Here is a 54,991-nt window from a genome sequence, read left to right as displayed (position 1 = left end):
TGCTGCGCCAGGATCAATGCCTTGGCCGTCCCGACGATCGTGGCAATCATCGGATTGGCGTCCGTCACAAGCAGTTTAAGGGCTGGTTCCCGCCGGAGTTGATCGTTACGCAGGTCGAAAAGCTGGTCAGTCAACGGTTGCCACGAGGCGAGCTTCTCGTGGAGTTCCTGCATTTCCCGTTGGATGTCGACTTCTGCGCTCGCTCTTTCCTGGAGGAGAAGTTCGAGCGACTGCATATCCGCGAGAAAAGCGGTTTTCGCCGCCATGTAGTCGTCGCGGTAAGTCTCCTCGCCGAGCGCAAGGTAGCCACGCACGGCGCTAAGCATTTTCAGTAGGTCAGCCTGCGCCTGCGCCGAGGCTACTGCGCTCGGGGCGCTCAGGTTGGTGGTTCTGTTGATGCTTGTGACCGCATCGAGGCTACCCATATAGTTCAGACCGACAACCAGCAAGGTAAGCGCCGCCAGAATGCCGAATCCGACGGTTAGCTTGCCGCCGATGTTGAGATTTCTGAGAGCCGGCGAAGCCGCGCGAACGAGCGCATGCAATGGAACGGCATAGAACGGGCGATTTCCTGCGACTACGGGCTCCTTATTCTCCGTGTCACCCATTCCGGCCGTCATTGCTTGCGCCGCCACTCCGCGATGTTCCAGGTTTCGGAATCCCAAGGTGTGGGATTGAAGCCTAGTATATCATTGCGAAGTCCGGCGACATTTGCCCAGACGACAATTGGAATAACGGCGGCTTCTGCAATCAAAAGATCATTCATCGCCACGAAGAGGCTGAGCCGTTTTTCTGGATTGATCTCCACCTCAGAGGCGTGGAACATCGCATCATATTTGGCATTGCAATAGCGGGACTCGTTCAGTCCTGACCAATTGTTCTTCTTTTGAGCAGCCTCCGCACAGGTCCACTTGACCATATAGCTTCCCGGATCGGGACTCTTATTGCCGGTCGCGAATTCCTCGATGTCCGCGTAGAAGTGTTGACTCGTGTTTAGATCGTCTGGCGAAGCCGAGAAGAATACGCTCGAGTCGATCTGCTTGTCCTGGACCTTGATGCCGATTGCGGTCAGATCGGCGCCGATAATCGTCTGTGTCTTCTGGCGAACCGAATTGACCGTCGTTTGAAACGACAGCGCCAACGGGACACCATCTTTATCACGGATGCCGTCACCGTCGGTGTCACGCCAGCCAGCCTCGTCCAGGAGCGCGCGCGCCTTTTCGAGATCGAATTCCCAAGTCGTGTTGGGAGAGTCGTAGAGAACCGGCGAGACCAGAAGGTTTGCAGTAGGCCGACCGGTTCTGCCGTAAAGCACTGCGATCTTCTTGCGGTCAACGGCTTTCGCCAGGGCCAGCCTGACCTTAGGATCGGTCAAGATCGGATTGGGAAATACGACACTTGCTCGCTCGCCATCCGAGGTCTCCCGGTTGGGATCGGTGAAATTTAACATCAGTCGCTCGACGTAAGAGCTCCAATAGAGAGCTATCCTGCCGATTTGCTTCGCTTCCAGTTCCTGCAATTCGGCATCGCCGATTTGAAGGTTCCACGCGTAGTCGACGACGCCTTTGCCGAGCACTGCGTCGGCGGCCGTCTTTGCGTCGCCGCCGCCCTGCAACGTCACTTCATCAAACCCCAGATGGGCGCGGTCGCGATACTCCGGATTGGGCTCGTAGATGATCTTGACCGTGTTGACGACATCGTCKCCGATAAGCAGCACGTCCTCCGTACGGAACTCCTTGAGGCGGTACGGACCGGTTCCAATTGGAGCCAGGTTCGGGGGTGCGTCCACCGCCGCCTTGTTGTTGTAGGGGGCGAAAATGTGTTCCGGCAGGATCGCCCCCTGTATGCCGACGAAGGGAAGCGCCCAGGCGGGATCGACGTCCTTGAACGTTACTCTTACCGTCTGGTCGTCGAGTGCCTCGACCCTATCGACGGACTTATAGGTCCCGACGCTTGAAGAGCCCACTTCCGGATTGGTGATATAGGAATACGTGAAGACTACGTCCTTCGCGGTAAACGGGGCGTCGTCCGACCACTTGATATTTGGCTTCAGTTTCCAAATGACCGACTTGCCGTCGCCGGCGACCTGGCCGTTGTTCAGGGACGGAATTTCCGCTGCGAGGAACGGCACCAGGCGCCCTTCGCTGTTGAAACTCGCCAAGGGCTCATAAATGATCCGGCTGGCGGTCTGATCCTTCACACCTGGAGCTAGATGCGGGTTGAGAAGTTTTGGCGCCTGCCAGAACAGGAGCTTCAGGGTCCTATCAGCCGCGAAGGCCGACTGTGGCGCAACTGCAAGCAGCGCGAACGTCGTCAAAGCGATAAAGCGTTGCATTGCACCGGTATTCCAGCTTGATGCCGTCATTTGCGGCTCCAATCGGCGATGTTCCAAGTTTCGGAATCCCAGGGTGTCGGGTCGAAACCATCAAGCTCGTTGGAAACTCCGCTGACGTCGGCCCAGTGCACAAGCGGAATCGCCGCAGCGTCCAGAATTAGCAAATCGTCCATTCGTACGAGGATCTGACGGCGTTTGGCCGGATCAACCTCGATGGTCGAAGCCTGATAGAGAGCATCGTAATCCTCGTCGCAATATCGGGCCCAATTCGACCCCGACCAGTTGTTGGCCATCTGTGCCGCTTCCGAACATGTCCAGCCAAACATGTAACTGCCGGGATCGGGGCTCTTGTTGCCGTAGGCGTATTCTTCCATATCGGCGTAGAAGTGCCTCCGTGAGTTGGTGCTGTCGGGCCCTGAACCGAGAAAAATGCTCGAGTCGATCATCTTGTTCTCAATCTTGAGACCGATTGCTTCAAGGTTTGCCTTCACGATCTCCTGGGTTCGCTGGCGAACGGAATTCACGGTCGTTTGAAACAGGAAACTGAGCGGAACGCCGTTCTTGTCGCGCACGCCGTCGCCATCGCTATCCTTCCATCCTGCCTCGTCGAGGATCAGCTTCGCCTTTTCGGGATCGAACGCCCATTCACTGTTGGGGGAGTTGAAGATCGCTGGAGCAACCAGAATGTTGCTGGTCGCTCGGCCCGCGCGGCCGTAGAGTGACGCTATCTTCTGCCGATCTATGGCAAGTGAAAGAGCGGTGCGCACGCTGCTGTCGGACAGTGCGGGATGTGGATACTGCACGCTCGACCGTTCCCCATTAGGGGTCTCGCGGCTGGGGTCGGTGAAGTTGAGCATGATGCGCTCGACGTAGGACCCCCAGGAAACCGTCGCCTTGCCGACGCCGCCCGCTTCGAGTGCCTTGAGCACGGCGTCGTCGACCTGAAGATTCCAGGCATAGTCTACAACGCCTGCCTGCAGCACGGCCTTTGCAGCGACCGCGGCGTCGCCGCCACCCTGAAGCGTCACCGCATCGAAGCTCAGCTTCTCGGCATCGCGATAGTACGGGTTGCGCTCGAAGATGATATTGACCGTGTTGACGACATCCTCACCGATGACGAGCACGTCCTCGGTCTGAAACTCCTTCAATCGGTAAGGGCCCGTACCTATGGGAGCAAGGTTCACGGGCGCTGTCGCCGCGTCCTTGTTATTGTAGGGGGCAAACACATGCTCAGGCAGGATCATGCCCTGGACGCCGACGAAAGGCAAAGCCCAGGCAGGATTAACGTCCTTGAAGGTAATTTGCACGGTGTAGTCGTCAACAGCCGCGACATGGTCGATCGTCTTGTAAGGACCGACACTCGCGGAGCCGACATCCGGATTGGTGATATAGTTGTAGGTGAAGAGCACATCCTTTGCCGTGAAAGGTTGGCCGTCGGACCATTTTACACCCTGATTCAGTTTCCACACGACCGAACGGCCGTCGGCGCTCACTTCTCCGTTCTCGAGTGACGGAATTTCAGCGGCAAGGAAGGGAACGAGACGTCCCTCCCGGTCGAAGCTGGCCAGCGGTTCATAGACGATGCGGCTGGCGGTCTGGTCCTTGATACCTTGCGCCAAATGAGGGTTGAGCGTGCTCGGAGCCTGCCAAAGCAGCAGTTTCAGCGTCGCGTCGGCCGAAATTGCAGATTGCGGGACAATCACGATCAACGGAAAAAGGACAACCGGCAGAACGAAGCGCGCCGCGCGAATGAACTGTCCGAATTGCGACCAACACCCAGCTATCCTGCTCATCGACCCCCCACGCTGGTGTTGCCCGACCGCACGCGGACGAGACCGCGCACGTTGGTATGCAAGATATCTATTAGACCGAATTCCCCTCGTGCGCTCTGACACGCCACATGTTGGCCTCATCGCCGTCAGTTGGCAATATCTGGGTGTGGGGTTGTCCGAGATAATCCGCAGACGGTCCGCCGCGATAGTTTGGCGGCCTTGCGGCGCTACGCACCTGGTCGAGGTTGGGACTATAGGCACGGGTATCAATTTCCTTCACAACAACATCGAACTGGTACTCTTTCCAATCTCCTCGTGTACCGCGACCCAGAAAGTCCTCCTCCGTCCCAAGATCCTGGCTGAGTGTGTCCTCCCCGGGGGAACATCGAACCCGTCATAGTAGACGTTGGCGTGATAGCCCAACCGTGTCGATAACATCACCGAGCGCGAGCGCATCAAGACGGAAGCCGTGCAGAGCTACGTCAACGCACAGGTTCAGGAACTCACCGGGCGAGGGTGGTGGTTCCCGATCCTCTTCCTCATCCCCGGCCGGCTTCTGGTTCGGCGCGGTGTGCGTCTACAACGTCCTGTGGTGCCGTGGGTTTGCCTATCCGCAGGAATGGACGATTGCCGCGTTGCCGCCGCCGCTCTCCGACTGGATGGGCGCCATCGTCGTCTCTCTCTTCACCGGGCAAGGCCGGCGAGCAGATCCTGGCGAAGTGGCGCCGATAAGCAGCAAGGGCCCGACCTCCTCGTCAGGCCGAACCCTCCTGTCGCCGCCTCATGCGAGCACGGCGGCGGGCGGAATAGTCGATCGGGCATCACCGGTCAAGCATGGCATTTATGCGCATCGAAAGGGGCAGTATAGAGAATGGATGGATTGAACATGGACCCACACCCGCAGCTCCCACTGCGACTGCCAGACCTTTCTCCAGAGATGCGTCTGTTTCTTGCGGCCGTCAGAGAAGACGAAATCGACAATCTGAAGATGGTCGCGAGCCTTGATGAGGACGAGCGGCAGGCACTTCAGTTCATCATCAAGAACTTCAAGACGGCCGATCTCGCCGTGATCAACGACAGCCTGGAGAGCCTGCGCACCATGAAGTGCTTCGGGCGGTTCGGCATGTGGCTGATGGGCATGATCATCGCCTTCACCAGTGTGGTAGGCGCGATCAAGATACTCTTCATGTCGGGGAGTGGGCCGAAGTGGCGTGGCTGGCAACAACAGGTACCGCGAAGCTGGCCGCCGTCCTACTTACGGGACCTGTTAGGCGAAGTAAAACCACAGAGCGGCGGCCAATATCAGGGGTGCCAAAACACTCACAGCAAGAACCGAAGCGAAAAGAAGCCGTTCGAATGACATCTGTGCCCCCTCTAGATGGGCGGTATTGGGTAGATGGGCAGTATTGGGGCGATAAGCTCGTATGCAACTTTTGCCTCGTCTGCCGCAGCGAGAAAAGCAAGCCGCGCCTCTTCTGGGGTTGCCGCGCCGGTGACGACGGCTCCGCAGGCACCCAGTGCGGCCAAAAAGGCTTCACCTTCGGCAACAGGCCAGGCTGTGGTCAGTAGTGTCAATGCGTCCCGGGTAGTGGCAACGGTATAAACTTCGCCACGTTGCGGGCAGGCGATCATAACAGGTATGTTCCAGCGGGTGTCCAACGCAGTACCTCCAGCCTGTGAGATTTTGGCCTACACAGGGCGGATATTCAATAAGTTCATCGACGCCCACGCGATCCTGATCAATCCTTGGAGGGCGGCGCCTCAAGCTGATGTGCAGTCAAACGGGCCTTGAGCAGGCGCTCGCTCTTTTCCTTTCTTGCCGCCGCCGCCGCCTCGATCATTTCCTTGGCAGTCCGATCGGTTTCCTCCAAACGCTTCGCGCGCATGGCCCAACTGCTTCTCCCCTGTTCTCGTTTCATCGCTACCACCATCCGAAAAAAGCCCCGGGGTGTTGCCGGGTCTGTTTTGGGTTGGAGGACCGAACCATGCTCCAGTCTTTTCTATCTCTCCCCGATGTGGAAATCGAATTGGTGACTGACTGCGTGCGCGAATGTGTCGGCTTAATGACTGCGCGATAGACAGCGGCAAGGGACAAGAAGAACGACGGGCTCGATGCCGGAGGGACCCAGCATCGAGCCCGTTGGCTGCACAAGAGGGTGTTCGCAGCCGGGTGCAACGTTCTTGGGGCGTGCGTTGCTATCTAGAAACGCTTGGCGGCAAGATCGGTTCCTGCCGCCGGCGATGCGATCATCACCATCTGGAGAAAAAGCGCCGGTGATACTGGCCTGTTTCATTTCAAGCGGAGCTTAGATCAAAGCTGCAATCTCTGCTGCGGGTCTTCTGGCGGCAGAGGAAGATCGTCGATCATTCTCAAGGTTACCGCGCTTCCCTCCAGATACTTTCCAAGTCCCGGATCATCGGTGTAGAGATCGCTTGCTCCTCAAACGACGGCTGTCGCGGCAATCACTGCGTCATACTTCATAGCCACTCGCCACCCAGGCAATCTTTGGTCCTCGGGAATTTTGTCGATGACTTGGGCAATGCGCTCGCCCGTCTCGATCGCAATCACTTCGTCGAAAGCTTGAACGCTGAAGCCTTTCTGTTTTCGAATTGGCTCGACCATCTCTTCTACGCGCTACGCTCGACCAGCGACAAATTCCGCCAGGGAAGGGGCTGGAACCGTAATGACGGTGTTCTTCGGAAGGGTCCTCGTGAAGTCATTGACGCGATCGGTGCAGCCATTTTTGTCCTGCGTGCTGGCCGGGTCGATCATGAAAATCAAGAAATTCGTATCGACGACAATCATGCGCGGCGTAGCTCATCTACGTTCTTGACGATCTCTTCAGCGGAGCCAGGCTCCAACAGGCCCTTGAGTTTGCCAAGGGTTTCTTCAAGCGGCTCATCTTCCAGAACCTCAAAGGAGGTCGCCCTCAGGCTGTCGAGAGACCATTTACCATCAGTATTCCGACTCCACTTTCCGTCGCCGCTCAAGCGAACGAACTGGTGGAAGCGGTGCGCGAGTTTTCGAGGCCCTCACTTTGCCTGAGAACGAAATGAGCTCTCCGCCCTTAGGAAGGGGGAGTTCGGCTGTCCACCTATCTTCCGCTAAAGCTTCGTTTATCTTGCGCCACGGCGCGGCGGCCTCGGCATCGTTGTCGTTATGGGTGGCTTCGCGTATTTTCGGAGAAATAACCGAAACTTGCTGCGCATCAGCGCACGCAACGATGCTGACGCTCTTGTCGAGAATCTCTTTGAAGTGAACATGCTCTGGCGAGCCCATAAGCTTTGCCAGATCGCGATGGCCATCGCATCAGTTGGATTGAACCCCAGACCCTTACCAAGAAAAAGGCCGGGACGAAACCTCGTACCGACCTTCCTCGACCCGTCTCGACAACGGCTGCCAGTACATCCGTGGTCAGCTGTCAGAGACGAATTCTATGAGGAAAATGTAACGTGTGTGATTGAAGCGTCAAGTGGTGTGCTCGACCAACATCGATGCCCTCGTTGATGTCCAAGTGATCTCGGAACGCCCAGGCCAACAGATCAATGCCCCGTTTTGCTTGCGGATTTCTTCCGAGCAAAGCCTTTGGCCAGATCAAGTAAAAGGTCAGCGCTGAAACCCTTTACGGCCAAGGCACCGTCTTTGGTGCGCCGCCATACTTCGTCGTCGCGGACGCTGTCGAGAAATTCGTGACCGCTCCAAGTTATCCTTCGATAGTCGAAGTCACCGGTGTTTTCAGCGTCGATGAAGTCCGCATCAATCAACAGGTCCATGTGACCGGAAATCGTCCACACCATCCATGGAAACCTCCGGGTCCCATGGAGAAATAGATCGAAAGCCGCCATGCCTCGTGGTCAATCTGTTCGAGCTTCAGAGAAGGCCCCTGATTACGTCCATATCGCGTTTCATTACCAACCTCCCGGGCGAGACATCGCGCTTCGATTACCGCACCTATGGCCAGCGGCGTCGTACTGCCAGTCATATTGGCAATTGCCTGGATAGCGTCGTGGCGGATTGTAGTAGGTCCCACCTCCACAGTTGTTCGCGCATACCGCTACGGCGGTACCAACGAGCGCAATGGCAACCAGCGCTGCGGCCGCCTCCCGTTGCTGCTGTACCATCAATTGGCACTCCGGGATTGTCATACCTCGACGCGAGATTTCCGCGAATAGCTGCTGCTGAAATGCTGGATCCGGCGTATCGAGAACCGTCTTGCAGAGAGCGGCCTTGCTCACCGCCGCCGGTTTCTTGATGAACTCGGCCTGCGTTGTCGTGCAGCTCGCGAGCGCGAGCGTCATCACCACGGCGCCGATGCGCCGAGCCCAAATCCCTAAAGCCACGGATTTTACCCCTCAGTTGCCCGGGGCGAACATCGCAGAAAAACCTGCTACGTCAAATTGCACCTTAATACATCGTTAACACAGCCTTGGGCTGCGCGGAGCAGCGCCTTCGTGACCCAGATTGGGACTGTGTCTGTGGAAAGAAACTTCCGCTTCACCACCTTCGAGGACCGGCCTAGCTCCCGCGGTCGGCTGGCGGCAAGTCTATGGGATCGCATCCACCCCGGTGCGGCGAGTAGACCCGCGAGGCTGCGCCGGGTCTTCCCGGTTATATGAAATCAGACACTTCCGGAGGCGGCTGGGGCGTCAACGTTATGGTGATTAGACGCTTATTTTGAAAGCCGCATTTCTTCCAACGTGCGGAGTGGTTGGCTCCGCGTGGACCGGCGACGTTTGCGCACTGCACACCCACTAACTGTCCGGTTGCCCGCTTGGCGCCGTTACCGCGCGTAAGTGCCTCGTATGATACGGTAATATACTTGCTAGATCAGGACGCTGTTCTACCGTGACGGGTAGATATTTGGCGTACATTTCACAGCAGGGAACAACGGCGCATGGCAAAAGCACTTACTTACAAAAGGTTCAGGCTTTCATTGACGCGAAGCACTGCGGCCACCTTGCTCTCATTGGCGTGCGCCAGCGCGCTGGTAATTCCAGCTCGCGCAGTGGACCCTATGACAAAGGCGGAAAAGGCGGACCCAAGTCGGGTGGGAATTTTGGAGGCAAAGGATATTGCACAAAAAGGATTTGTGTACGGCCTCCCACTCGTCATGAACTACGCTGTGATGCAGGAGTTCGCGGTCGATAAGAACTCGGGTCAGTTTAAGGCGCCCTTCAATCAGATTGCCAACGAGCACCGGGTGTTCACACCCGCTGATACGGCAGTTATCACGCCAAACAGCGACACGCCCTATTCCTCGACCTGGCTCGATCTGCGCGCCGAACCGATGGTCATTTCAGTTCCCGCGGTCGAAAAGCAGCGGTATTTCTCAGTTCAATTGATCGACGGCAACACCTACAACTATGGCTACATTGGCAGTCGCGCCACTGGGAACGATGCAGGGGACTATCTCGTGGTCGGCCCCGGCTGGACAGGGGCTACCCCCGCCGGAATTAAAAAGGTTTTTAAATCTACGACACCGTTCAGCCTCTCGCTTATCAGGACGCAACTCTTCCACCCCGACGACATGCCGAACGTCGAGAAGGTTCAGGCTGGCTACAAGGTTCAGCCGTTATCGGCTTTCTTAAAGACACCTGCCCCGCCTCCTGCACCCAAGATTGACTTTCTGCCAGCGACGACAGCCGGGATCAAAGATAACTTTTTTGAATACCTGGATGCTGCGCTACAGTTCGTTCCTGAGACGTCCAAAGATAAGGCTATCCGCGCCAAGCTTGCCAGCATCGGCATCGGCCCCGGAAAGACTTTCGAGTTCAAGGACCTGTCCCTTGAGCAGAAGGCCGCCATCATGATCGCCATGAAGCAGGGCGACAAACAAGTCGATAAGTTCCTGTCGTCCGGGATGAAAAAGATCAATGGCTGGAATGTCGGCGCATTTTTCGGAGACGAAGCGTTCTTCAACGGCAATTGGCTGATGCGTGCAGGCGCTGCGAAAGGTGGCCTATTTGGCAATGACGCGGTTGAAGCTACCTACCCCTATACGCGTGTGGACTCGAAAGGCCGCACCCTGGACGGTAGCAAACATAACTACACAATCACCTTTCCGGCCGGAAAACTGCCGCCAGTGAATGCCTTCTGGTCGGTGACCATGTATGACGGCAAGAGCCAATTCCTAGTAAAGAACCCGATCAACCGCTACCTGATCAATTCGCCAATGCTGTCATCCATGGAAAAGAACGCGGATGGATCGCTGACGCTCTATATTCAGAAGGACAGCCCAGGGGCGGACAAGGAGGCCAATTGGCTGCCTGCGCCGAACGATACGATTTACCTCGTCATGCGCCTCTACTGGCCCGATCCCAAACCGCCCTCTATCCTTCCAGCGGGCAACGGTACATGGAAGCCGCCCGCCGTAGTCAGGGCTTCATGAGAACAAGGCCGATGATATCCGGGACGAGGACGAGGTCGCGGCGCTTTTGCCCTGGATCGAAAATAGATTGAGAAAGCGGCTTGAAGCGGCGACGACCGAGCCCGGTACCGGGAAACGCTCGGCTTCATGATTGTCTAATCTGGTGCGCAAAGAATCGTTCGCGCTGCGAGCGCGTCGACGTCGAGTTTTGGATTTAATTAGCCAGCGGCCGAGCGTCCTGGAAAGCCAACATGGCCACCGCGTGCGGCGGCAGGTGATATGTTAATAGTCAGATTTGAGGTTAACGCGCGGCGATCTTCGCGCTATTCGGCAGCCAATGCCACCAGCCGTTAAATGCATTCCACTGGTCGAGGTTTTGCGCCAGGCAGCGGATGCTCGTCAGGGTCGTTTCGACAGGACCACCGCTGCCATGTAGGGTTCATGGGGCCTAGGACTTTCCGAAAGACGGCGTTCAAACCGCGCGAACAATTCGCTGACCAGCTCGTTTCGTTCACGAGAGGGCGAAATCAAGCTGGTGATCACCGGGCCGGACCAGGCTCGCGTCATATCGGCATGAAGCTTGGCGAACACGCGATTGTCACCGCTCCTTTCAAACTCTTCCCAGCAAGGGTCTGAGACTTTGACGAGATCAACATGCTCGAGCCGAAGGTTAGCGAAATACCCAGTTTGAATGAAAGGTGCTTTGATATCCTCTAGGGATCGAAGACCGATCGGTATCGTGAGATGGTTCTGTTCTGCTTCCGAAAACAGCCCGCGCTCTCGCATTTCGCCAACGGCTGACCAAAGCTCGCCCAAGAGCCATTCCCACCCGGTGCCGCTCCTTGCGCGTGCGGTAAAGCCCGCCACGAGTTTCGCACCGGGCTTCATTTCCTGCGAGCGCAACTGCAGGAAGCGTTTCCAATCGCTCGTCTGCTGCTTTGCGACGGCAGAAATCACAGTTGGCGAGGCGCTCATTCCCGCAAGGACATGGTCTTGCGCATCAATTGCGCAGGCACTCATCCACTGCAACGCCCAAGTGCTCCAGCCCAGATGGACACGCTGCGGAGGAAGCAACGGCTCGAAATATGACCGGCCAATCGCAGAGGGAAAGATATTGGACGCTCCGATCATGTAGCTGCCCTGGTCTGAAGCAAGCGCGCTGAACAAGGCCGAAAAGTCATTGGATGGAAGATCGGTATGGACGATTTCTATGGGGACGGATGCCCCCCTCCGATCGCGCAGTATGTCAATCGCCACGCGCATCGGGGCCATTGAATTCCGGCCTTGGGAAGAACCATAGTCGACGATCGTCAATGGGGCCTCGTCAATGGGAACCGTCCGGCATGCCGCCTCCCAAAGCGAAAGCAAGGCAGCGATGCCGACCGCCTGCATTGCAGAATGGCGGTTGTAGAAGCCGTCTCCCTCCATTGCGGAGAGGTGATCCCGAGTCGGATTGTTGGGCATGGCGCTGCCTCGCATAGCTTGGCCGCATGCTATCAGGCTACCGGCAGCTTGGCGACCGAATGTCTCCGTCGGACCAAAAACCTGCCATTGGTGGCATTTGCCGCCGAATTCCGGATCTTCGCGACCCTCGGTGTGGAAATCTCTTGCGTCGTCGATAGCTAGTACGAACCACCGATCTCCCGCAAATCCGGCCTTTTTGCTTGCGTGGGAAATTTCCATCCGTTTGTGGAAATCTAAATTGGCATTCGGCGGTTTCAGGATCGCCGCTCATGCCTCTTCTAAAAACTGGACAACCAGCGCTGCCGTTATTTTTCAGTAGTTTAAAGGCCTTCAAAGTCGGCTCGAAGGTTTTTCAGGCTCGATTTGAGCCGGCGGCCCTATCGAACGCCGAGGCGAGAAGTGTGAGGCGTTTCCAAKAGCCGAGGGTGACAAACAGTGAGCGCGGCTTATTCCGCTCTGGTTCGCCAGAAGCCTTGAATTCCTGGCCTTTCGCAACAGTTCCCGCTTGATCCCGGCAATTCCCAAATATTGCAGAGTGGGGTGACAAACAACATACGAGCTGATCGGCCGTTCGCCAACCAGGGGGCGCCCCACAATCTTTCCGGTTCTTCGCAGGGCTGCTGGTGAGTGTCGATCGAATAGAAAAAGCCCGCCCCGGCCCCAGCTAGGGCGGGCTCATACCGATCCGACCCCTCGGACCACGGCTGCCTCCATACCGCTGCGACGAAGGTAACAAGGGCAGACCAACAGGCAACTTGAACCTCGATCGATGGTTAGTCGGTAAGGTTACTTCCGCACGCATGCGCATTGAAAGGGCAGAGGGTTGGCGGGGGATAATGAAATGAGCAGCGGTAACCAGCTTGACCCAATGGCATCATCGGCCCGACTTAGCGAGCGGGTAGAAAACCAAGGCAAGGACATCGTTGACCTGCGTTCGAACATGAACACCGGGTTTCAGACGATCGGGTTGCAGCGGAGTTTCGGCAGTTCCGCTCGACGCGATCCGATAGTAATACTTCAAATGATTGGGAAGATTCCGACCTACACGCGTCCGGTCCGATCGCGAAAACGCCCCGCCAAAAGTGGCGGGGCATTTGTACGTGCTGAACATCGCGCAAGAGTGCTTCGATAGGGCCAACATAGGGCGATGCCTTTCCCTTTCATCGGCGCGGCATCTCTTTGTGCGGAGAATGCTCCAAGCACCACCAGCGTGTTTCGACGCTGGTCGCCGACACGAGGCCGAAGCCTCCCCATTTACCGCAGCCAGTCAGCAGCAAAAATGGTTCACGTGCATGCTGTCGGTCTGCTTCGTCTTGTCGTCTACGGCCATGATGTCACCTTGGCATTTTCATAGCGAAGAACGCAGCCGTTCCCATTTTCTTGCATTTCAGCTTCGGCTCCAGATTGCGCAGTACTGGCAGCTTGCCCGATTTGTTTTTAAGATGGCGCACATTGATTTCGCTGTAATGCTCGCATTTGCAGACGGCGAAGAGAATTTCCCAGTTCATTATCTGTTCGAGCGTTTCCTCTGGACCGATACGCTCGGGCTTTCCCTCTCTCCTCACGTATCTTTCGCAAGGCCGCCCTGAATGCCAAGCGTCCTCTCTATGAACTCCCTGTGCCACCCGCCTGCGGCGGCCGTGGCGGCAAGCTGACGTCAAGCGCGGTCCTCTTCGCGTTCGACCTTCTCTATTTCGACGGCCACGACACACGCGGTATGGAGCTTTCCGGCTGCCGGCATCTTCTGGAATCGTCAGGCGCAAATGAGCGAGGCGCGATTCAGATCTCACAGGAGATCGATGGCGATGGCGGTGAGATCTTTAACGCTGCCGTCGAGCACTGCCTCGAGGGGATCATCGCCAAAGATCGGGATAGCAGGTATCGAACCGTCAACGAGGCCTATGCTATCATTCGAAAACCGGAAAAATTGATGAAACAAAGGGCACCTGATCCAAGTCGGCCAAGTTTCGAAATTGCCTTGGGAAAAGGAGTACTTCTCCATGACAGCCAACAAGCGMATCGTCCTCTCCAGCGACCACGCCGCCATTCAGCTCCGACAGGCCATCGCCGCTCATATCGCGGCGCAAAGCTGGGTGGTGGTCGACATCGGACCCACGACGCCGAGCAGCACGCACTATCCTAAGCACGGCGAAGCGGCGGCGCGGCTCGTCGCCTCCGGTGATTGCCGGTTTGGCATCATTCTATGCGGCACCGGCCAGGGCATCATGATGGCGGCAAACAAGGTTAAGGGCATCCGTTGCGGCGTCTGCGTGGACACATTCTCAGCCCGAATGATCCGCCAGCACAACGATGCCAACATGCTTTCGATTGGCGTGCGTGTGGTGGGCGAAGGGCTGGCGCTCGATATAGTGGATGCCTTCCTGACCGCCCGTTTCGAGGCCGGCCGACATGCGACGCGGGTAGAGATGATTGAGGCACTGGAGAGGTAGCGTCCACGAAGGGCCCGACAACTGACCTCGGCAGGGTAGCGCCAAGACCGGACATTGACAGGATGTCATGACTTCGTGTCCTCGCACAACGGTTTCAACTCGGTGGCGGACGATGTCGACGGTAACGCGACGCATCATTGATCGGGTGATGGCACTGCGGTTGAACTATTCCAGGCGCAGTCCTCTATCGCGCCTACGGGAGCGATATTGTTCGTGCATGGCAATCAGGGCGGCCTTTTTTGGGGTGGTAAGGAGGCAGTTGATGACGGATCGCTGCTTCGGTTCTCTTCTAGGGACCGTATTGTCGCGATAGTTCTATGAGATTTGCGACGTCACAGGTCCTTCGCCGGTGATGCAGCCGAACATGCGGAAATCATGGAAGGCGCCTTTGAACCATGCTTTCTGACGAAGTGTGCCTTCATAGCGGAAGCCGGCCTTTTCCAGAACACGATCCGATGCCGTATTTCCCGGCAGGGTCCATGCCTCGATGCGGTTCAGGGAAAAGTGCGCGAACCCGCATCTGGTGACTGTCGTCACCGCTTCGGTCATCAGCCCTTTGCCCCAAACGGAGGGATGGATCTCATATCCGATCTCGGCGCATTTCGAACGGGTGTCGATACTGTTGAAACGGATCGCTCCCAGGAACCGGCCGGAGATCCGGTCTTCCAGGGTCCATGCGCAACCCTTTCCCTTGGCATGGACCTCGCACATCCATTTCATCACGCGCTTGATGTATGCCCGTGTCGGCCCATCCGGCAAGTTGGAGAAGCGCGTGACCTCCGGAAGGAGCAGCAGTGCGTACAGATCGTCGCCGTCGTCGATCTTCGGCGCGCGCATGGTCAGCCTTTCGGTGACCAGCGAGGGGAATTCGCTTTTCTGATGGCTCATGGCAGATCAGACAGCCTGCGATTTTCGATAGGCTTCGACGATCTCGTCGAGCGGAACTCCGTCCAGCGTGGCGCCCGGTATGCGGCAGTTGGAAAAAGCGACGCCGGAGAGATTGATGTACTGAAACCGCGAGCCGGAGAGGTTCACGTCATTCACGAGCCAGCCGGTCATATTGCTGTCGTTGAATCTGGCGCCAGAAAAGTTGATCTGGTTGAATGATGTTCCCGAGAGGTTGGCATCGTTGAATCTCGATCCCGACAGATCGGCGTCGTTAACATCAAGCCTTTCGGTCGTCCGGTGCAGCTTCATCTCTTCGCCAGAGATCGAGAAGGCGAGGGGCTTTTCCGCACCGCCCTCACCGATCACCACAGAGAGCGCGTTCCAATCCCTCACGTTGAATTGTTTGGCGATCAGCTCCAGGCAATCGCTGTGGGACAGGTCTATATTGCGATCTTTCAGAGCCTGCCGCAGGGCTTTCGCCATGCCTTTAATACCATGCGTTCTCAGCATTCCAGTTCCTCCAGGGCAATCATTGCATCAGAGCTCACATTGCTGACCGATTGCCGCAAGGGCTGGACGTCGAACGGTATCATTCAATGCATTCACCAAACCAAACTGGCGTGAGCGGCGGGCTGCACAAGGCCTAGGTGAATTTCTACATGCGATTTTTGTGTTGTCAACGAGGCAGGCGACCTCATTCTGACATGCGCAAATCTTCTATGTTTAGCGACGAATTTTTCCTTCATTGGGATTCTCAAGACAAGAGGTGATGAGTTGAGGTCGGTGCTCTTTGATGTCGATGGCGTTCTAGTTCATGGCTATACGGGACAGGTGGAGCGCCGTCGGCGATGGGACGAACATCTGCTTGCCGACCTTGGCATTGATCCTTCGGCTTTCCGTGACCTCTTCATCAAGCAAGTGTTTGAGAAAGAAGTTTTGACAGGAAGGAAGGCGCTTCTCCCAGCTCTTGAGGAAACCCTTCCGCAATTAGGCTTCCATGGTTCTCCTTTTGTCGTCGCCAGCTACTGGCTCAATCGCGACGGCCATCTCAACTTGCAATTGTTGGACGTCGTGCGCCATCTTCGGCGAACAGGGCGTATCCGCCTTTATGTCGCTACCAATCAAGAGGACATGCGCGCGTTCCACCTCTGGAACAGACACGGTTTCGAGAACCTATTCGACGATATGTTCCACGCCGCTCGACTTGGCGCATTGAAGCCCGATCGAGCATTCTTCGAGCGCGCTGCGAACATTCTTGGTCCTCAAGGCGAGCCGCCTCTCTTTTTTGATGATTCAGAGGCGGTTGTGGAGGCCGCCAATGCGTTCGGATGGGAGGGCGTTCTGTACAACGAACTCGGTGACTGCACCGCCCACCCTTGGGTTGCAGCAATGCTGTCGCAGGAATCCTGGAGACCGTCTGAAAACTCGACGCTTTGAAATAAGATGGTGGCAATCCTTTTTCGCAAATTTAATTCCAACCGGCTCCTACTTGGAACTACGCAATGGGCGTCAGGGAGCTGTCGTGCGCGAGTTGAGCTGCCGTCCTGCGTTCATCGAAAATGCGACTAGGCTCAGGACCTATTAATTTGATTTGAGATGTGATTCACGGTTTCCGATAAGGAGGCCGTGATGGGTGATTTGTTTTTGCTGAGCGAGCGCCAGATGGCGCGGATATCGCCGCATTTCCCACTTTCACATGGGGTTGCGCGGGTTGACGACCGACGGGTGGTGAGCGGGATCGTCTACGTGATCCGCAACGGCCTCCAGTGGAAGGATGCGCCGTCGGGCTACGGTCCGCACAAGACGCTCTACAACCGCTTCATACGCTGGAGCCGGCTGGGCGTGTTCGACCGCATCTTCACCGGGCTCGCCGGCGAAGGGCCGAAGCCCGAGCGTATCATGATCGACGCCACGCATCTGAAAGCCCACCGCACCGCCGCAAGCCTGCTAAAAAAGGGGATGTTCCCCGTCGTATCGGGCGGACCAAGGGAGGACTGAACTCAAAGCTCCACACCGTATGCGACGGAGACGGACGGCCGCTCATCCTGCTTCTGTCGGAAGGTCAGATGAGCGATCATCAGGGCGCACGTCTCGTGCTCGACGCCTTGCCTCACGCCGATCATCTGATTGCCGATCGCGGATACGACAGCACCTGGTTCCGCGAAGAACTCGAGGCCAGAGGCATCGAGCCGTGCATCCCCTCATCGAAGAGTCGCAAGATACCCTTCGCCTACGACAAGGTCCTCTACCGTCAGCGCCACAAGGTCGAAAACCTTTTCGCCAAGCTCAAAGACTGGCGGCGCATTGCGACGCGCTACGACCGATGTGCTCACACCTTTTTCTCGGCAATCTGCATCGCAGCAGCAGTCATCTTCTGGCTTTGATCAATGAGTCCTGGGCGCAGACTTAGTTGTTTCGTGTAAAACGTTGGGTCCAGAGCCTCGATGGATGATCTATCTCTATGTTGCCCGAACTTGCATGCTCCCAGAACTGATTGCCTTTCATAACTTTATGGCGCAGCATAATCCACGCGGCCTGGGGGATGGGCAGCAGCCGGGGATGGGGAACAATGGGACAGCTCACGACTGGCGAACGGGACCTCGCTGCAGCCATACTTATCGCGCTGATTGTCGTCGGGGTCGCCATGGCCGTCGCAGGTCGTTTTGACCCCATCGGGATACATGGGGGTATTGTCGCCGCCTATTGCGGTGCGCTGCTCTGTTACATCCTTTCTCTCGCGTTCGGCAAAGAGCCGGATGTCGCCCGCTTCTCCAGCTACTACGATGATCCGATCAAAGTCGGCGTGGCGCTCACACTCGGCTGGGCGATCTTTGGGATGTTCATCGGGGTTTGGGCGGCAGCCCAGCTCGCCTGGCCGAGCCTCAACTTTGATACGGCCTGGTCCAGCTTCGGCCGCATACGCCCCGCGCATACGACCGGAGTGATCTTCGGCTTCGGCGGAAACGCCTTGATCGCGACCTCTTTCCACGTCGTGCAGCGAACGTCGCGCGCAAGGTTGGCCGATCAGTTTTCGCCCTGGTTCGTGATCTTCGGCTTCAACCTCTTCTGTCTAATTGCGGTCACCGGGTACTTCATGGGTGTTACCCAGTCCAAGGAGTACGCGGAACCGGAATGGTACGCCGACCTTTGGTTGGTGATCGTGTGGATCGTCTACTTTGTACTCTTCATACGCACCTTGGCACGTCGCAAGGAACCCCACATCTACGTGGCCAACTGGTACTATCTCGCTTTTATCATCGTCGTGGCCGTCCTCCACATCGTCAACAACCTGGCGGTGCCCGTGTCGTTAGGGCATGCGAAAAGCTACACTATATGGCCCGGCGTACAGGATGCGATGGTGCAGTGGTGGTACGGGCATAACGCCGTGGCGTTTTTCCTCACGTCAGGCTTCCTGGGGATGCTCTACTACTACCTGCCGATCCGCGCCGAGCGGCCGATTTTTTCCTATCGGTTGTCCATTCTCAGCTTCTGGGGGATCACCTTCTTCTACATGTGGGCAGGGTCCCACCATCTCCACTACACCGCGTTGCCGATCTGGGTGCAAAATCTCGGAATGACGTTCTCCGTAATGTTGCTTGTTCCGTCATGGGCGTCCGCGGGAAACGCGTTGCTCACCTTGAACGGTGCTTGGCACCGCGTTCGTGATGACGCCACTCTCCGTTTCATGATGATGGCGGCGTTCTTCTATGGTCTGTCGACATTCGAAGGATCGTTCATGGCGATCCGACCCGTAAATTCGCTGTCGCATTATACCGATTGGACAGTAGGCCACGTTCATGCGGGCGCGCTAGGCTGGGTGGCCATGATGACGTTCGGCTCGCTCTACACGCTCATTCCATCGATATGGAAGCGCGGAAGGATGTATTCTTCGACCTTGGTTGAAGTGCACTTCTGGTTGGCGCTCGCAGGCACGCTCATCTACGTCTTCGCGATGTGGAATTCCGGCATCATCCAGGGCTTGATGTGGCGCACATATTCCGCCGACAACACATTGGTTTATTCATTCGTCGACAGTCTAATTGCAATGTATCCCTATTACATCGCCCGCGCCTTCGGCGGGCTGCTATTTCTCCTTGGGACGATCGTGGCGAGCTTCAATATCTGGATGACCGTCCGCACGGCTCCCGCGGCCGTGGAAGCATCTCACGACGCGCCCCTGCCTTCGGGCGTTGTCGAAAACGTGCCAGCGGAGTGAGAGATGAGCGACCCGCTGCACAGAAGACTGGAACGGACGGCCGTCGGGTTCATGTTGGCCATCGTCGCGGCGGGAAGCGTCGGCGGGCTCGTCGAGATCGCCCCGCTGTTCACGATCCACGAGACGGTCGAGGATGCCCCCGACATGAGAGTGTACACCCCGCTCGAGGTGGCGGGCCGCAACATTTATGTGCGGGAAGGATGTTACGCCTGCCATAGCCAGATGATCAGGACGCTGCGTGACGAGGTCGAGCGGTATGGTCCCTATTCTCTTGCGGTCGAATCCAAATACGACCATCCCATGTTGTGGGGTTCAAAGCGCACGGGTCCCGATCTCGCGCGCATCGGCGGGAAGTATTCCGACATCTGGCACGTGGCCCATTTGATCAACCCTCGCGACGTCGTCCCGGAATCAAACATGCCTTCCTACCGATGGTTAGCGGCAACCCCGCTCGATCTGGCCGATTTGCGGGACCAACTGGCGGCCCTTAGAACCGTGGGCGTGCCCTATACGGACGACATGGTCGCAAACGCGGCCGCAGACGCCTTTGGACAAGCCAATCCAGACAGCGATCAATCCTCAGGCGTCACGGAACGCTATGGGCAAGACACGCAGGTCTCTGCGTTTGACGGTGTAAAAACCAGCGTGACGGAAATGGACGCCATGGTCGCGTATTTGCAGGTGCTCGGCCGGCTGACGAAGGCTGCCTATCAGAACACTGCGGCACCGGAGCGGATGCCAAACCCTAACAACTGATTCCTCAGGGGATTGAAATGGACATAACCCACGAGACCATGTTGGAACTGTCCAAGGTTTGGGGCCTGTTTTATCTCATCCTGTTTTCGGTGGGGGTGATCGTCTACACCTTCTGGCCTTCCAACAAGGCGCGTTTCGATCGGGCGGAAACAGACATATTCGACAAGGACGACACCCCATGGCGATAGAGGAAGTCGATCCCGTAACCGGCCGGAAGACGACGGGACACATTTGGAACGGCATCAAGGAGCTGGATACTCCGGTGCCGCGCGGAGTTCTGCTCTTTCTGATCGTAACGCACCTGTTCGCCGTTCTATGGTGGATACTGTATCCGACCTGGCCGCTTGGAAGCACCTATACGAGAGGCCTGATCGGGACGGGTCAAAAACAGGCGGTAGAGCGAAAGATCGTAGAGGCTGATGCTTCGCGCGCGCCATGGATAAAGAAGATCGAGACCAGCTCCTTCGACGAAATCCGTGCAGACGAAAAACTGATGGAAAAGGTCAATTCCAGCGGTCGTCAGTTGTTCGGAGACAACTGTGCCGCCTGTCATGGCAGAGATGCAAAGGGCGGACGAGACTATCCCGATCTTACTGATGGCGACTGGCTTTGGGGTGGCGAACCGGAAAAAATCGTCGAGACGATGACGGTGGGAGTAAATACGACGCACTCCCAAAGCCGTGTCTCGCAAATGCCTGCGTTCGGAGCAGACGAAATGCTCGACCGAAAACAAGTGAGCGACGTCGCAGCCTATGTCTATTCGTTGAGCAACTCGTCCGCCGAAGCCGTAGACGCCAGCCAGATAGCTGCGGGCCGCCAGGTGTTCTTGGCAACCTGCGTGGCATGCCATGGCGAAGATGCCAAAGGCAAACAGGATGTCGGCGCGCCGAATCTGACCGATGGCCACTGGATTTACGGCGGGGGTATCGAACGGATCGTCCAATCGATCCACGGCGGACGGCAGGGACATATGCCCACGTGGGACGAACGCCTAAGTCCCGCTGAGATAAAGATACTGGCGCTTTATGTGAACAAGCTGGGCGGGAGGCAGCCGTGATAGCCAAAGCGAAGAGACCTATACCACGAGCCTTCAAGTGGCTGCTGATTGGCATGATCGGCGCGACCTTCGTCGGGGCCAACGCGCATCTTGTTTACATGGCGATCGCCACACAACCCGCTTGCATCGAACATATCAAGGAAAAGGGCCAACAACCGAACCAATTCAGGGCCGCCGATTCAGCTTGCTGAACGCACAGGGAGGATCAGATGCCGCAGGAGGACAATTCCGGCCGATATCGGAGCGAGGTATCAGGAATACAGGAGACGATGAATCCCAAGTTCCAGCGGCATCTGCGGCTCGGCGCTCCGTTCGGTTGGCTTGGCCAAGGCTGGCGAGACCTGATCCGGCAACCCTGGCCAAGTCTGGCCTATGGATTCGCAGTGTTCTTACTCGCGTTGACGACCGCCGCGATGCTGTTTCGATTCGGCCGCGACTATCTGCTTTTTCCGGCGCTGGCGGGAGTGTTGATCGTCGCACCGCTCTTTGCCGCGGGGCTCTATGTCAAGAGCCGAGCCTTGGCGAACGGGGAGCGCATTACGCTCAATGCGATGCTGAATGTCCGGCCGAGAGCCGGAGGGCAAGTCTTTTTCACGGGCATGCTGCTGTGCATGCTGATGCTCCTCTGGATGAGGGCCGCGGTCATCATCTACGCGCTCTTTTTCGGTGTCAACCCGTTCCCAGGTCTTGATGGCGTTGCAAGGCTGTTGGTCACCACCCCGTCGGGCTGGGGCATGCTGGTCGTTGGCTTGTGCGTCGGCGCATTGTTCGCCGGGTTCGCTTTCGCGATCGGAGTGTTCTCCATCCCGATGCTTTTAGATGAGCGCATAGACGCCTTCACGGCGATGGGTGTCAGCGTTGCAATGGTCTGGAACAATATGGGACCGTCATTGGTGTGGGGTGCGATCGTGCTCGCCCTCTTTATCGCCAGTCTGCTGACCGGATTTGTTGGACTGATCATCGTTTTTCCATTGCTGGGCCATGCCACATGGCATGCGTACAAGGCAATGAGGTAACGAGGGACGGACAATGACCTGCTGCACGTCAATTGCCTCGTCGCTCTACGATCCCGCACCCAGAAGGCCGGGGGTGGACGAGATCGCGTTGGCAAGCAGGGATTTGGGCAATGGCCTTCGGCAGATCACCTTGTCGGTTCCGGATATGCGATGCGGCGCATGTATGGCGCTTTTGGAATCGACCCTTGGCAAGGTACCCGAAGTTCGACTGGCGCGCGCCAATCTGACGGGAAAGCGGGTGACCATCAACTGGGAGGCCGGTAACGGCACGCCTCCGGACTTCGCCGCGCTGATGGGAGAGATGGGCTACACCGCCGCCTTGCCGACGGAGACCAGCGACCTACTGAACGGCGAGATGTCTTGCCTGTTGCGAGCACTGGCTGTCGCAGGCTTTTGCTCGATGAACATCATGGTTTTGTCCATATCGGTTTGGTCGGGCGCGGACTCTGCGACGCGTCAGGCGCTCCATATTATGTCGGCGGGGCTCGCTCTTCCAGCCGTGCTTTACTGCGGAGCGACGTTCTACCGATCGGCCTGGCTGGCACTCATGCACGGTCGGGCCAACATGGATGTTCCTATCAGCATCGGCGTCCTGCTCTCCTTCGGTCTGAGTTTATACGACACGTTTGTCGGAGGGCGGCAAGCTTACTTCGAGGCCAGTACCTCGCTACTCTTCGTTTTGCTCGTCGGACGCACGCTGGATCATCTGATGCGAAGGAAGGCACACTCGGCGGCGACGGCGCTGGCCGACATGATGCCGAAAGGCGCAAATGTGATACGCGCTGACGGACGGATCGAGTATGTTCCGCTGAACGAAATCGCGCCCGGAACCCACATTCTGATTGCCGCTGGCGACAGAATTCCGACTGACGGCACCATTCTCTCCGGCCTCACGGAGCTTGACCGCTCGTTGCTCACGGGAGAGAGCCGATGGACGAGCGTCGGACCAGGCGAAAAGGTTCGCGCGGGCGAATTGAACGTTGGCCATCCCCTGACTGTCGAAGCCACCGCAATGGCCGCAGATTCGATGCTCGCCGAGATACATGGGATGCTGGAAGCCGTCGAGGGCGGCCGATCCCAATATCGGCTGCTCGTGGACAGGGCAGCGCGCCTCTATGCTCCAATTGTCCATAGCCTCTCGGTTCTGACATTCATTCTGTGGTTCGTGACGACGAGAGACGTCCACCTCGCCCTGGCGACCTCGATCTCCGTCCTGATCATAGCCTGCCCTTGCGCTCTCGGGCTCGCGGTTCCGATGGTCCAGGTCGTCGCCGCCCGGAAGTTGTTCAAGCACGGCGTCGTGGCGCGGGACGGTTCGGCGCTGGAACGTCTGGCGGAAATCGACACCGTCGTGTTCGACAAGACCGGCACCCTGACGCAATATGCGCCAACGCTGCTGACCGGGAACTGGGTCGGACCGTTGGAGTTTTCATTGGCAGCTTCGCTGGCGCGGTTCTCCAGTCATCCGATGTCGAATGCGATTGCGGCCTACGCCTCACGGCGCGAGCCGCAGGCCCTCGCGCTCGATGACGTCAGAGAGGTTCCAGGCAACGGTCTCGAGGCATCTTTCGATGGGCAAATCTATCGACTCGGACGGGCGGCCTGGGCGAAGGGTGGCCAGGGAGAGGATCGGACTGCCGCAGCTTCCACGGTCGTCCTGACACGACAGGGAGAAATCCTCGCGTCCTTCGTTTTCGGAGAAAGCGTCCAGGTGGGGTCGGCGCAGGCGGTGCAGTTCCTGAAGGGCCGCGGCATCGCCGTCCAGATGCTGACGGGCGACGCCTCGGAAGCGGCTCGTGCAGTGGCAAAGGAGGTTGGAATCGACACGGTAACATCAGCCGCCCTTCCTAAGGACAAGGCCAAGACGATCGAAGCGTTACGCGACAGTGGACGCAAGGTGATGATGATCGGTGACGGAATAAACGACGCGGTGGCGCTCAAGGCCGCGCATGTTGCCATGGCCCCGGCGTCGGGAAGCGACCTCGGTCGAAGTGCCGCCGATTTCATTCTGCTCAATGGAGGCATGGACGGGGTCGAGATTGCCGTAACAACGGCAGGGCGCACGGCTACACTGATTCGTCAGAATTTTGCTTTGGCTATTATCTATAATGCTTGCAGCATCCCGCTGGCATTGCTCGGCTATGTAAACCCGCTCATCGCCGCGATAGCGATGTCCACATCGTCCATACTTGTCGTCGCGAATGCGATAAGGCTTGAGATCGATAGAACGCCACAAGCGCGGAACTTGGGCCGGATAAGTGAGTTGGTAGGAGCAAGACAGTGAGCACGTTGTCGTTTCTCATTCCCGTAGCCGTCCTGATGGGTATCGCCGGGCTTGGCGCTTTTCTTTGGTGTTTGCGCAGCGGCCAATACGACGACCTGGATGGCGCAGCAGAGAGGATACTGTTCGAGAAGGACGACAAGCCTCTCGGCGGCTGAAACCACGATTGTAAAACACTCTGAAGGAGGTTCGAATGGAAGACACGGATCATCAGTCTCCGTCGGGTGCCTCCGGCACCACTCAAAGCCCGCGTATTCGCATCATCGACCCCTCGGAGTCCGTTACGGGGGTGGGCATTGTGTTTGGCATCTTTGGTGCGGTGATCGGGGTGGTATTCACGGTGCTGCTGGGCGATGCATCAAGCGTTGGCTCTTGGATCGCCTACTGCTTCATTGCGGCGTTGGCGGGAGGTTCCGCAGGGATCGTCATTGGCGGAATGTTTGGAGCGATTTTCGGGGTAATCAGGGGAGTGACGATACCCGCCCGCAGGGATCGTAAGAGCTAAAGAGGTCGATCCGTTTGCGCGGTACGAGACAGTCGGTATTGAAGAAGGGTTCTGTGACCGAGGCAAATGCGTGGTATGGCTGCCACGCTTTTGAGACCTTGGTCTAAATCTCATAATGGCGGGAAGTTGCCGTTCGTGGCCTATTCCGAAAGCGATTGCTCTTGCCAGTTAATGCCAGATTAATAGGTCCTGACCCTAGCGCGTACGATCCTGGATGATCTCTCGCCGTTGCATCGTCTGCAATTGAMCGGCATCATGCTTGTTGATGATGTTGTTTCGAATTTGCGTCCAGCGGATGTTTCACGAGCGTGCCGAAGCCAACACTCGCATCATGAGGCCGGCTGTAAAAATCGCCGGAAGCATCCTTGCCTGCAATGCTGCATACCAATAATGGCAGCAAGCATGACGCCGAAAAAGAAACCGGAACAGGCCCGTCCGGGCAAACCAAAATCACTTCTACAACAGCTTGCGGCCAGGCCGGAGAAGCTTTTCGCGGGTAAGTTTCGTCAGCAGTATGGGGCTCTGTGCTTCCGCTACAAGGATGACGAGACAACCATCGAAATACTGGTCGTCACGTCGCGCGACAGTGGACGCTGGATCATCCCAAAAGGATGGCCCATGGAGCGTAAGGAGCCGCATGAGGCGGCTGCCATCGAAGCGTGGGAAGAAGCGGGCGCGCGTGGGAAGGTTAGGAAGAAGCCAGTCGGCAGGTACACCTATCTCAAGCTCTTGGGTGACGGCGACGTAGTACCGTGCATCGTCGATATCTTTCAGATCGAGATCATAAAGGCGCACGACAACTTCAAGGAGCGTGGCGAGCGCATCTTGGCTTGGGTCAGCCCCGACGAGGCAGCACGCCGCGTTCGAGAGGTCGAGTTGAAATCGTTGTTGGTGGATTTCACTCCTCACGGGCGTCGATCACCTCGGGCACGATGACCGGGCTCGCTCCCTCTCTAACTCGAAATCGAAGTTGCCAATTCGCCCGGAAGTCGGCAGCTTCGCTCCAAGAACGGTCATTTCTGTCCACGACCAAGCGTGACGGCGGTCTGCAGGGAAACGTAGGTTCTATGATGTTTTGGATAGGAAGTGCCGTTGGACTGCTAGTTGCCTACCTCCTTGGTTCTACACCGACTGGCTACCTGGCAGGAAAACTGGTCAGAGGCATCGATATCCGCGAGCACGGCTCCAAATCCACAGGAGCGACGAACGTGCTTCGCACTCTCGGCAAGTGGCCCGCGCTATTCGTGCTTGTTGCAGATGTGCTGAAAGGCGTGGCCGCCATAGCAGTTCACAGGCGGGAAATCCGCAGCCACGGGACTCGGTGTTCTGTTGGCGATTTCGTTGCCAGTGGGAATAGGCGCAGCGGTGGTTTGGGGAGTGGTGCTTGCCATCTCCCGCATCGTATCCCTTAGTTCGATACTCGCTGCTTTGACGGCTATCGTGCTCGTGTTCAGTTTCCAGCAGCCAATGCCATATCGGTTGCTGGTTGTTGCAGGTGGCCTGTACGTGATCGTGCTCCATCGCGCCAACATTCAACGGCTCCTCGCTGGTGCGGAACCACAGTTAGGGCAGGGCAGTTCGGAATCGAAGTCGAACCTATGCGTGGCGATTGCCAGCTTTGAGCTCGAGAGCTGACCTAGGTGATGCTCCGAACGCGCCAGTAGCGGTCATTGCGGCTGCCGCAAAACTCCCTATTCTGTGACGTCGCAAAAGTCAGAAAATCAGATGTCGATTTAATCGGGATTTTCGCGACAACACAGACGATCGAGCGTGAGCCTCAATGAAGTTTGACAAGTTTACCATACCCTCCTGCGAGGCAGATGTTCGATTAGAAATTGTTGTAGCAAAGCCTCAACACGGTGGGCCGTATCCAACGATTGTTTTCAACCATGGCTCTACCGGACGTGGTCACAATAAGTCCATTTACAGAAGGACAATAAGTCCCTCAGTCGTAGCGAACTATTTCGTTGAACGGGGCTGGATGGCCCTCTTTCCGCAGCGCCGGGGGAGAGGGAAATCAGGCGGAAATTATGGAGAAGGACTTGCTCCAGACGGCTCCGGCTATTCCTGCAATGTCGAAATTGCGATTGCCGGTTTCGAGCGGGCCGTGGAGGATGTTGATGCCGTAGTGCACCATCTGCGCGAGCGGTCTGACGTGGACCAGGACAAACTTGCCATCGGAGGCGTTTCACGGGGCGGCATCTTATCGATAGCATATGCGGGTATGCGGCCGAATACGTTCCGAGGCGCTATCAATTTTAACGGCGGCTGGCTCGGCAGAGGTTGCCCGAGCCACGAAATCGTCAACCCAAGCCTCTTCGAACGTGGCGCACCTGCCGGCATTTCGACACTTTGGCTGCACGGAATTTATGACCAGTACTATCGAATAGGACACTGTAGAGGAAATTTCGAAAGATTTCTGTCAGCCGGGGGACGGGGCGAATTCGTAGCTGCCCCCATGGGCCATGCGTTGATGTTCAAGCCAGCGCTATGGAAGAACCATCTCGATCATTACATGGACGGCATTGCCAAGTCGCAGAAATCCTGACCTTCGTCGAAAAAAAACCTCGTAGAAGTCAGAGTTTCACGACCGAGTTTTGCGACACACCGAATGACCGCATTGGGGCCAAGAGCGGACAGGTAATGCCATGCGAAAGTAGATCGGGTTTTTCCCTTAAAGGTCAGTCCCGGTGACGCCGGCGAGCAGGAGCAAATCCGCTTCCTCCGATGGAACATCTTCTGCCAGCCGTGCGGCGGCCATTGGCGAAAGCCAGGCGAATACGTCGTCAGCTGTTGTTGTGCCCGCCCGGCCAAGGATGCGACCAATCTTGCTCATTTCTGTTCCAACTAAGCCAGCTTGCGTGTGACGCCTTCTCAAGGGTACGCAACAAACCCTGTCACGTCCACTTTGCGCGGACTTTAGTGGGATACTTGCCGCGACCCTATCGAGTCGCGGCAGGCAATCAGGCGACGTCTTGCATCTGCGCTTCTCCGTCGTGAAGGAAGCACGCCTTGTTGAAAAGGCCTAGATCGACAAAGTTTGGAAGACGAATATCGCGGATGTCGGGAAGGCGCTTGCTTTCCGGATCAAACGACCTGTCGATCTGCGAAATGAACCCCAGAACAACACCGGTCTGTCGCGCAAAATCACCGAGAGTTTGTACCTGCTCGGAAAGAATAGGCTTGCTCCGCCGTTGGTCGAGTGCCTGAAGATAGTCGATGACTGCAACTGTTCCCGGTTCCGATCCCGGCATATGCTGGATGATGTAGTCCGCACTGATCTCATCGGAGGTGACAATCTGCAGTCTGTCGGCGACGCTGCCAGCGGCCCCTTCCAGCGATTTGAGGTGCTTTCTCGCCTGTTGTTCTGTAAATTCTAAAGTAAACAACGACGCCTTGCGATTATCTCGGGCTGCGTCAATCAGAAGCTGAAGACCAAGCGTGGTCTTGCCATGTCCGGGACGGCCAGCAAGCAACAACAGGTCGCCGTCATTCAGGCGAGAAAGTATCGTTTCGGAAAGTGGCCCGGAAGACATCCGGGACGACAGCATGCTCCACCTTGCAAGTCCCTCGTCTCGGGCGATCTGGTCTAATGCTTCGTTCAGGGGAACATTGTTATTGCGTGCCATCAGCTTGGCCCGACGTTTAAGCTGAAATATCGGTGCAGAAAGCTTCATCAAAGACCTCCATTGCGAGCCGAAACGCAACCCCTCCTAATGCGATGCTCGAACAGATGGTTCTATGATTTAGCGTCACCCTACATGTGTGATGCTTTCCCGAAAGGAGGGGGGAGGCTTGGGTCGAGCCTGTAACCGGAAGCTAGCGAGTTGCGTGATTCGCGGCAAGGTTGCTTTGGGCCGACTCCGGACGAAAGCCTCGGCCGGAAAGCGCTGATACCGTTGAAAAGCTCAAAAAGCCGAGTTTCTCACCAATATCCGCCAAAAGCGGATACGAAGGCCCCGGACCTGAGGCCTTCGTCACGTCTTCGATCATGCGGAAATCTTGGTGACCGCAGCCGGTTTGCAAACCAGTTCTCTTGCTTCAAGATCAGACAAATCCAGTGTTACGCGAGAACCATTCTTGATGCGCCGTCGCAGTAGGTCAGCGCGATCCGAATTCGCGTGGATCAGTCCGTTTTTGAAAAGGGTTGCCAACTGGGATCGCGAAATCGGAAGCTCGGAGGCGAGCAAGCGATCTAGCCGTGTGCTCGCCGACAAGGGAACCGAGAACTCTATTTCCAAATGCACCCAGTTGGGAGAGTCACGAACCAATTCTTTCTTGACCTCCACGTCTGAGAACTGGTCGATTCGTTGTGACTTCCTTCTAAGGGCCTCAAGGTTGAAGGCCTCGGCACGAGCCAAATTCGGATCGTTGGATTGCAGCGCTTCGAGCGTGGAGGGATCAATGTCACGAATCCTCTTCCGTTCAAAAATGGAACGGTTCCATGTCTTGTCGCATGTAGTGCATTTGTAGATGAGCCACGCGTCGAGCTTCCGACCATTGGCATTGAGCCTTATTTTGTCGCTGCTTTGAAAGGCTCTAAGACCCCCGCAACCGCCGCAAACGAGCCAGGGCTGTGGGCTTGTTGTAGGGACAATGGTCCAGCGGACCTGAAGTGTATTGCACATATCGTCTTGGTCTTCCGTTCGGAAGTTCACCAAGATGGGTGCGTGAGAATGCCCTTTGGGCGCGGTATGGCGTTTCTCGGGTGGCTGAAGAGCTTTTGCAGCGGGGCTGCAAATGGCACATGAAACGATGCCAAACCGGTCTCATGCCGCCACCCGATGAACACAACTACACAACGACAAACCTGCGTCGCCGGGTGTATGGGTGAAACTGGATTGAGACCGGGACTTACTTGGGCAAAATGAACCTCTGGATGCCAATGCTCTTCAACCAAAGCGATAGCAAAGACGCAAAAGCGACGAAAGTTGTTCGGGCAGCAAAATTTATCGTGATGCACTTTTGCAACTTAAAAGACAGGTGCACGGCGTCTTTGGTTGGACTTGTACGGCGGTTTCTCGATTTACATGCCGTCCGAATACGGATATCGTATATCCTTATTTAACGCAGTTGAATGTCGGTTAGAACAATGATCTTGAAAAGTCAGGTCGAGTGGGCGCTACACTGTTGCGCCATCCTCTCGGGTCTGCCCGAAGGCCGCTATTTGTCGACCAAGGCTTTGGCGGAGCTGCATGGTCTCCCCAAAGAATATCTTTCGAAAGCATTGCAAAGCCTGTCGCAAGCAGGGCTGGTACACACGACACTCGGCCCCTCTGGAGGATATCGGCTGGCGAAGAAGCCTGCCGAGATGTCGTTTCTGGATATCGTCGAGGCCGTCGAAGGCAATGGACGAACCTTCGTGTGCAACAACATCCGCGCCAACAATCCATGTCGTCCCGAAGGCTATTGTGAGGCTGGCCCGTGCGCCATCGCGCGCGTCATGTGGGAGGCGGACGATGCCTGGCGTAGCAAGCTGCGGAGCGTAACACTTGCCGACCTTGGACAGGCGCTTGAGAAGGACATTCTGCCGCAAATCTGGAGTGGCACTTTCCAGTGGGTGCTAAAGCGCGCGGGATAGCCGCTGAGCACCTGAAGGCGCTGTTTGATCGCCAGGGTCTCCCGCTACCCAATGAATTAAGCTCTGCGGCGGCGGCGCGAATGCCAGACCGTTTGCGGCACACTGCTGATAGACGGCATCGATGACTTCATTTCTGGCGGGCGTGCGTTGGGCCGGGCTGGTCACCCTGAACAGGAGTTCGATCTCGATGGCGATCGCGTCCACGCTCTTGAGGGCGACGATTGGCACGGGATTTTGAACGATGCACTGGCAGGTCTGCAATGCTGTCAGGATCGTCTCCTGGACGAGCGATGGGCGCTGCGTCGCAGCGATCCGCAGCGGCAGAACGATCAGATGGGTCTCGTCCGGGCGCGTCAGATTGGTCAATCCAACTTTCGCTAGGGCGCTGTTGGGAAGAACCACGATATTGTGGGCTGGCGTGAGAACGTGGGTCGAGCGCCAGTTATTTTCGACGACACGGCCCTCTGTTCCGTCGCCAAGCTGAATCCAGTCTCCAATGGAAAACGGCCGTCCCAGCGTCAGCGCAACCCCGGAAAACAGGTCACCCAGCGTATTCTGCAGCGCGAGGCCGAAAATGATGGCGACCACACCGGATGTGGCAATCAATGTGCCGATCGGAGCGCCGAACACCAAGCCGACGATCGAAAGGGTGACGCCAAGATAGACGGCGGCGACGATCAGGTCCTGAAAAAGCCTTGCCTCCTGCGGGCGGCGATCGAGGACGATGTAGAGGCGTACGAAACCAATGGCCGCCCAAGCCAAGTGAACCCACCAGAGAACGAGTGCCGACGCACCTAGAAAACTTCCGCCTGCGGCCCCGGCTCCGTAGGCGCGATACGGCATGATGCCACTCGACACCATGGCTGTCGTCATCGCCGTAAAGAAAGCGATCTGGACCACCAGCCGCGCCGTTGGCCTTTGGCGACCTTGAAGACGCCAAACGATGACGCCAAGCACTCCAAGCGCATCGACGGCCACGAGGGCAAGAACGGTGGAGTGATTGAGCATGGGACCTGCCTCGGTGAGATGGCGACAAGATGTGAAGGACCGGAGGCGTCCGCATCCGGTCCTTCCTGTCTTCACTTCTTGATCGGGAACGTCAGGTCTATCTGGTTCGTATCGACCACAAACACCGCCAACAGCTTCGCGGGCTCGGTCTTGCTGCCGTTCTCGCTCACACCATGACGATCGCCCGGCATCTCGGCGAAGTTCTCGCCGGCCTTGTAGACCGTGACCGGGCCATCGTTGACCTGGCTTCGGATCGAGCCTTCCAGCACCGTCGCATAAATGAACGCTGACTCCGGATGCGTATGCGCCTCGGAAAAGCCGCCCGGTCCGTATTCGACCAGAACGCCCTTCATGCTCTTGCCGGGAACATTTGGCAATTCGTGCTGGAAAACCAGCGTGACCTTGGAGGCATTGCCTGCCGCCGCGTCGTGAGCCGCGGCCATGCCGGGTAACAGGGCGGCGAATACCAGTGCAGACAAGATGGACTTCATCATCTCGATATTCCTTTCATGTGTCCGACCTTGCGTCGGGGATTACTTGCGTGGCGTTGTGGCAAACCACTGTTTGAAGGTGATCGTGCCAAGGTGAGGATCGTTGTCGGAGACGAGCGAGCCGTCATCCAGTCGCGCTCCGAAATAACGGGCTTCCGGATCGACCTCGACCGCGCGGGCATCGCCGATGGCTTTCAGGTAGCGGGCGACGAGATTGCTCAGACGCGACCGTTCCGGGCCTGCGATTTCGATCGTGCCGTTAACGGGAGCAGCCAGTGCCACTTCGGCCATGACGTCTGCCACGTCATCGGATGCAATCGGCTGAACGAAAGCGGGCGAAAGATGGACATGATCGCCAACCGTGCTGGACTGGACGATGCCGCCGAGGAATTCCATGAACTGGGTCGAATGAACGATCGTGTACGGAATAGTGCCAGCCTTGATCAACTTTTCCTGGGCCAGCTTGCCACGGAAATAGCCGCTTTCCTGCAGGCGCTCGGTGCCGACGACGGAAAGCGCGATGTGATGCTTTACGCCTGCGACCTTTTCCGCCGCCAGGAGATTGCGGCCGGACGTCTCGAAGAATTCCAGCACGGCCTTGTCTTCGAATGACGGCGAGTTGGCGAGATCGAGCACGACCTCGGTGCCCAAGAGTACTTCGGCCAGACCTTCGCCGGTGATCGTGTTGACCCCGGTGTTTGGCGACGCTGCAATCACCTCGTGGTTCTTGCCGCGCAGTCGTTCGACAGTCTTCGAACCGATGAGGCCGGTTCCACCGATGATGACGATTTTCACAATGGGTCTCCATTCGCAGCCGCGATACGACTGCGTCCAAATTCAGATTTCCTGGCGAAGGATCGGGAAGTTAGTTCAGCCCGGCCTTGTCGAGGCCGTAGAGCTTGTCCGCCGAGCCCGGTACGGCCTTGAAAGCGACGCTGGCGCGATTCCAGGCGTTGATCGTCATGATCGCGAAGGTCAAGTCGGAGATTTCCTTCTCCGATAGCTGGCCGCGTACGCGCTCGTAGAGCTCGTCCGGAATGCCGCCTTCGGGCAGCTTCGTGACTGCTTCCGTCCAGGCAAGCGCCGCGCGTTCGCGAGGCGCGAACAGATTGGATTCGCGCCAGATGGCGACATGGTAGAGACGGAGTTCGCTCTCGCCGTGAATCTTTGCTTCCTTGACATGCATGTCGAGGCAGAACCCGCAGCCATTGATCTGCGAGGCGCGAATGTTCACGAGGTCGTGGGTCTTCTGCTCGATCACGCTTTCGGCGGTAGCCATGCTGAGGTCCAGCAGCCTCTTGAAAAGTTCGGGTGATTGCTGGGCGTAATTGATGCGCTGTGTCACTTTTTTCTCCTTCAATTAAGGACAATTGATGTCCTTATGGATAGAAGATATCCGTAATTTCTGGACAGTAAAGCCCCTTGCGTCTATGGTTCTGACATAAGGCTTATGTCGAATAGTATGAGGAGATGGTGATGGACGTCGTGTCAGCGTTGAGAACGTTCCTGCGGGTGGCCGAAACCCGTTCCTTCTCGGCGGCGGCTGTCGACCTCGGTTTGAGCCAGCCGGCCGTCTCGCGACAGGTCTCCGCCCTGGAAGCACATCTCAATCTCAGGCTTATACACCGCACCACCAGTGCAATTGCGCTGACGGCCGAGGGCGAGCGGACCATTCCAATGGCGTTGAGAGTGATCGAGGCGGTTGAGGCTCTGGGCGATAGCAACTGCTCGGAAGGGGCGACGGCATCGGGGAAAGTAAGGCTTAGCCTCCCGGCACCGCTTGGAATCTACATGAGCGACCGTATCAATGAACTTCTAAGCGCCCATCCCCGACTGTCGGTGGAGTTGATCTTGCGCGAGGAAGCGTCGGACCTGGTCGGAGAAGGCATCGACCTTGAGGTGCGGATCGGACAGGTCCGCGACAACAGCCTTATGTGCCGAAACATCGGTTGGACAACAGCCTTCCTCGTTGCTGCGCCCTCCTATCTGCAAACGCGTAGCGCACCCCATACGCTGAACGAAATCAGTTCCCATGAGTGTATCTGCTACAGCCGCGCGGGCGAAAAAAGGACGTGGTCGTTTTCCAACGGCGCCGAAGAAGAGCACCTGCAGATATCGCCACGCCTCATGGCCAACAATTCCGTCGCCGTTCATCGGGCGGCCCTGGCGGGAAGCGGCCTTGCCGTGCTCTCGCACATCCTCGTGGGTCCCGACATCGACAGCGGACGGCTGGTGCGACTTATGCCGGACCTTCCGCCGGCGCGCCTACCCATCAACGTAGTCTATCTCTCGCGTCGAAATATGCCGTTGCGTGTCCGAACCGTTCTCGATTTCCTCGTGCAGTCGGTGCGTGATGACCCCTTCATGGCGTCTCAGGCCGACGCTGGGCAAATCACCCAGTGAGAGTGCAGGATGTCTGCAGTGGGCCGAAGGCGGAACGCCGTTTCCGGAAAGCGCCGATATTGTTGAAAAACTCGGCTTTCTGTAGCATCTGATTTTTTGGCGGGCCGTTGAGGCCCACACCGAAAATTGACGTGGGGGATCTCCTAATTTCGCGATCAAGCAGCGTCTGAGACGTGTAGCACGGTTGGGATAGCAGCGAACGGCAACATTCGCTCAAATCGCGAAATGCGGGCTTTTCGGCGAGCCCCGATTTTGGACTTTTTCAACAATATCCGCCACAAGCGGTCATTCCCCGCATCGTTAGTACGATAGTCACAAGGCCTCCTGGATATCGAAGCGAACGATCTTATCGCCTTCCATGCGGAAGATATGCGTCACGGTCTTGTCCTTCAGGCCATGGGTTTGCCCGACTAGCGGCTGACCATTGAGGTCAAATACTGACTGGATTACCTGGACAGCTACTGCACCATCTTCCGTTTTTTCGAATGCTACCGGGTCAACGTGTGGACTAACGACCGCCCACTGATGTGTCCAATATTCACGCACAGCTTCACGACCATGAACGTGGCCTCCATCCATGCCGTTGGCCCAAGCAACATCATCGGAAAGCACGGTAAGGACACCGTCGATGTCTCTCGCGTTGAAGCTGTGATAGATGCGCTTGATCATTTCGACGTCATTTTTCGACATATCGGCTCCATTGAAAGACTAGCTCGGCGGCAGCGAAGCGCCATTGTCTTATGCCGCGCACAGATATATATGTGCATATGTATATCTTGGTCAAGCGCAGACAAGGGGAAGCTGAATGGACAAAGACGTGCTCTCTACGCCCGGGCATCTCATCAGTCTTGCAGCGCGGGGGTTCGCCCGTCTTAGCGAATCACGCCTTAAACCGCTCGGTTTCGGTGTCGGCCAGCTGCCTGTGTTGATCGCGCTGCAAAATGGCAACGCAAGCACGCAGCGGGAACTCGCCCGCTTCGCCAAGGTAGAGCAACCACCAATGGCCCAAATGCTCGCTCGCATGGAGAGGGATGGCTTAATACATCGGACACGCGACCCGGCTGACGGTCGCAGCAGCCGCATCGTGCTTACAAAGACCGCACAGGAACGCATGCCTGAGGCAATTGCGACCCTGTTCCAAGGCAATCGCGAGTCATTGATCGGATTCACGGATGCGGAAGCGGTACAACTTCTCGATCTACTGACGCGGCTGATCGAAAATTTGGATCGAATTGCAAGTGGAGAGGTTTCGTATGCAAATCCTAATTCCTGCAACGAAGACGTTTCCCGCGACTAGCGAATGGCAGCTTCGGGCCGACTGCGGACCAGCGCTTCGGCAGGAACGCGCCAACAGCGGTCATTCGCGCTACACAGCGCGTTGGCCGATTTGGGCCGACAGTGGAACGGCCGCTTCCTAGATGGTAGCGCTGAAAGCCGACCTTTGCATTCAGCGTAGTGGGCCGACTGCAGCGACGACGAACGGAGCGACGGCGCTTACTTCACCGTGATGGCAATACCGCTAAGATCGGCGTTGACTTGCAGGCCTACCTGCTTGCCTGAGAGCTCGAGTTGGGCGCCCTTGTCATTGGTCATGACGATCACCTGGGCCCCTTTGCCGAGCGCGCCGCCACCGCCCGCCGCACCGTAGACCCCCGTCACATCTCGGGCGCGGCGAATGTGGCGAACGGTACCATGGAAATAGGTCTTAGAAACCCCGAAGGCGAGGCCGCCCGAGATGCCGCCGACAGAGATGGGATAGCGGCGACCATGGAAGGTCAGCGTGCCCTCGCCTCCAGAACCACCGACAAAGAAGGCAGCCTTGTAGACTGAGAAGCTGATCGTACCGCTGTCGGCAAGCGCGGAGCCGGCAAAGCTGATTCCTGCTGCAGCGATAACCGCAGCCGCGACTGAACGAAATCTGGACGAAATCTTCATGATGCGAGTCTCCTCAAAAACGAGGCTTACCCAGCCAGGAGGGCACGTCAGCGTCATGCCAAAGTCACAGCTGAAACAGTCTCGCCTGTCATTAGTTCCAAACACGCGGCCAGAATCCGGCTGCGAGAAGGCCGCCACGAAACGAGGCGGATGGCAAACATAGTCTCGGTGGCAGGGCCGGTGGCAGCCAACGCTCGGCTGACTCAGGATTGCCTGCACGAGATCTAGAGCCACGAAAGCGAGGGGATGCGCAAAGCTGTAAACATTTAACAGCCCACAACCTTTGATCGCGTTTCTGAGACGTGCTCGGAGGCTCGTCGCGACGCCACGTACAGCGCGGTCACAGGAGATGTCTGCTTCCGGGCAACGTCAAGATCGACTTCTACGGCCGACATGGGCGGCGCAAAGCGGCCGTCTCCGACCTGTGCTCCACAATTTCCGCTTAGCGCCGACAGCCGACCCCAGCGCCCCATTATCATGTGATGGGTTAGGCAGCTCGCGCGCCAATTGCGGTCATTGCGGCTGCCGCAAAACTCCCTATTCTGCAACGTCGCAAAAGTCAGAAAAACAAGTGTCGATTTAATTGGGATATATGCGATAGACGTCGCGAGGCATTTTTTTGGATATCAATCTAACGACAACATCAATCAGCTTCCGTGAGCGTATTCTGCTCTACGCCCTGCTTACTTCGCTGACTTCTATTAGCATAGACGCACTCTTGCCGGGTCTGCGGGCAATTGGAGCCGATGTCGGCGTTTCACCGCCATTATCTACGCAGCACATCATATCACTGTTCATCTTCGGCATGGCGTTCGGGGAATTGCTGCTGGGGCCGCTTTCTGATGCGCTGGGCCGAAAGAAGGCGCTGGTCCTCGGCCTCAGCGTCTATGCGATCGGGACAGTCGTTGCCATGCTGGCGGGCTCGCTGGAAATGGTGATCTTTGGGCGGTTCCTTCAGGGGGTCGGGGTGTCCGGCCCGAAGATTGCGACACGAGCGATGATTCGGGACCAATTTGAAGGTGACGCCATGGCCCGTGTCATGTCCTTTATGTTCACGCTGTTTATTCTCGTACCGATGCTGGCGCCAGCCTTGGCACAAGCCGTCATCACTACCGCAGGATGGCGCAGCGTCTTTATCTTCTACCTCGTGTTCGCCACTCTGCTCGGCCTCTGGCTGATGCTACGCCAGCCGGAAACCCTACCACCGGAGCGGCGGATCGCCTTTCGCCCAAGGCTGCTGTTCCGCAACGCGCAGAGCATTCTCACCAATCGTCGCGTGACGCTGCTTATCCTCGCCACCGGCCTCGTTTTTGGGGCGCAGCTTCTTTATCTGAGCACTGCCGCCGACCTTTTCTTGGATGCCTACGGGATCGCGGAGACCTTTCCGCTCTATTTCGCCATGCTGGCTACCGGTATCGGGCTGGCCTCGTTCCTCAATGCCCGGCTCGTGCAACGCTTCGGCATGGATGCTATGGCCCGCGCCGGATTTCTCGGCCTGATGCTGGCGGGGCTGGCGATGCTCTCTGCGGTTATTGCCTTCGACAAGCATCCGCCGCTCACGTTCCTTCTGGCGCTGACCTATGGAGCCTTCTTCGCGATTGGAATACTCTTCGGCAATCTCAACGCCATGGCGATGCGCCCGCTGGGGGAGGTGGCGGGATTGGCCGCCTCGCTGATCGCCGCCGGTTCCAGCCTTGTCGCCACGGTTTTTGCGGTCACGATGGGCCGCTTCTATGACGGCACGCCTCTTAATCTGGCCTGCGGTCTCTTCATTGCCGGTACGCTTTCGCTTATCCTGGCCGAACTGTCGGCGCGCGGCTCTGCGATGCCAATAGAGGTTACTCGATAGAGCGTCGCAGAAATTCCTGATTTTTGATGCAGAACCCGACGCCTTGATCTTCAAGAACAATTTCTGTCGCAAAACTCCCTTCCAGAAGTCCGCATTTTGCGAGGGAATTTTGCGACACGTTCCATGTCCGCAATGGGCGCGCCGATAGGCGACGTTGACTGATGTACGCAAAGCGCCGCCGACACCGGACATTGCACGGGCGGCGAAAGCCTTTATTCTGCAGTTCCTGCGCGCAAGAAAAGGGGATCGCCGGATGCCAACTTTGGAAATCCTGTTTGCATTCGTCATCACCACCACGGTCTTCGCTTTTGTTCCGGGACCGGCCATGCTCTATGCGGCGGCTCGCACTATGGCGGGTGGTCGACGAGCGGGATTTATGGCGGTGTTGGGCATCCACATTGGGGCATACATCCACATTGTCGCAGCAGCGGCAGGGTTGTCCGTACTTTTTCATGCGGTCCCGGTGGCGTATATGCTCGTCAAGCTTGCAGGGGCGATCTACCTTATCTGGCTTGGGATCTCCCTCTTTCGAACAAGACATGCAGACGCAGGCGACTTGTCCCCCAAACTGGCAAAGTCAGCGCGGAAGGCGTTCATTGAGAGCGTTACCGTTGAGGCCTTGAACCCTAAGACAGCGATCTTCTTCATGGCTTTCCTTCCGCAGTTCGTGGATAGCGCCGCCAGTTTCCCAGTTTGGGTACAGCTTGCTATCCTCGGAACGGTGGTGAACGCCATTTTCACGTTCGCCGATGTCGTGTGTGTACTGCTTGCGGGGCTGATTGTTGCGAGATTGAAGCAATCCGGTGCGCTACAGAAACTCGTTCAACGAATGGGGGGCACCATACTCGTAGGGCTGGGCTTGCACTTGGCCTTGCAGCGGAATTGAGCAGGTCGCAAAGTCCAAATATGGGCCGACAGCTGACTTCGGCAGGGTAGCGTCAAGACCGGACATTGACAGGATGTCATGATTTCCTATCCTCGCGCAGCGGTTTCAACTCGGTGGCGGATGATGTCGACGGCAACGCAACACATCATTGATCACGGTGATGGCGCTGCGGTTGAACTATTCCAGGCGCTCCATTGTTTCCCGGTAGCAGCGGGCATTTCCCGGTAGCAGCGGCATTTCACTGTAGCAGCGGCGTGGCTCTCGCGCCAACCTCCGAAGGAGACGTTCAGATGAACCAATTTCGAAGATTGGTGATGGCTGGGGCGCTGGTCGGTCTTGCGCTCGTCGCGTCGGCCTGCACGTCGACAAGCAATCAACAGGATCGAAACCTGCCATTGAACTCGGCATGCCCGCTTGGGTTCAACAACGACCGCCCGTGCAGCTATTAGCACGCGCGATCTGCCAATAAGAGAAAAGCCCGGAAGCGTCCGGGCTTTTCGTGCTCCCACTGATACGGGTCGGCTTGTGGGCTGCGGTCAGAATTTGACGCCGATGCCGACGCCTACCACGTTCTGGTTGAAGTCGGTGTCGACGCCCATGAGGTCCTTGCTGCCATAGTCGTTATAGCGGTACTCGACCCGCCCGAAGACGTTGTCGGTAAAGGCGTAATCGAGGCCGGCGCCGACCGTCCAGCCCGAAAACGTCGCACTGTCGCTGCCGACCGGCGTGTCCACGTGTCCTTTTGCGCCGGTCCAGCCGGCGGCGCCGTAGAAGAGGGCGCGGTCGAACGCATAGCCGACGCGGGCGCGAACAGAACCTGTCGTGTCGAACTTGTAGTCATTTAGACCGACGGTTTGCTCATTCCAGTTGTAGGACGCGTCGCCTTCAACACCCAGGACGATGCTGTTGTCGAGCTGCCAGTTGTAGCCCACGAACCCGCCGAGGAGGCCGCCGTTGAGGTTCTCCGAGCCTACGCCGGAGAAGTCACCGTTGCCCCAGGCACCGCCGCCCTGCAGGCCAAGATAGGGGCCGCTCCACGTGAAGACCGGTGCTGCCTGTTCAACCGGTGCCGGAGGCGTCTCGGCGACGATGTCGGCAGCCGACACGGTGCCTGCCAGCATGGCAAATGCTGCTGAGGCAGTAAAGATACGGACATTCATGATGTAGATCCCTCTCGTGACTAGGATACAGTCTGCTCATTGTGGCGATCGGGAGGTGGAAACGCCGACCATTGGGTGGCAGCGCTGGCGTCAAGCCAAAGCGCTTCCGGGGACGGTTCCGTCCTCAGGACCCGACGCAACAACGTCGTCGCTCTGGAAAAGGTTCCATCACAAATAGCTGATGTCGCATACGCGCGGAGGATGAGTTCGTCCGGCGTCGTCAGCCTGTGGCCAAAGCCTGGTCGCGGTTCGCAAGGAAGGAGAGGGTCTCGTTCGCCGGCATGGGCCGGCCGAACAGGTAGCCCTGGCCGACATCGCAGCCCAGCTGAATCAAATGGCTGAGCTGCCGCTGTTCCTCGATGCCTTCTGCCGTCGTCTGGATGTTGAGGCTGCGGCCGAGGCCCAGCATGGCGCGCACGATTTTTTCCTGTCGCTCGTCATCGCGGTAGGTTGCGATGAAACTCTTGTCGATCTTGATCTTATCAAATCGATAGCGGGCAAGCTGGGCGAGACTGGAATAGCCGGTGCCAAAATCGTCAAGCGCGATCTGCACGCCTGCGCGGTGAAGCTCCTCAAGGATTGCAGCAGCACTCGCCGGATCTTGGATCAGCGCATTCTCGGTGATTTCTATTTCGAGGCGGTGGGCGGGCAGGCCGCTTGCCGTGAGTGCCTTGAAGATGCGCGCCGTCAGCAGCCGATCCTCCATCTGGACCGGAGAGACATTGAAAGACAGTGTGAGATGATCGTCCCAGGCCAGCGCGTCCCGGCAGGCTTGTGCCAGCAGATCCTCGAAAAGAACGGTGATCAAGCCGGTCTCTTCCGCAATTCCGATGAAGACCAGCGGCGAGATGCTTGCACCGTCGTCATCCGTCCAGCGGGCAAGAGCCTCGAAGCCGCAGACGTTGCTGGTCTTCAGGTCGATCAAGGGCTGGTAGAAGGGTTGGATCGATTTCTTCTGTATCGCAATGCGCAGCTTTGCTTCGAGCGACGCACGCAGCGCCACCTTGTCTCGCATAGAGGCCTGGAATGCCAGGTAGTGGTTCGGTCCGCGGGACTTGGCCTCATACATGGCAAGATCGGATCGGTGAGCGGCATGCTCGAGCGGCTCGCTGTCCTGCGCCCAGCGGTCATAGCCGACACTCGCGCCCACCTCGACGGCCGAGCCGTCTATATAGACCGGGCGCGTAACCGCCTGGATCAGCAGCCGTGCGAAACGATCCTCGTGCTGGTCCGAAAGCCCCGTTGCGACAATGATGAACTCGTCGCCGCCGAAGCGGTAGACGCAGTCGGCGCGGCCGATCGCGCAGATCCGCTTGGAGACTTCAATCAACAGTGCGTCGCCGCCGTTGTGGCCGATGAGGTCGTTGACCTTCTTGAAGCCGTCGAGATCAACGCAGAAAATCGTGACGTTGCGTTCCCAGTCTTCACTGATCGCGTCGGGATCTGCGGGCGCCTTGAGCAGAACCTTGCGCTCGAAAGCATAGCGGTTTGGCAGCTTCGTCAGATGGTCGTGCGTGGCGGTCCAGTCGGCCCTGGCTTCTGCCTTGGCGCGCAACTCCATTTCCCTGCGGAGTTCGGCGATACGCAGCACCGAATAGACAAAGCTCATCGTTCCGCCGACGGCGAGGGCGAGCACGAGCTTGTCGGCGCCGTAGCGATCAAATGCGCTGACGAATGCGGCCAGCCAGTCTCCGAACTCCAGCATAGCGCCTATGCCCCATAGCGCCACTCCAAGCGCCACAAGCAAGAGGCATTGCCGCCCGGCCCTGCTCCGGAAGAATACCGGCATGCTTCACTCCATCTCCACCCGGGGCTGGATATAGCAGCGAAATCTGAAATGTTCGTTGAAACCAGAGGGCGATTTCTAGTTATCGCGACCCACTTATAAGCGCACCCTCATATACATCAGCAATGACGGGCAAGCGCGGAACGCTCGCCCGTTGCTTAGCGTCGCATCAGCAGGGAGGCGCTGACGACGAGGAAGAGAAGAATGACGGCGCTGCTCAATCGCATGAGGCGTACGCGCCTTGCTCGTGCGCCACTCCAGTCATAAGGCATGGTTGAACCTCCTTGGCGAAGGAATGCAGCCCGGACGAGCCGGGCAGATTAGCTATCGCGCAATTACCTTGCGCAAGGCTGGTCTGATGTATCGAGCGGGAAAGCGAGCGCGGGTTGCTAGGGCTGGTCGAAGCGCAGCGACCAGCGAGAGCCGTTGCTTGTCATGCGGACGGTCGCCAGCGGTTCGATATCGACATGCCAGAACGACGAAATCGGGGCCTGCAGCGCCGTAACGATCGCTGCTCTGATAACAGCAGCATGGCTTACGGCGATCGTGTGCCCGCCGAGGCGGTGCTGGTCCTTCATCCAGAGCGCCACGCGCTTGTGCAGCGCCGCGAGGGTCTCTCCGCCATGCGGGGCTTCCTGCGGCCGCGTCATCCAGGCGACCAGCCCGTCCGGCTCGGACTGCTGCAGCGTGGCGATCGACAGGCCGGCCCAGCGACCATAGTCGCACTCGGCAAGAAGCGGGGCCGGTTCAAAGGAGAGGTTGAGTGCCTGAGCGGTCTCCCGGGCGCGCAGGGCAGGACTGGAGAAAATCCTGTCGGCGCGCGGCATTTGCATTGCGAGCGCCATCGCTTCGGAACGGGCATTCTCTTCCAGCGGCTCGTCGCACGCAAAGCGCGCTTGGCGATTGGCGGCAGTTGCGCCGTGGCAGATCCAGGTGAGGCGTGTCATCACGGTGGTCGTCTCCGGATCTGCGGGGGGATAAGCCTGTGGTTTATGAAGTCTCGTTGACAGGTCCAAGACCGCAGCTATAACGGTGATGTTGTAGGTTTGGAAGCCGGTGAAATTCCGGTGCGGTCGCGCCACTGTGACCAGAATGAGGATACCTCAAACTGGAAGTCAGACCCTACCACGCAACCATTCTCGACTGAACGCGTCATTCCAGGAGGAATACATGTCTGACACCACTTTCGCGCCCGTCGGCGCGCCGGCCCCGATCCCGGTTGGCGAGATTTTGCCGTGGGCGATCTTCGGCGGCCTGCTGATGCTGATCGCCATCTATTTTGTCGGTACCGAAGAAGGCGCGATGGCGCTCTTTAACGGCATGTATGTGCACGAATTCGTGCATGACGGCCGACACCTCCTCGGCTTCCCCTGCCACTAAGGGAGTTCACGACATGGTTGGAAAACTTTTGCTTCGCGGCATGCTTGCGGGCCTGATTGCCGGCGTCCTGGTGTTTGCCTTCGCACATACTTTTGGTGAGCCGCTTGTGGATCAGGCGATTGGCTTCGAAGAGGCCGCTGCCCAGGCAGCCGGCGAGGCAGCTGAACCCGAGCTGGTCAGCCGTGCAACCCAGGCCGGCATCGGCCTCTTTACCGGCGTCATGGCCTACAGCATAGCGATCGGCGGGCTTTTCGCGCTGGTCTTCGCGTTCGTCCAGGGGCGGTTCAGCAGCCTGAGCGCGCGGGCAACCTCGGCCGTCATCTCGATCGCTGCTTTCGTGGCCGTCGTGCTGGTGCCCAATATCAAGTACCCTGCCAATCCGCCCGCAGTCGGCAACCCGGATACGATCGGCGTGAGGACCGAGCTCTTCTTCCTGATGATCGTCGTTTCCATCGCAGCGCTGGTTGCGGCAATCGTTCTCGCGCGTCGCCTTGCGCCGCGCCTGGGCGCCTGGAACGGCGCCATTGCGGCCGGGCTTGCCTATGTCGTGTTCATCGGGCTCGTGCAGTATCTGCTGCCGCCGATCAACGAAGTGCCGGAGAATTATTCGGCAATGGTGCTGTGGCGCTTCCGCACGACCTCGATCGGCATGCACGTGATCCTCTGGGCAGTGCTCGGGCTGGTCTTCGGCGCTCTTGCGGAACGCAGGCTGGGCGCCGGCGCGAGTGCTCGCACACACGCCCCGGTCTTCCACTGAAATGAAAAGGAGGGCTCCGGATTTCATCCGGAGCCTTGCGCCGCTGTGTTCATGCGAAACGCGATTCTGGCTCTGGCCACCTGCATGTCCCTGCTGCCGTTTGCGGCGGCTGAAGCCTCTGCACACCAGCGCACGGCCGGCGGGCCGCATACCGGGATCGCCATTGCGGAAATCTCGCATGGCGAAATGATCATGATGGCGCAGTACCGCGACCGGATCATCGACCTTGCCTCCGCCGCGACCGACACGAACGAGCCGTTTCGGCGCGTTCTGAACTACGCGCAAATTCAATATGCCTATTGCTTCTGGGGGAAGATGCCGGGCGGCGTGACGGACGAGACGAGCCCCTTTAACGAGTGCTCGCACGCCTATCTCGCGGCGACCAAGGCTGTGTTGCTTCAGATGCGCGGGATGCCGCGCGAGGCGGCTGTGGCCGGCGAGATCATCTCGTCGATCGACGCCGGCATGGTGCTGCGGGGACTGGCGCTGATCACCTGCGAGTTCAGCGGCGAGGCGTTCAACACGGCCGACGTCGTTCGCCCGCGTTGGAGCGATGTCCCGACACACGCCGCGAGCATGGCATCATTGACGGCGATGGGGGCGCTCTTGGGTTTCGGGCTCATCGGCCTTCGATGGGCGATCCGAAGGGCAGCGCCGCTATCGAGATCTCAAAACCGGACGGATTGATGTTTCTGCGGCTTGCCGCATCCGCCAAGGCGGCTCATCCATCGTGCGAATAGCGCTGTTCGCGCCAGGGGTCGCCATACATGTGATAGCCGTTCTTCTCCCAGAAGCCGGCGGCATCGGCAGGGATGAGATCGATGCGGCGTAGCCATTTCGCGCTCTTCCAGAAATAGAGATGCGGCACCACAAGGCGCATCGGTCCGCCGTGGTCCCGTGTCAGCGGCTGGCCCTCCCAGGCGGTGGCAAGGATCGCATCCTCGGCGGCGAAATCGGCGAGCGGAAGATTGGTCGTGTAACCGTCGTAGCTGGTCAGCATGACATGCGTCGCTTCGGGCTTCGGCATCGCGTGATCGAGAAGGTCGCGGGTGGATACGCCCTTCCAATTATTTTCGTAGCGCGACCATGTCGTGACGCAGTGAATGTCGGAGATTTTGGTGCTCTGCTCGAGCGCCTGAAAGGCAGCCCAGGTGAGGTCGAGCGGGGTTTCGACCAGCCCGCGAACCTCCAGCCGCCAGGTATCGGTGGAAACGATCGGCTGCTGGCCGAGATCGAGGACCGGCCAGTTCCTGACAAGATGCTGCCCCGGCGGCAGGCGGTCTGCTTGCGGGCGGCTGATGCGTCCGGTCAGGAACTTGCCCTCGGTGGCCCAACGGCGCTTCGACGTCGTCAGCTTGCTGTCGGCAGGGATCTGGTCATCGCTCATGGGAAGCTCTCTCGCGTTGGTGCTATTACGCCATTCGGACCAGACTGGTGTCAAGAACGGCGCGGGCCGATGCTGAGAGGAACGATCAAGCGGTTGCGTTGGGCTCCAGAGGACAGAGATTGCGGGCAAGGGCACGCCGTTCCATGGCCAAGGTTGAATTCCAGGCGCTTTTGCTGAATAAACGAGAGCATAGTGCGGGCGTCGTTCTGGCGCCCGCTTGCATTTACAGGACGTCCAGGCTCATGCGCATTCCCGCAGGGATCGAGAACGATCTGCCCTTTTTGACCTCGCTTCGGCGCGATTTGCATGCGCACCCCGAACTCGGTTTCGAGGAGGAGCGCACGAGCGGTATTGTCGCCAGGCTTCTGGAAGAAGCGGGACTGAGGGTGCATCGCGGGCTCGGCGGCACCGGCATCGTCGGCACGCTGCAGGTCGGCAACGGCATGCGCACGATCGGCCTTCGCGCCGACATGGATGCGCTTGCCATGCCTGAAATGGCCGACCGGCCGTATAAATCCAAGGTATCAGGCAAGATGCATGCCTGCGGCCATGACGGCCATACGGCGATGCTTCTCGGCGCTGCGCGACACCTGGCCGCGACCCGCGGTTTCTCCGGCACCGTGCACTTCATCTTCCAACCTGCCGAAGAGGGCAGGGGCGGGGCGAAGCGGATGGTCGAGGACGGGCTGTTTGGCCTCTTTCCCTGCGACGCCGTCTACGGGCTGCATAACATGCCGGGACTTGGCGTGGACGAGATCGCGGTCGTCGAGGGGCCGCAACTTGCCTCTTCCGACAGCTGGCGCCTGACGTTCCGCGGCACGGGCACGCACGGCGCCAAGCCGCATCTGGGCCGCGATCCGATCACGGCGGCGGGGATATTCCTGTCGTCGCTGCAGACGATCGTCGGCCGTATCGTCGATCCGCTGCAGCCGGCTGTTGTCAGCGCCTGCTCGGTGCAGGCGGGCGATCCGAAGGCGCTGAACGTCATTCCCGACATCGTCGAGATCGGGGGCACGGCGCGCGCCTACTCACCGGAGGTGCGCGACCAGCTCGAAGAAGAGATCGGCCGGCTTGCGCAGGGCACGGCTGCGATGTTCGCCATTGCGGCCGACTACAGGTTCGAGCGGCGCATTCCGCCTGTCGTCAACGATCGGGATGCGACCGAGCGTGCTCTGGGCGCTGCGGCCGACGTGTTCGGCGAGAAGGCGCGGACAAGCTTTGCGCCTTCGACGGCGGGCGATGATTTCGCCTTCTTCGGCCAGAATAGGCCGGGTTGCTATGTCTGGCTCGGCAACGGGCCGGCGGTCGACGGCGCCTTGCATCACAACACGGCCTACGATTTCAACGACGAGGCCATCGGCCCCGGCGTGGCGTTCTGGACGCGCCTCGTTGAGCGCGAGTTGCGGGCGGAAGGGTGAGGGATTGGCGCGTGCAGCGCTAATGCGCCCACACCATGCCCCAAACTACAGAATTTCCAGAACGGGGCTTTGAAGCACCTTTCCCGTCAGGACATCGGCGATGCCCCGGTCGGTCTGGTGCGGGCCGACGTTGCAGGCGAGCGTTGCGCCGAAACAGGCCTTGAACACGAGGTATGGCGGCTTCCAGTCGACAATCGTTTCCATCGCCTTGCGGATCTTGCGAAAACCCGCTGCCGTGTCCTGCAGCGGCGCCTCCGTGACGAGCCCGGAGAGCGGCAGCGGCAGGATCGCCTTGATCTCTCCATCCTTGGCGACCGCCATCCCGCCTCCGGCCAATATGACGGCGTTTGCCGCAACGGCCATGTCGCGCGCGTTGCCGCCGAAGACGGTGAGGTTGTGGCTGTCATGCGAAACGGTGGTGCAGAAGGCGCCGCGCCAGCTACCCCAGCCTGTCAGGAAGCCCACACGCGGTCGTCCGTCGGTCATTCCGTGGCGATGGGCAACGGCAATCATGGCGCTGCCCGCAGGCGGCACGACGAAACCGTCCTCAACGACTGTTTCTGCCTCGCCCCATCGGGTAAAGCGCGGACAGTCGATGGTCGCCACCCGCACGCGGTCACCTTCAGCCCGCACGCGGAAGTCGTTTTCCACAAGAGCGGGGAGCTTGACGGACCTGCGAAGCGGTGCGCCATCGAAAGAGGGGATGTCGATATCCACCCTGCCGTTTTCCGATACCGCGCGACCATTGGCAAAAACCGCACGCGTCTCGAAATCAGCGAGATCCTTGAAGAGCACGATATCGGCGCGGCGGCCGGCTGCGACAAGACCGAGGTCGGCGCGCTTCAATCGCTGGGCCGCGTTGAAGGTCGCAGCGCGCACGGCCCATTCCGGTTTCATGCCATAGCGCACTAGGCGGCGCATGACGTCGTCGAGACCGCCGCCGTCTTGCAGCTCATCGGGGAAGACGTCGTCGGTGCAGAGCGTGACCGTCGATGGCAAGTGGCCGATGCCATTCAGAGCCGCAACGAATTCCTGAAGCAGGTGATCGTGCGAGCCGCGAAGCTCGATCGTCAGCCCGGCGGCGAGCTTCTGGAGCAGATCCGCGCTCGATGTCAGCTCGTGGTCGGAGGAAATTCCCGCCGCCATGAAGGCGTTGAGATCGGAGCCATCGAGGCCGCGCGCGTGCCCGCAGACGAGCTTGCCGGAGACCAGGCCGGCATTGACGATCGCGGTCATGCGCGGATCGCCGTCGATGACGCCGCGCATGTTCATCACTTCCGCCACCCCGCCGATTTCGGGCCAGTGGAGCATTTGGGCGATCACCGAGGCATCGAAATCGGCGCCGGCCACCTCGAGCCCGGGTGCCGATGGCACACAGGAAGGGGCGAGCAGGATCACCCGGAGAGGCAGGCCCCGCGATGCCTCGATTGCCCAGCGCACGCCGTCGAGACCATGCACGTTGCCAAACTCATGCGGATCCCAGACGATCGTCGTGACGCCGCGCGGCAGCACGGCCAAGGCATATTCCGCAGGCGTTACCATCGAGCTTTCGATGTGCATATGCGTGTCGATCAGGCCCGGTGTGATGATCGTGCCGGCGGCTTCGACAATTTCAGCCGCGTCCGTGCGGCTGGCGGGCGGATGAACGCTGGCGATCAAGGGGCCGACAAGCCCGATGTCGGCCGCGCGGACAAGACCGGTGACCACGTCAAGCAGACGACCGCCGGCGATCAGGACGTCGAACGGCGCGTCGCCGCGTGCGGCGGCGACGGCGCGGGCGCGAAGCACGGGATCGTCGAGGTCCATCGGATGGGTTCCGCTCATTTGCCGGCCTCGCTGATCAATGCGTGAAGGATGATGCCGCGGGCTGCGGGGACATCGATATCGACGGCGTATTCCGCGTTGAAGGCGGCGTGGCTGGCTCGCGTCTCGACGACGGTGCGGCCGCGCGTCAAGCGGCCGTGCAGCTCGACGTCGATCCGCGCAGGCCGGAAGCCAAGGAGATCAGGTGTCACGAAGGCGACAGCGGCGGAGGGGTCGTAGATCGCCATGCCGGCACGGCCGCGGCTCGTGGCGATCGCGATATAGCCCGCGAAGATGTCGGCCAGCAGTTCGGCATTGGCACCGCCGGCCTTGCGCAGCGGATCGATATCGTCAGGCGTTGCAATCACCTTGCGGCAAAGGTCGAGATCGATCATGCGCAGCGGCAGGCCGTGGGCGATGACGATCGCCAGGGCTTCCGGATCGGCAAGTGCGTTGAACTCTGCGGAGGCGGTATGATTGCCTGCCGTCACGCCGCCGCCCATCCAGGTGAGTTCGGTGATGCGCCCTGCGAGGTCGGGCCGCGCGAGCGCAAGGGCTGCAATGTTGGTCAAGGGGCCGAGCGCCAGAATGCGGTGAGGGCCGTCTTCCTCCAGCCAGCGGCAGAGGGCTGAAAAGGCGTCGCTTTCGGGGAGAGGAGGCGCTTCGGGCAGGCTCTTTCCTGCCGTCGGAATGCCGGTTTCGCCAAGAATCGCTTGCGCCGTCTCCAGCTCTCCCAACACGGGCGCGGCCCGGCCGATGTGCAGCGGAAAGGTCCATCCGAATGCCTTGGCCGCCCCAGCGGCGTTGGCCCGCACCTGCGGCAGCGGCGTATTGCCGAAAACCAGCGAGACGCCTGATATGTCGAGCTTCGCATGCATCACCACCAGAATGGCGGCGATGTCGTCGAAGCCCATGTCGGTGTCGATCCAGACGCCCATGATGTTACCTGTAGCGAGAGAGGGTTGCTGCGGCAGGGAGCGGCAGATCGAAGCTGAGTTCCGAGCCGATCGCCTGCGTCGGCCGTTCCGCCTCGACTTCTGCCTTGATCGGGCCGAGCGGTGTGTCGAGCAGATATTCACGGGTATTGCCGGCAAACGAGGTGCCGCGCACGGTGCCCTGGAAAGGACCTGAACCAAGGATCACCATGCGCGGACGCCAGGCCAGGCCCTTTGCGGCCTGCGGCGCCGGAGCGGAAAGGTCGACGAGGCCGTTCGGCGTCGCGAGCTTTCCGTTCTCCAGCGCAAAGACATTCTCGAAGCCGACGAAATCGGCGACGAAGGCTGAGACCGGCTTGTTGTAGATTTCTTCCGGTGTGCCGATCTGTTCGATGCCGCCGTTCAGCATCACGACGATCCGGTCGGCGAGCGCCAGCGCTTCGATCTGGTCGTGGGTGACGAAGATCATGGTGACGCCGGTTTCCTTCTGGACGCGCTGCAGCTCGGCGCGCATTTCAAGACGGAGCCGGGCATCGAGATTGGAGAGCGGCTCATCAAGCAGCAACACTTTCGGTTCCATCACCATGGAGCGGGCGAGCGCCACGCGCTGTTGCTGGCCGCCGGACAGTTCGGCCGGCTTGCGGGCGGCAAAACCGGCAAGGCCGACCGATTTGATGCCGGCGTTCACTTTGGCATCGAGGTCCTGGCCGGCGATACCCTTGAGGCGCAGGCCGAATGCGACGTTTTCGTAGACCGTGAGGTGGGGAAAGAGGGCGTAGGACTGAAAGACGAGGCCGACATTGCGCCTGTTGGCCGACACGCGGGTGATATCGGTGGCGTCGAGCGTGATGCGGCCGGAGGTGGGGGGCATCAGGCCGGCAATCGAGCGCATGGTCGTCGTCTTGCCGCATCCGGAGGGGCCGAGCAGGGCGACCAGCTCGCCCTTGGCGATCGACAGATCGAGATCCCTCACCGCGACAGTATCGCCATAGGCGAGCGTCAGCTTGTCGAGTTGAAGATAACGGTCAGACATAGCGAGAGAATCCCAGGAAGCGTTCGGCCATGAAGACGATGCCGATGGACAGGAAGGCGAGCAGCGCCGAGAGCGCTGCGATCGACGGGTCGTAGGTGGTTTCCATATAGCCCAGCATGTCGATCGGCAGCGTGCGGACGCCTGGGCCGGAGAGGAAGAGCGAGACGGGAACCTGATTGAAGCTGGTGACGAAGCCGAGGATGAAGGCGGCGAGAATGCCGCCGCGGATGTTCGGTATCACCACCCGGAAGAAGGCGCCGAGACGCGACGATCCGAGCAGCACGGCGGCTTCCTCGATGTCGGAACGCAGGTTGTTGAGGCTCGCGGAGACGACGCGCACGGCATAGGGGAGGACGAGTGCCGTGTGGGCGAAGAACAGCGCAAGCGTAATGTTGAAGCCGAAGGGCACGACGAGATAGCGCAGCAGCGCAAGACCGACGATGATACCCGGCACGATGATCGGCAGCGAAACGATCGTGCGCAGCGATTCACCGAAGGGGAGCTTGTAGCGCGAGAGCGCGTAGGCGGCGGGAATGCCGAGGATGAGAGCTGCCAGCGTGCCACCGATGGCCAGGAACATCGACATGGCGAAGCTGTCGCGGAAACTGTCGATGGTGAAGACCTTGAAGACCCAGCGCAACGACAGCCCCTGCGGCGGGAAGGCCAGCGTTTCGCCCGCCGAGAGCGAAGCGGCAATGATGATCAGGAATGGGCCGATCAGGAAGACCAGCAGCAGGCCGAGAACGAGTGGTGAGAGAATACGGGCGGTCATCGCTTGTTCCTCGCGGTCGCGAGGCGCTTGAGCAGGATGTTGGCGGCAAAGCTCATGACGATCAGGATGAACGCAATGACGCTGGCCGCGACGAAATCATTGGCGACGGAGACCTGCTGGTAAAGCAAGGTTTCCAGCATGAGGACCTTGGATCCGCCGAGCACAGCCGGGGTGATATAGGCCGTCAGCGAGCCGGTGAAGACGAGAGTGCCGCCGACGACAAGGCCCTCGCGGGTCAGCGGCAGGATGACCTTCCAGAACACCTGGAACCAGCTGGCGCCGAGCACGCGCGCAGCGGGAATCGCGTCCCTCGGCATGTTTTCGAGCGCGCTGATCAGCGACAGGATCATCAGCGGCAGGAAGAGCTGCAGCAGGCCGATGAAGACGGCGGTCTCGGTGAAGAGCAGGCGCAGGGGGGTGTCGCTGAGGCCCAGCCCGACGATTGCCTGGTTGACGATGCCGGTGCGGCCGAGGATGACGATCCAGGCATAGGTGCGGGCAACAGGCGAGATCATCAACGGCAGGGTGATGAGGCCGATCATCCGGCCCTTTCCCTTGGGCGGCAGGTTGACGATCGCAAAGGCGGCGGCATAGCCGATGACCGCGGAGACCGCGGTCACCTCAATGCCGAGCTTGAAGGTCCGCAGGAAGACCGTGCGGTTCAGCTGCTCTGAGAAGAAGCCGGTATAAGCGCTGAGCGTCCAGCCGCCGTCGATGTGGAAACCTTCCGACAGAAGGATGACGACGGGCAGCAGAAAAACTATCGCGGCGAACAAGGCCGCGGGCAGGGCGAGCGCCAGGGCTTCTGCGCGGTTCTGAAACATGAGGCGCCTTTCGCAGCGGTCGCAAGGAGCGGCCCCGGCGGAAGCCGGAGCCGGTTATGGGCTTATTGCCCGACCTTTTCGTTCCATTCCTTCAACCAGCCGGCGCGGTTGTCGAGCGCCGCTGCAGAGGGAATGAGTTTCAGGCTCTTGGCGGTGTCTTCGCCGTACGTCAGATTGTTGGCCGCTGCTTCGGAAAGCTTGACGTCCTTGTTGGCTGGGCTGTCGACCAGCTTTTCGGCAAGCTTGGTCTGGATGTCGGTCGAAAGCCAGAAATCCATGAACTGCAGCGCAAGGTCCTGGTTCTTCGATCCCTTGGTCATGATCATGACGTTCATGCCGCCCGTCTGGCCTTCCTTCGGTGTTGCCCACGCGACGGGAATGTCAAGCTTGGTAAAACCCGCCCAGGAGAAGCGGCCGATCGGAGCCGCCCAGATTTCCTCCTGCTGCATCAGTTGCACCAACTGGGAGGATTTCTCGTAGAAGGTGACGATGTCGTCCTTCTTTTCACCGAGCGCCTCGATCGCAGCCTTCAGGTCAGGCGTATCCTTTCCGAGTGCCAGGCCGAGCATATAGAGCGCCGGCGGTCCCTGGTTGGTAGTGACGTTCGGGAAGGCCACGTGGCCGACGTATTCGGGCTTCAGGAGATCGGCCCAGGATTCGATCTTCATCTTGTCGGAGCGATAGGCGATCGAGGTGGCATAGAAAGTGTAGCCGACGCTCATGCCATCGCCATTGGGATCCTTGGCGAGGTCGTAGAGCTTGCCGAAGTTGCTGAGCTTGGTGGTGTCGAGCTTGTCGATCAGGCCCTTGCGCGATGCCTGCAGTGCGTCCGCCATGGAAACGACCGCCATGTCGACCACCGGATTGGCCTTGTTGGCTTCCATCTTGGCCAGGCGCTCGACGCTGTTGCCGGTCTCGACGACCAGCTTGCAGCCGCATTTCGCTTCGAAGGGATCGTAGACGATCGTCTTGAAGTCGTCCTGCGCGAAGGCGTAGACAGAAATCGTCAGCGTCCTATCCTCAGCCCTTGCGGCGAGGGGCGACAGTGCGAGAAGCGCTGCCGAAGCGATGAGAGCCTTTTGCATGTCAGGAATTCTCCGTTAGAGAGTGGATCTGCTTTGGGTCTACGGGACCCGAGGATTGGCGGACGATCAGCTGCATCGGTACCCGGTCCATTTCCGCGGTCACGAGCGTTCCTTCGCGGCTGCCGCTGGTTTGAATGGTCTTCAGCAGGGAGGAGATCGCGATCTCGGCAATGGTGACCATGTCCATCGCCGCCGTCGTCAGGGCCGGCGTGACGACGGGCGACCAGATCAAATCGTCGAAGCCCGTGACGCTTGCCATGCCGGGGACCACGATGCCGTCGCGCTGAAGTTCCGTCAGGGCTCGCAGTGCCTGCAGGTCGGAAAGGGCTGCGAAGGCGGTGAAGCCCTCGCGGACCTTCTCGGCAAGCCCAAGGCTGCAGCCGCAGCCGCGATCTCGCTCAAGGCGCTCGATCCAGAGCGTTGCAGATTGCATGCCGCCGACCAGTCCGGAGCGGATTCCGCCGGCACGATCGTTCTGGACATTCGATTCGGGGTTATTGCCGATGATCAGGATGCGCTTGTGGCCGAGCTCTGCCAGGTGCGCGGCGATATCCCGGCCGCCCTGCCAATGGTCGGCGGCAACCGTGTTGCCGGGCGTCGATGCGGTATCGATGACCGCTACCGGGCAACTCGCCGAGGAGATGCGCGTGGCCCGCCGCGGCACGATCACCATGCCTTCGACGCCGCGTTCGATGAGCCTGTTGATAGCCTCGGTCTGGGCGGCAACATCGCCGCGCGAATCGGCAATAAGCACGCCGTACCCGGCTGCTGTGGCTGCAAATTCGATCGCCTGCGCGAGTTTGGGGAAGAGAGGATTGGCAATGTCGGGCAAGACCAGGCCAAGCACGCCGCTCCGGCCGGTCCGGAGCGCCCGTCCGGCCTGGCTTGGGATATAGCCCAGTTCGGTGGCATGCTCGCGGATCTTTTCGGCAAGGCTTTCCGAAACACGCCCTTTGCCGGAGAGCGCGTTCGAAACTGTCGCGACCGATACGCCGAGCGACGTCGCTATCCTGCTCAGGTTCGGTCCCGGTCGCGCTGGAGGCATGATTTCCGACGTGCGTAGATTAATCGTTTAATCAGGCCTACATCACCGTATCGGCCTTGTCGAATCCAATTTTACGTCGAGATCGAATTATCCGTTTCCGCCTTGCACGCAGAAACAAAAAAGCCCGGCGCGTTGGCCGGGCTTTGTCTCTGGCGTGTTCAGCTTGCCTTTGGCGGTGCGACGGTGGGCCGTCCGYCCGGATTGTATCCGCCGCCGATGGCGACGTTGAGGGAGACGAAGTCCTTGGCCATCTGCTGGACGGAGGCGGCCAGGCTTGCCTGGGCGAGCGAGACCTGACGCTGGGCATCGAGCACGTCGAGCAGCGAGGAGGCGCCGTCCTTGTAG

General features: G+C 58.8%; 59 protein-coding genes and 5 pseudogenes (1 of these 64 cut by a window edge). 31 read left to right on the top strand and 33 right to left on the bottom strand.

The annotated features are described in order from the left end of the window. The 3 genes in view from AC1DMK_RS08160 to AC1DMK_RS08150 are tightly spaced (each overlapping or abutting the next) and all read right to left on the bottom strand, a layout consistent with a single transcriptional unit that may run on beyond the window. Nucleotides 1-635 carry the 5' portion of an adenylate/guanylate cyclase domain-containing protein gene (locus AC1DMK_RS08160; RefSeq protein WP_477858243.1) on the bottom strand. 2,080 nt of this gene lie to the left of the window's left edge, so 635 of the gene's 2,715 nt are visible here — the first part of the coding sequence; its start codon is at nt 633-635; the stop codon falls past the left edge of the window. After that, on the bottom strand, nt 617-2,365 hold the full coding sequence (locus AC1DMK_RS08155; RefSeq protein WP_477858241.1) for a peptide ABC transporter substrate-binding protein: 1,749 nt from the start codon (nt 2,363-2,365) through the stop codon (nt 617-619). Before AC1DMK_RS08155 ends, AC1DMK_RS08160 begins: the two co-directional genes overlap by 19 nt. After that, nucleotides 2,362-4,128, bottom strand: a complete 1,767-nt coding sequence (locus AC1DMK_RS08150; RefSeq protein ID WP_477858239.1) for a peptide ABC transporter substrate-binding protein — start codon at nt 4,126-4,128, stop codon at nt 2,362-2,364. The genes AC1DMK_RS08155 and AC1DMK_RS08150 overlap by 4 nt, the downstream gene beginning before the upstream one ends. A 548-nt stretch (nt 4,129-4,676) precedes the next feature. Between AC1DMK_RS08150 and AC1DMK_RS08145 the strand changes: the two genes are divergently transcribed. Beyond that, entirely contained in the window at nt 4,677-4,991 is a 315-nt protein-coding gene (locus AC1DMK_RS08145; RefSeq protein ID WP_477858237.1) for a hypothetical protein, read from the top strand. Nucleotides 4,992-4,993: 2 nt separating this feature from the next. Beyond that, nucleotides 4,994-5,467, top strand: a complete 474-nt coding sequence (locus AC1DMK_RS08140) for a hypothetical protein (protein ID WP_477858235.1) — start codon at nt 4,994-4,996, stop codon at nt 5,465-5,467. A gap of 14 nt (nt 5,468-5,481) precedes the next feature. Here the strand turns inward: AC1DMK_RS08140 and AC1DMK_RS08135 are convergent, their stop codons facing one another. From AC1DMK_RS08135 to AC1DMK_RS08110, 6 genes are all read right to left on the bottom strand, one after another. Then, nucleotides 5,482-5,766: a DUF982 domain-containing protein gene (locus tag AC1DMK_RS08135; protein WP_477858233.1), complete on the bottom strand. Its 285-nt coding sequence runs from the start codon at nt 5,764-5,766 to the stop codon at nt 5,482-5,484. A gap of 80 nt (nt 5,767-5,846) precedes the next feature. After that, nucleotides 5,847-6,038 carry a hypothetical protein gene (locus AC1DMK_RS08130; RefSeq protein WP_477858231.1) on the bottom strand — a complete coding sequence of 64 codons (192 nt, stop codon included), beginning with the start codon at nt 6,036-6,038 and terminating at the stop codon, nt 5,847-5,849. Nucleotides 6,039-6,742: 704 nt separating this feature from the next. Next, nucleotides 6,743-6,913 carry a hypothetical protein gene (locus AC1DMK_RS08125; RefSeq protein WP_477858229.1) on the bottom strand — a complete coding sequence of 57 codons (171 nt, stop codon included), beginning with the start codon at nt 6,911-6,913 and terminating at the stop codon, nt 6,743-6,745. Nucleotides 6,914-7,063: 150 nt separating this feature from the next. Continuing rightward, a complete protein-coding gene (locus tag AC1DMK_RS08120; RefSeq protein WP_477858227.1) occupies nt 7,064-7,387 on the bottom strand; it encodes a hypothetical protein in 324 nt (107 codons plus the stop codon). A 263-nt stretch (nt 7,388-7,650) separates the two neighbouring features. Next, nucleotides 7,651-7,905, bottom strand: coding sequence for a DUF2513 domain-containing protein (locus AC1DMK_RS08115; protein WP_477858225.1), 255 nt, complete (start codon nt 7,903-7,905; stop codon nt 7,651-7,653). 111 nt (nt 7,906-8,016) lie between these two features. After that, nucleotides 8,017-8,448 (bottom strand): hypothetical protein, encoded by a 432-nt coding sequence (locus AC1DMK_RS08110; protein WP_477858224.1) that lies wholly within the window; start codon nt 8,446-8,448, stop codon nt 8,017-8,019. Between the two features lie 554 nt (nt 8,449-9,002). On the opposite strand from AC1DMK_RS08110, the gene AC1DMK_RS08105 reads away from it, so the two are divergent. Continuing rightward, nucleotides 9,003-10,496 carry a DUF1254 domain-containing protein gene (locus tag AC1DMK_RS08105; protein ID WP_477858223.1) on the top strand — a complete coding sequence of 498 codons (1,494 nt, stop codon included), beginning with the start codon at nt 9,003-9,005 and terminating at the stop codon, nt 10,494-10,496. Between the two features lie 378 nt (nt 10,497-10,874). Here the strand turns inward: AC1DMK_RS08105 and AC1DMK_RS08100 are convergent, their stop codons facing one another. Next, nucleotides 10,875-12,158, bottom strand: coding sequence for a class I SAM-dependent methyltransferase (locus AC1DMK_RS08100; RefSeq protein WP_477858221.1), 1,284 nt, complete (start codon nt 12,156-12,158; stop codon nt 10,875-10,877). Between the two features lie 971 nt (nt 12,159-13,129). Between AC1DMK_RS08100 and AC1DMK_RS08095 the strand changes: the two genes are divergently transcribed. From AC1DMK_RS08095 to AC1DMK_RS08080, 4 genes and pseudogenes are all read left to right on the top strand, one after another. Then, nucleotides 13,130-13,528: a hypothetical protein gene (locus AC1DMK_RS08095; protein ID WP_477858220.1), complete on the top strand. Its 399-nt coding sequence runs from the start codon at nt 13,130-13,132 to the stop codon at nt 13,526-13,528. Between the two features lie 29 nt (nt 13,529-13,557). Then, nucleotides 13,558-13,815, top strand: a pseudogene (locus AC1DMK_RS08090) (ATP-dependent DNA ligase); the annotation flags it as partial. A gap of 124 nt (nt 13,816-13,939) precedes the next feature. After that, on the top strand, nt 13,940-14,389 hold the full coding sequence (gene rpiB, locus AC1DMK_RS08085; RefSeq protein ID WP_477858218.1) for a ribose 5-phosphate isomerase B: 450 nt from the start codon (nt 13,940-13,942) through the stop codon (nt 14,387-14,389). Between the two features lie 112 nt (nt 14,390-14,501). Next, nucleotides 14,502-14,698, top strand: a pseudogene (locus tag AC1DMK_RS08080) (S9 family peptidase); the annotation flags it as partial. Between the two features lie 6 nt (nt 14,699-14,704). Here AC1DMK_RS08080 and AC1DMK_RS08075 read toward each other — a convergent pair. Continuing rightward, nucleotides 14,705-15,277: a GNAT family N-acetyltransferase gene (locus tag AC1DMK_RS08075; protein ID WP_477858217.1), complete on the bottom strand. Its 573-nt coding sequence runs from the start codon at nt 15,275-15,277 to the stop codon at nt 14,705-14,707. A 6-nt stretch (nt 15,278-15,283) separates the two neighbouring features. After that, nucleotides 15,284-15,787, bottom strand: coding sequence for a pentapeptide repeat-containing protein (locus tag AC1DMK_RS08070; RefSeq protein WP_477858215.1), 504 nt, complete (start codon nt 15,785-15,787; stop codon nt 15,284-15,286). Nucleotides 15,788-16,060: 273 nt separating this feature from the next. On the opposite strand from AC1DMK_RS08070, the gene AC1DMK_RS08065 reads away from it, so the two are divergent. From AC1DMK_RS08065 to AC1DMK_RS08000, 14 genes and pseudogenes are all read left to right on the top strand, one after another. Next, nucleotides 16,061-16,714, top strand: coding sequence for an HAD family hydrolase (locus AC1DMK_RS08065; RefSeq protein WP_477858213.1), 654 nt, complete (start codon nt 16,061-16,063; stop codon nt 16,712-16,714). A 192-nt stretch (nt 16,715-16,906) separates the two neighbouring features. Beyond that, nucleotides 16,907-17,077, top strand: a pseudogene (locus AC1DMK_RS08060) (transposase); the annotation flags it as partial. After that, nucleotides 17,044-17,661, top strand: a complete 618-nt coding sequence (locus AC1DMK_RS08055; protein WP_477858211.1) for an IS5 family transposase — start codon at nt 17,044-17,046, stop codon at nt 17,659-17,661. The pseudogene AC1DMK_RS08060 and the gene AC1DMK_RS08055, both read left to right, overlap by 34 nt. 185 nt (nt 17,662-17,846) lie before the next feature. Continuing rightward, entirely contained in the window at nt 17,847-19,493 is a 1,647-nt protein-coding gene (gene ccoN / locus AC1DMK_RS08050) for a cytochrome-c oxidase, cbb3-type subunit I (protein WP_477858209.1), read from the top strand. A gap of 3 nt (nt 19,494-19,496) precedes the next feature. Beyond that, complete coding sequence (gene ccoO, locus AC1DMK_RS08045) at nt 19,497-20,249, top strand: cytochrome-c oxidase, cbb3-type subunit II (RefSeq protein ID WP_477858207.1); 753 nt, start codon at nt 19,497-19,499, stop codon at nt 20,247-20,249. Nucleotides 20,250-20,266: 17 nt separating this feature from the next. Beyond that, a complete protein-coding gene (locus tag AC1DMK_RS08040) occupies nt 20,267-20,437 on the top strand; it encodes a cbb3-type cytochrome c oxidase subunit 3 (RefSeq protein ID WP_477858206.1) in 171 nt (56 codons plus the stop codon). Then, the gene (ccoP, locus tag AC1DMK_RS08035; RefSeq protein ID WP_477858204.1) at nt 20,428-21,306 is read left to right on the top strand and encodes a cytochrome-c oxidase, cbb3-type subunit III; all 879 of its coding nucleotides are present in this window, start codon (nt 20,428-20,430) and stop codon (nt 21,304-21,306) included. The genes AC1DMK_RS08040 and ccoP overlap by 10 nt, the downstream gene beginning before the upstream one ends. Nucleotides 21,307-21,515: 209 nt before the next feature. After that, on the top strand, nt 21,516-22,322 hold the full coding sequence (locus AC1DMK_RS08030; RefSeq protein ID WP_477858202.1) for a DUF2189 domain-containing protein: 807 nt from the start codon (nt 21,516-21,518) through the stop codon (nt 22,320-22,322). Nucleotides 22,323-22,335: 13 nt separating this feature from the next. Next, nucleotides 22,336-24,606, top strand: coding sequence for a heavy metal translocating P-type ATPase (locus AC1DMK_RS08025; RefSeq protein WP_477858200.1), 2,271 nt, complete (start codon nt 22,336-22,338; stop codon nt 24,604-24,606). Further along, a complete protein-coding gene (gene ccoS / locus AC1DMK_RS08020) occupies nt 24,603-24,761 on the top strand; it encodes a cbb3-type cytochrome oxidase assembly protein CcoS (protein ID WP_477858198.1) in 159 nt (52 codons plus the stop codon). Before AC1DMK_RS08025 ends, ccoS begins: the two co-directional genes overlap by 4 nt. A gap of 35 nt (nt 24,762-24,796) precedes the next feature. Continuing rightward, nucleotides 24,797-25,108, top strand: a complete 312-nt coding sequence (locus tag AC1DMK_RS08015) for a hypothetical protein (protein ID WP_477858196.1) — start codon at nt 24,797-24,799, stop codon at nt 25,106-25,108. Between the two features lie 402 nt (nt 25,109-25,510). Continuing rightward, nucleotides 25,511-26,044 (top strand): NUDIX hydrolase, encoded by a 534-nt coding sequence (locus AC1DMK_RS08010; protein ID WP_477858194.1) that lies wholly within the window; start codon nt 25,511-25,513, stop codon nt 26,042-26,044. Nucleotides 26,045-26,175: 131 nt separating this feature from the next. Continuing rightward, nucleotides 26,176-26,743 (top strand): annotated as a pseudogene (locus tag AC1DMK_RS08005) (glycerol-3-phosphate acyltransferase). A 145-nt stretch (nt 26,744-26,888) separates the two neighbouring features. Continuing rightward, on the top strand, nt 26,889-27,656 hold the full coding sequence (locus tag AC1DMK_RS08000) for an alpha/beta hydrolase family protein (RefSeq protein WP_477858192.1): 768 nt from the start codon (nt 26,889-26,891) through the stop codon (nt 27,654-27,656). A 126-nt stretch (nt 27,657-27,782) separates the two neighbouring features. Here the strand turns inward: AC1DMK_RS08000 and AC1DMK_RS07995 are convergent, their stop codons facing one another. From AC1DMK_RS07995 to AC1DMK_RS07985, 3 genes are all read right to left on the bottom strand, one after another. Then, complete coding sequence (locus AC1DMK_RS07995) at nt 27,783-27,944, bottom strand: hypothetical protein (RefSeq protein WP_477858190.1); 162 nt, start codon at nt 27,942-27,944, stop codon at nt 27,783-27,785. A 127-nt stretch (nt 27,945-28,071) separates the two neighbouring features. Then, nucleotides 28,072-28,785, bottom strand: coding sequence for a DNA helicase (locus AC1DMK_RS07990; RefSeq protein WP_477858188.1), 714 nt, complete (start codon nt 28,783-28,785; stop codon nt 28,072-28,074). A gap of 312 nt (nt 28,786-29,097) precedes the next feature. After that, nucleotides 29,098-29,736: a DUF1062 domain-containing protein gene (locus tag AC1DMK_RS07985; protein ID WP_037068842.1), complete on the bottom strand. Its 639-nt coding sequence runs from the start codon at nt 29,734-29,736 to the stop codon at nt 29,098-29,100. 464 nt (nt 29,737-30,200) lie between these two features. On the opposite strand from AC1DMK_RS07985, the gene AC1DMK_RS07980 reads away from it, so the two are divergent. Next, the gene (locus tag AC1DMK_RS07980) at nt 30,201-30,689 is read left to right on the top strand and encodes an RrF2 family transcriptional regulator (RefSeq protein ID WP_037068840.1); all 489 of its coding nucleotides are present in this window, start codon (nt 30,201-30,203) and stop codon (nt 30,687-30,689) included. On the opposite strand, the gene AC1DMK_RS07975 is transcribed toward AC1DMK_RS07980, so the two are convergent. From AC1DMK_RS07975 to AC1DMK_RS07960, 4 genes are all read right to left on the bottom strand, one after another. Next, the gene (locus AC1DMK_RS07975; protein ID WP_477858185.1) at nt 30,672-31,697 is read right to left on the bottom strand and encodes a mechanosensitive ion channel family protein; all 1,026 of its coding nucleotides are present in this window, start codon (nt 31,695-31,697) and stop codon (nt 30,672-30,674) included. The genes AC1DMK_RS07980 and AC1DMK_RS07975 overlap by 18 nt on opposite strands. Nucleotides 31,698-31,768: 71 nt before the next feature. Next, nucleotides 31,769-32,191: a cupin domain-containing protein gene (locus AC1DMK_RS07970; protein WP_477858183.1), complete on the bottom strand. Its 423-nt coding sequence runs from the start codon at nt 32,189-32,191 to the stop codon at nt 31,769-31,771. A gap of 39 nt (nt 32,192-32,230) precedes the next feature. Beyond that, a complete protein-coding gene (locus tag AC1DMK_RS07965) occupies nt 32,231-32,983 on the bottom strand; it encodes an SDR family oxidoreductase (protein ID WP_477858181.1) in 753 nt (250 codons plus the stop codon). A 70-nt stretch (nt 32,984-33,053) separates the two neighbouring features. Beyond that, a complete protein-coding gene (locus AC1DMK_RS07960; RefSeq protein WP_477858179.1) occupies nt 33,054-33,533 on the bottom strand; it encodes a carboxymuconolactone decarboxylase family protein in 480 nt (159 codons plus the stop codon). Between the two features lie 131 nt (nt 33,534-33,664). On the opposite strand from AC1DMK_RS07960, the gene AC1DMK_RS07955 reads away from it, so the two are divergent. Next, complete coding sequence (locus tag AC1DMK_RS07955; protein WP_037068829.1) at nt 33,665-34,591, top strand: LysR family transcriptional regulator; 927 nt, start codon at nt 33,665-33,667, stop codon at nt 34,589-34,591. A 312-nt stretch (nt 34,592-34,903) separates the two neighbouring features. On the opposite strand, the gene AC1DMK_RS07950 is transcribed toward AC1DMK_RS07955, so the two are convergent. Beyond that, complete coding sequence (locus AC1DMK_RS07950) at nt 34,904-35,281, bottom strand: nuclear transport factor 2 family protein (RefSeq protein WP_477858177.1); 378 nt, start codon at nt 35,279-35,281, stop codon at nt 34,904-34,906. Between the two features lie 115 nt (nt 35,282-35,396). On the opposite strand from AC1DMK_RS07950, the gene AC1DMK_RS07945 reads away from it, so the two are divergent. Then, on the top strand, nt 35,397-35,888 hold the full coding sequence (locus AC1DMK_RS07945; RefSeq protein WP_477858175.1) for a MarR family winged helix-turn-helix transcriptional regulator: 492 nt from the start codon (nt 35,397-35,399) through the stop codon (nt 35,886-35,888). Between the two features lie 197 nt (nt 35,889-36,085). Here the strand turns inward: AC1DMK_RS07945 and AC1DMK_RS07940 are convergent, their stop codons facing one another. Continuing rightward, the gene (locus AC1DMK_RS07940) at nt 36,086-36,526 is read right to left on the bottom strand and encodes a hypothetical protein (protein ID WP_477858173.1); all 441 of its coding nucleotides are present in this window, start codon (nt 36,524-36,526) and stop codon (nt 36,086-36,088) included. Between the two features lie 619 nt (nt 36,527-37,145). On the opposite strand from AC1DMK_RS07940, the gene AC1DMK_RS07935 reads away from it, so the two are divergent. From AC1DMK_RS07935 to AC1DMK_RS07925, 3 genes are all read left to right on the top strand, one after another. Continuing rightward, entirely contained in the window at nt 37,146-38,375 is a 1,230-nt protein-coding gene (locus tag AC1DMK_RS07935; protein WP_477858171.1) for a multidrug effflux MFS transporter, read from the top strand. A gap of 253 nt (nt 38,376-38,628) precedes the next feature. After that, complete coding sequence (locus AC1DMK_RS07930) at nt 38,629-39,261, top strand: LysE family translocator (RefSeq protein WP_477858594.1); 633 nt, start codon at nt 38,629-38,631, stop codon at nt 39,259-39,261. Between the two features lie 290 nt (nt 39,262-39,551). Beyond that, nucleotides 39,552-39,710, top strand: a complete 159-nt coding sequence (locus AC1DMK_RS07925) for a hypothetical protein (RefSeq protein WP_196246844.1) — start codon at nt 39,552-39,554, stop codon at nt 39,708-39,710. Between the two features lie 87 nt (nt 39,711-39,797). Here AC1DMK_RS07925 and AC1DMK_RS07920 read toward each other — a convergent pair whose 3' ends face one another. From AC1DMK_RS07920 to AC1DMK_RS07910, 3 genes are all read right to left on the bottom strand, one after another. Continuing rightward, on the bottom strand, nt 39,798-40,421 hold the full coding sequence (locus tag AC1DMK_RS07920; RefSeq protein ID WP_037068700.1) for an outer membrane protein: 624 nt from the start codon (nt 40,419-40,421) through the stop codon (nt 39,798-39,800). A gap of 220 nt (nt 40,422-40,641) precedes the next feature. Next, nucleotides 40,642-42,210, bottom strand: a complete 1,569-nt coding sequence (locus AC1DMK_RS07915; RefSeq protein ID WP_477858170.1) for a putative bifunctional diguanylate cyclase/phosphodiesterase — start codon at nt 42,208-42,210, stop codon at nt 40,642-40,644. A gap of 386 nt (nt 42,211-42,596) precedes the next feature. After that, nucleotides 42,597-43,157 (bottom strand): histidine phosphatase family protein, encoded by a 561-nt coding sequence (locus AC1DMK_RS07910; RefSeq protein WP_080725695.1) that lies wholly within the window; start codon nt 43,155-43,157, stop codon nt 42,597-42,599. Nucleotides 43,158-43,377: 220 nt separating this feature from the next. Here AC1DMK_RS07910 and AC1DMK_RS07905 point away from each other — a divergent pair, with 220 nt between their 5' ends. From AC1DMK_RS07905 to AC1DMK_RS07895, 3 genes are all read left to right on the top strand, one after another. After that, complete coding sequence (locus AC1DMK_RS07905) at nt 43,378-43,587, top strand: CbtB domain-containing protein (RefSeq protein WP_037068695.1); 210 nt, start codon at nt 43,378-43,380, stop codon at nt 43,585-43,587. Nucleotides 43,588-43,600: 13 nt separating this feature from the next. Beyond that, complete coding sequence (locus tag AC1DMK_RS07900; RefSeq protein WP_477858167.1) at nt 43,601-44,344, top strand: CbtA family protein; 744 nt, start codon at nt 43,601-43,603, stop codon at nt 44,342-44,344. An 84-nt stretch (nt 44,345-44,428) separates the two neighbouring features. Then, nucleotides 44,429-45,031: a hypothetical protein gene (locus AC1DMK_RS07895; RefSeq protein WP_477858165.1), complete on the top strand. Its 603-nt coding sequence runs from the start codon at nt 44,429-44,431 to the stop codon at nt 45,029-45,031. 34 nt (nt 45,032-45,065) lie between these two features. Here AC1DMK_RS07895 and AC1DMK_RS07890 read toward each other — a convergent pair whose 3' ends face one another. After that, complete coding sequence (locus AC1DMK_RS07890) at nt 45,066-45,731, bottom strand: sulfite oxidase-like oxidoreductase (RefSeq protein ID WP_037068691.1); 666 nt, start codon at nt 45,729-45,731, stop codon at nt 45,066-45,068. A gap of 242 nt (nt 45,732-45,973) precedes the next feature. Here AC1DMK_RS07890 and AC1DMK_RS07885 point away from each other — a divergent pair, with 242 nt between their 5' ends. Further along, nucleotides 45,974-47,149, top strand: coding sequence for a M20 aminoacylase family protein (locus tag AC1DMK_RS07885; protein ID WP_477858163.1), 1,176 nt, complete (start codon nt 45,974-45,976; stop codon nt 47,147-47,149). 45 nt (nt 47,150-47,194) lie between these two features. Here AC1DMK_RS07885 and AC1DMK_RS07880 read toward each other — a convergent pair whose 3' ends face one another. From AC1DMK_RS07880 to AC1DMK_RS07845, 8 genes and pseudogenes are all read right to left on the bottom strand, one after another. Next, nucleotides 47,195-48,973: an adenine deaminase gene (locus tag AC1DMK_RS07880; protein ID WP_477858161.1), complete on the bottom strand. Its 1,779-nt coding sequence runs from the start codon at nt 48,971-48,973 to the stop codon at nt 47,195-47,197. Further along, on the bottom strand, nt 48,970-49,890 hold the full coding sequence (locus tag AC1DMK_RS07875) for a nucleoside hydrolase (RefSeq protein WP_477858159.1): 921 nt from the start codon (nt 49,888-49,890) through the stop codon (nt 48,970-48,972). Before AC1DMK_RS07875 ends, AC1DMK_RS07880 begins: the two co-directional genes overlap by 4 nt. Nucleotides 49,891-49,894: 4 nt before the next feature. Beyond that, nucleotides 49,895-50,920, bottom strand: coding sequence for an ABC transporter ATP-binding protein (locus AC1DMK_RS07870; protein WP_477858157.1), 1,026 nt, complete (start codon nt 50,918-50,920; stop codon nt 49,895-49,897). Beyond that, nucleotides 50,913-51,692: an ABC transporter permease gene (locus AC1DMK_RS07865; protein WP_477858156.1), complete on the bottom strand. Its 780-nt coding sequence runs from the start codon at nt 51,690-51,692 to the stop codon at nt 50,913-50,915. Before AC1DMK_RS07865 ends, AC1DMK_RS07870 begins: the two co-directional genes overlap by 8 nt. After that, nucleotides 51,689-52,516, bottom strand: coding sequence for an ABC transporter permease (locus tag AC1DMK_RS07860; protein WP_477858154.1), 828 nt, complete (start codon nt 52,514-52,516; stop codon nt 51,689-51,691). The genes AC1DMK_RS07865 and AC1DMK_RS07860 overlap by 4 nt, the downstream gene beginning before the upstream one ends. A 62-nt stretch (nt 52,517-52,578) precedes the next feature. Further along, nucleotides 52,579-53,601, bottom strand: a complete 1,023-nt coding sequence (locus AC1DMK_RS07855) for a polyamine ABC transporter substrate-binding protein (protein ID WP_037068682.1) — start codon at nt 53,599-53,601, stop codon at nt 52,579-52,581. Nucleotide 53,602: 1 nt separating this feature from the next. Beyond that, a complete protein-coding gene (locus AC1DMK_RS07850) occupies nt 53,603-54,646 on the bottom strand; it encodes a LacI family DNA-binding transcriptional regulator (RefSeq protein ID WP_037068681.1) in 1,044 nt (347 codons plus the stop codon). 158 nt (nt 54,647-54,804) lie between these two features. Then, nucleotides 54,805-54,991: pseudogene (locus AC1DMK_RS07845) on the bottom strand (efflux transporter outer membrane subunit); the annotation flags it as partial.

The organism is Rhizobium sp. 05L419 (genome assembly GCF_056397845.1).
This window is presented reverse-complemented; position numbering and strand designations above follow the sequence as displayed.

Excerpts from the sequence above, each read along its gene's own strand:
- AC1DMK_RS07970 (WP_477858183.1), bottom strand. The coding sequence starts at position 32,191 with ATGATGAAGTCCATCTTGTCTGCACTGGTATTCGCCGCCCTGTTACCC.
- AC1DMK_RS07995 (WP_477858190.1), bottom strand. The coding sequence starts at position 27,944 with ATGAGCAAGATTGGTCGCATCCTTGGCCGGGCGGGCACAACAACAGCT.
- AC1DMK_RS07955 (WP_037068829.1), top strand. The coding sequence starts at position 33,665 with ATGGACGTCGTGTCAGCGTTGAGAACGTTCCTGCGGGTGGCCGAAACC.
- AC1DMK_RS08105 (WP_477858223.1), top strand. The coding sequence starts at position 9,003 with ATGGCAAAAGCACTTACTTACAAAAGGTTCAGGCTTTCATTGACGCGA.
- AC1DMK_RS08115 (WP_477858225.1), bottom strand. The coding sequence starts at position 7,905 with ATGGTGTGGACGATTTCCGGTCACATGGACCTGTTGATTGATGCGGAC.
- AC1DMK_RS07850 (WP_037068681.1), bottom strand. The coding sequence starts at position 54,646 with ATGCCTCCAGCGCGACCGGGACCGAACCTGAGCAGGATAGCGACGTCG.
- AC1DMK_RS08130 (WP_477858231.1), bottom strand. The coding sequence starts at position 6,038 with ATGGTGGTAGCGATGAAACGAGAACAGGGGAGAAGCAGTTGGGCCATG.
- AC1DMK_RS07860 (WP_477858154.1), bottom strand. The coding sequence starts at position 52,516 with ATGTTTCAGAACCGCGCAGAAGCCCTGGCGCTCGCCCTGCCCGCGGCC.
- AC1DMK_RS07900 (WP_477858167.1), top strand. The coding sequence starts at position 43,601 with ATGGTTGGAAAACTTTTGCTTCGCGGCATGCTTGCGGGCCTGATTGCC.
- AC1DMK_RS07985 (WP_037068842.1), bottom strand. The coding sequence starts at position 29,736 with ATGTGCAATACACTTCAGGTCCGCTGGACCATTGTCCCTACAACAAGC.
- AC1DMK_RS07875 (WP_477858159.1), bottom strand. The coding sequence starts at position 49,890 with ATGGGCGTCTGGATCGACACCGACATGGGCTTCGACGACATCGCCGCC.
- AC1DMK_RS08125 (WP_477858229.1), bottom strand. The coding sequence starts at position 6,913 with ATGATTGTCGTCGATACGAATTTCTTGATTTTCATGATCGACCCGGCC.
- AC1DMK_RS08140 (WP_477858235.1), top strand. The coding sequence starts at position 4,994 with ATGGACCCACACCCGCAGCTCCCACTGCGACTGCCAGACCTTTCTCCA.
- AC1DMK_RS08015 (WP_477858196.1), top strand. The coding sequence starts at position 24,797 with ATGGAAGACACGGATCATCAGTCTCCGTCGGGTGCCTCCGGCACCACT.
- AC1DMK_RS07870 (WP_477858157.1), bottom strand. The coding sequence starts at position 50,920 with ATGTCTGACCGTTATCTTCAACTCGACAAGCTGACGCTCGCCTATGGC.
- AC1DMK_RS07950 (WP_477858177.1), bottom strand. The coding sequence starts at position 35,281 with ATGTCGAAAAATGACGTCGAAATGATCAAGCGCATCTATCACAGCTTC.
- AC1DMK_RS07940 (WP_477858173.1), bottom strand. The coding sequence starts at position 36,526 with ATGAAGATTTCGTCCAGATTTCGTTCAGTCGCGGCTGCGGTTATCGCT.
- AC1DMK_RS08070 (WP_477858215.1), bottom strand. The coding sequence starts at position 15,787 with ATGCTGAGAACGCATGGTATTAAAGGCATGGCGAAAGCCCTGCGGCAG.
- ccoN (WP_477858209.1), top strand. The coding sequence starts at position 17,847 with ATGGGACAGCTCACGACTGGCGAACGGGACCTCGCTGCAGCCATACTT.
- AC1DMK_RS08010 (WP_477858194.1), top strand. The coding sequence starts at position 25,511 with ATGACGCCGAAAAAGAAACCGGAACAGGCCCGTCCGGGCAAACCAAAA.
- AC1DMK_RS08095 (WP_477858220.1), top strand. The coding sequence starts at position 13,130 with ATGCTCCAAGCACCACCAGCGTGTTTCGACGCTGGTCGCCGACACGAG.
- AC1DMK_RS07895 (WP_477858165.1), top strand. The coding sequence starts at position 44,429 with ATGTCCCTGCTGCCGTTTGCGGCGGCTGAAGCCTCTGCACACCAGCGC.
- AC1DMK_RS07865 (WP_477858156.1), bottom strand. The coding sequence starts at position 51,692 with ATGACCGCCCGTATTCTCTCACCACTCGTTCTCGGCCTGCTGCTGGTC.
- ccoO (WP_477858207.1), top strand. The coding sequence starts at position 19,497 with ATGAGCGACCCGCTGCACAGAAGACTGGAACGGACGGCCGTCGGGTTC.
- AC1DMK_RS08075 (WP_477858217.1), bottom strand. The coding sequence starts at position 15,277 with ATGAGCCATCAGAAAAGCGAATTCCCCTCGCTGGTCACCGAAAGGCTG.
- AC1DMK_RS07925 (WP_196246844.1), top strand. The coding sequence starts at position 39,552 with ATGAACCAATTTCGAAGATTGGTGATGGCTGGGGCGCTGGTCGGTCTT.
- AC1DMK_RS07915 (WP_477858170.1), bottom strand. The coding sequence starts at position 42,210 with ATGCCGGTATTCTTCCGGAGCAGGGCCGGGCGGCAATGCCTCTTGCTT.
- AC1DMK_RS08000 (WP_477858192.1), top strand. The coding sequence starts at position 26,889 with ATGAAGTTTGACAAGTTTACCATACCCTCCTGCGAGGCAGATGTTCGA.
- AC1DMK_RS08025 (WP_477858200.1), top strand. The coding sequence starts at position 22,336 with ATGACCTGCTGCACGTCAATTGCCTCGTCGCTCTACGATCCCGCACCC.
- AC1DMK_RS07975 (WP_477858185.1), bottom strand. The coding sequence starts at position 31,697 with ATGCTCAATCACTCCACCGTTCTTGCCCTCGTGGCCGTCGATGCGCTT.
- ccoP (WP_477858204.1), top strand. The coding sequence starts at position 20,428 with ATGGCGATAGAGGAAGTCGATCCCGTAACCGGCCGGAAGACGACGGGA.
- AC1DMK_RS07945 (WP_477858175.1), top strand. The coding sequence starts at position 35,397 with ATGGACAAAGACGTGCTCTCTACGCCCGGGCATCTCATCAGTCTTGCA.
- AC1DMK_RS08100 (WP_477858221.1), bottom strand. The coding sequence starts at position 12,158 with ATGGAAATTTCCCACGCAAGCAAAAAGGCCGGATTTGCGGGAGATCGG.
- AC1DMK_RS07855 (WP_037068682.1), bottom strand. The coding sequence starts at position 53,601 with ATGCAAAAGGCTCTCATCGCTTCGGCAGCGCTTCTCGCACTGTCGCCC.
- AC1DMK_RS07930 (WP_477858594.1), top strand. The coding sequence starts at position 38,629 with ATGCCAACTTTGGAAATCCTGTTTGCATTCGTCATCACCACCACGGTC.
- AC1DMK_RS07920 (WP_037068700.1), bottom strand. The coding sequence starts at position 40,421 with ATGAATGTCCGTATCTTTACTGCCTCAGCAGCATTTGCCATGCTGGCA.
- AC1DMK_RS07905 (WP_037068695.1), top strand. The coding sequence starts at position 43,378 with ATGTCTGACACCACTTTCGCGCCCGTCGGCGCGCCGGCCCCGATCCCG.
- AC1DMK_RS08120 (WP_477858227.1), bottom strand. The coding sequence starts at position 7,387 with ATGGGCTCGCCAGAGCATGTTCACTTCAAAGAGATTCTCGACAAGAGC.
- AC1DMK_RS08040 (WP_477858206.1), top strand. The coding sequence starts at position 20,267 with ATGGACATAACCCACGAGACCATGTTGGAACTGTCCAAGGTTTGGGGC.
- AC1DMK_RS08030 (WP_477858202.1), top strand. The coding sequence starts at position 21,516 with ATGCCGCAGGAGGACAATTCCGGCCGATATCGGAGCGAGGTATCAGGA.
- AC1DMK_RS07990 (WP_477858188.1), bottom strand. The coding sequence starts at position 28,785 with ATGAAGCTTTCTGCACCGATATTTCAGCTTAAACGTCGGGCCAAGCTG.
- AC1DMK_RS07980 (WP_037068840.1), top strand. The coding sequence starts at position 30,201 with ATGATCTTGAAAAGTCAGGTCGAGTGGGCGCTACACTGTTGCGCCATC.
- AC1DMK_RS07890 (WP_037068691.1), bottom strand. The coding sequence starts at position 45,731 with ATGAGCGATGACCAGATCCCTGCCGACAGCAAGCTGACGACGTCGAAG.
- AC1DMK_RS07885 (WP_477858163.1), top strand. The coding sequence starts at position 45,974 with ATGCGCATTCCCGCAGGGATCGAGAACGATCTGCCCTTTTTGACCTCG.
- AC1DMK_RS08150 (WP_477858239.1), bottom strand. The coding sequence starts at position 4,128 with ATGAGCAGGATAGCTGGGTGTTGGTCGCAATTCGGACAGTTCATTCGC.
- AC1DMK_RS07880 (WP_477858161.1), bottom strand. The coding sequence starts at position 48,973 with ATGAGCGGAACCCATCCGATGGACCTCGACGATCCCGTGCTTCGCGCC.